Genomic DNA, 57671 nt, shown 5'->3' with positions numbered 1-57671 from the left:
GGCCGAAGGCGAAATACCGCCACCCTACGTCGTCAACGCGGCGGCCGACGCAGCCATGCAGCTGAGGCAACCGGAGCGCGCACGCGACCTTTACCAACGCGCATTGGCCAGCGACCCGGCCAACATCGTCACGCAGACGGCGCTGATGTACGCTCACGTCGAAGCCGAGGACTTTTCGGCTGCAGAAAGCATCGTTGGCAACATGCTGGAGCAGACCCGCCAGTCCGCGGCCGTCCGCCGTACCGATGCGACCTTGACACGATTTGCCGACCGGATCGACACCGCAGATCGGAAGATCCGACAACTGGCCGGCGAGCTGCCCGACGACGCCGGCATCTGGCTGGCGCAGGCCGACCTCCTGGCGCAGCGCGGACTGCCGCGCGCCGCCGCGGCACGCTACAACGACGTACTGGCCGTGGCGCCGGACAACATCGCAGCGCGCGTCGGCTTGGCAGACGCCACCTGGGCGCAGGGCGACATCATCGAGGCAGGCCGCATGATCGCTGCACTGCGGTCTGCGGCGCCGGAACATCCCGCCGTGCAACGCATCCTGCGCGCCTGGGAGCGCCGTGAACGCCCCTTCCTCACCAGCACCGCCACCAAGGGGTTCGGCCAGGGTGCCGTGTCCGGCAACGACGACCTCGTTTGGGAAACAACCGTCTACAGCGGTCAGACCGGAAACGGCATCCGCATCTTCGGCAACCACCATCTCGCCAACGCCAAGTTCAATGGCGAGTCGGCCAGCCATGAGCGCACCGGAGCCGGCATCGAGTGGACCCGCCGCGATCTGCAGGCCACGCTGGAAGTTGGCCACGACCTGCGCAATGGCCGGGACAACACATGGGCAGCGAGTGCGGGCTGGCAGGTCAACGACCAATTGTCGTTCCGGGCCCGGCACGAAAGCGAAACCAACGACTTTCCGCTGAAGGGAAGGCTGGCCAGCGCGGAAAACTGGGCTCCCACGTACCTGCACGCGAGCAAGACACTGGTCGGCATGGCTTACCGCTGGAACGAAGCGCGCCGCGTTGCAGCCGACCTGGCGTACTACGACTTCAACGACGGCAACAAGCGCCAGGCCCTGTCCGTGGCATGGTTCGAACGCCTGTACAGCGGTTACGGGCGCACATTGGACTTGCAGACCGCCGCTTACAGCAGCACGAACACCGCCCAGGATGCGATCTACTTCAATCCGAAGCGCGATACCGCCGTTTCCGCGACCCTTGCAGGGGATTGGCAAACCTGGCGACGTTATGACCGGGCTTTCAACCAGCGGGTGTCTCTGACGGTCGGCAGCTACCTGCAACACAGCAATGTGCGCCAGGACGACGCCTGGGCAGAAAGAACCTATGGCTGGAACATGTTCGAAGATGCCCGCTATGAACACGAGTGGCAGTTCGGTCCGGACCGATCGACGCGCTATGGCGTTGGCGTAAGACGCTTCCCCTACGACGGCAAATACGAGACCAAGAGCTACATCTATTTGAATCTCAACTGGCGTTTCTGAGCCCGCCCAAAAAGTCCAGCACATCCGCCCCAAGGAATCATCGTTATGGAAAATCTGCTGCCAGGTTCCGTGATCGACGCCATCTTCGATTTCACGTTCTACTACCCCTTGTTCATGTCCTACCTGTGGATGTGCGGTGGGCTCTACTACTATTTCCACTACGAACGCGCGGACCGACCATTCGATCAGCCACCGCCGTTGAAAGAGTATCCGCCGGTGAGCATCCTGGTGCCTTGCCACAACGAGGCCGAGTGCATTGAAGAGACGGTAGCCGCGTTGCAAGCGATCGACTACCCGGAATTCGAGATCCTGTTGATCGACGACGGCAGCACGGACACCACACCACAGATGCTGGACCGTTTTACCAAGGCCGACCGCCGCATCCGCGTGATCCATCTGGCCCGCAACCAGGGCAAGGCCGTCGGGTTGAACACCGCGGCCATGATGGCAAAGCATGACTATTTCCTGTGCATCGATGGTGACTCCATCGTCGATCCGCATTGCCTGCGCTGGATGATGCGCCACCTGATCGATAGCCCGCGCGTGGGCGCGGTCACCGGCAACCCCCGCATCCGTACCCGTTCGACGCTGCTCGGCCGCATCCAGGTCGGCGAGTTCTCCTCGATCATCGGTCTCATCAAGCGAGCACAACGCACCTATGGCAAGGTGTTCACGGTATCTGGCGTAATGGTCTGCTTCCGTCGCGCGGCGCTGCACAACGCCGGCTACTGGAACCCGGATGCGTTGACCGAAGACATCGACATCAGCTGGCGCCTGCAAATGCGCCATTGGGACGTGCGTTTCGAACCGAATGCGCTGTGCTGGATCCTGATGCCCGAGACCATGCGCGGCCTCTGGCGCCAGCGACTGCGCTGGGCCATGGGCGGCACGCAGGTCCTGTTCAGCCAGAACGGCCTGTTCGGCAGGTGGCGCCATCGCCGCATGCTGCCGGTGTATCTGGAGTACTTCACCAGCGTGATCTGGGCCTACACCATGGCCGCAGTGATCCTCCTGTGGGCACTGGGTCAGTTCGTCACGCTGCCCCCCGCTTTGTACGTCGACACCCTGATTCCCGGCTGGAATGGCATGGTCATTGGCACCACCTGCCTGCTGCAGTTCGCCGTGAGCATGTTCCTCGACGCCAAGTACGAGAAAGGACTCGGACGCTACTACTACTGGATGATCTGGTATCCGCTCGCGTACTGGATGCTCAGCGTCTTCACGACACTCGTCGCCATTCCCAAGGTGATCCTCAGAGGGAAAAAACGAGCCACTTGGGTCAGCCCGGACCGAGGGCTGCAACCATGAAGACACCTTTGATCATCGAACGGCCCGACCTGCAGGCATGGCAGCAGAAGGCCTTGTTCAGCGCCCTGACCGCCGCCTTCTGGATCGCCTGGGTCTTTCTCTGGCTGCCACTCGTCACCCTGGGGGGATGGCTCTTCTTCGGTTACCAGTTTCGATTCCACATGGTCGAACTGAACGGTTACGCGCGATTTCTCAATGTCCTGATGGTGTATGCCATCGTCATTGCGGTCATGGGTGGCGCCTTGATGCTGTGGGCGGTCTACAACCACATCCGATTCCGCGGCGTGGACCGGCGCAAGGAGACCCCGCCTCCAACAGACCATGAGATGGGCGACTGGGCCCGTCATCCCGTCGAGGTCATGGCCCAATGGCGAGAATTTTCAGTGATGACCGTGCACCACGATGCACAAGGGAGCATATGCCGCGTCGAACCCGCCCTCAATCTTCGCAACATCGAAGCCGCCACCAAGCCCACCGACAACCGGCGCTTGTTGCGGGTCGTGTGATCTCCGCTCCGGGCCTTGCTGTCACGAGCCCCGGAGCGACACATCACTTCGGTGCCGAGCTGGCGGCTGTGGGCCCGGCGTCAATGCCGTGTTTCTCTCCGCTCATGTCGATGTCGCCTCCTTTGGACAGCACGAACAAGGCCACGGCGGCGAACGCCAGGAAGCCAATCACGATTTTCCACATGGGTGAAGTCTCCAAAAAAAAGCCCTCATCACAACGAGGGCTGGGGGGGCATGGCGCTCACAGGTGATGGGCGCAGCGCTCAGGTAGGCAGGTTTCAGTCGTTGGCGTAGATGTCAACGTCCTTGGTTTCCTTGATGAACAGCGTGCCGACCACCAGGGTCACCGCGGCGATCACGATCGGATACCAGAGGCCGTTGTACATGTTCCCGGTCTGCGCCACGATGGCCAGCGCAGTCGCCGGCAACAGGCCGCCGAACCAGCCGTTGCCGATGTGATACGGCAGCGACATCGAGGTGTAGCGAATGCGCGTCGGGAACATTTCGACCAGCATGGCGGCGATCGGTCCGTAGACCATGGTGACCAGCAGCACCAGGTAGGTCAGGATGATCACGATCGTCACTTTGTCGATCTTCGCCGGATCGGCCTTGGCGGGATAGCCGGCTGCCTTGAGATCTTCGGCCACCGCCTTCTTGAATTCGGCATCCTTCTTCTTCAGTTCGTCGGCGCCGAGGCCGTTGGCGCTGTAGCTGGTGATGACGGTTTCGCCGATCTTGATCGTGGCTGGTGCACCGGCCGCGCCCGCAACGTTGTCATAACTCACCGAACTCGCCGACAACACCTGCTTGGCGATGTCGCAGGAGCTCGTGAACTTGGCGGTTCCGGTTGGGTTGAACTGGAACGAGCATTCCTTCGGATCCGCGGTGACCACCACCTTGTTCTTCTCCTGTGCCGCCGCCAGGTCGGGGTTGGCCGCCTTGGTCAAGGCGCCGAACACCGGGAAGTAGGTCAGGATGGCCAGCAGGCAGCCGGCCATGATGATGGGCTTGCGGCCGATCTTGTCGGACAGCGCACCGAAGATCACGAAGAACGGCGTGGCGATGATGAGCGAACATGCGACCAGCACGTTGGCCGTGGCGCCGTCTACCTTCAAGGCGCCGGTCAGGAAGAACAGCGAATAGAACTGCCCGGTGTACCAGACCACCGCCTGGCCGGCGGTCAGGCCGACCAATGCCAGGATCACGATCTTCAGGTTCTTCCACTGCCCGAACGATTCGGAGAGCGGTGCCTTCGAGGTCTTGCCCTCGGCCTTCATCTTGGTGAAGGCAGGCGACTCGTTCATGCTCAAGCGGATATAGACAGACACGCCCAGCAGCAGGATCGAGACCAGGAACGGAATGCGCCAGCCCCAGTCGGCGAATGCCACTTCACCGATGCTGGTACGCACCCCCAGGATCACAATCAGCGACAGGAACAGGCCCAGGGTCGCCGTGGTCTGGATCCACGACGTGTAGGCGCCCCGCTTGTTGCGCGGCGCGTGTTCGGCCACATAGGTTGCCGCACCGCCGTACTCGCCGCCGAGCGCCAGGCCTTGCAGCATGCGCAGCACGATCAGGATGACCGGAGCGGCCACGCCGATGGTCGAATAATTCGGCAACAAGCCGACGATGAAGGTCGACAAGCCCATGATCAGGATCGTCACCAGAAAGGTGTACTTGCGCCCGATCATGTCGCCGAGGCGGCCGAACACCAATGCGCCGAAGGGCCGCACGATGAAGCCTGCAGCGAAGGCCAACAGCGAGAAGATGGTGCGGGAAGCGGGATCGAGTGCCGAAAAAAACTGGTTCCCGATGATCACGGCCAGGGTGCCGTAGAGATAGAAGTCATACCACTCGAACACCGTGCCGAGCGACGAGGCGAAGATGACTTTCTTCTCCTCGGGCGACATCGGCCGGTTGGCAACAGCTGTTGACATGCTGGGTCTCCTTGATAGTTTGAATCGTGGCGCTCCCGTTTTGGAAAGCACCTGTAACAGAGTATGTACAGCCGCTATGACCCGTTCCTGACACCAAACCAACAAAGACTTACGCCAAACTGAACACATGCTGACGCTTTAGGTGGCAACCCTTAGGAGTCGTTTCTCGATGCAAAAATTCGCGGCAAAACGGGCTGTATCGACGTGCGCGACGTTGCCCTGTCTGACACCCGGACTTACCCGCAGAACCGAGCCGAGTCTTGTTGCGTAAGTCCTTGGTCAGCACGGCTGGCAAGACTCGCGGCCTTGCCAAGGCAATTCCGCCCAAAGCACCCTGTTCAGCTTGTCGGAGGAGACAACCCGTGAGTGATTCCATCGTGGCCCGCATCGAGGCCAACCCCAAATACCACGCCCTGCGCCGCAAACGCAACCTGTTCGGCTGGACGCTGACGGCGCTGATGATGCTGGTGTACTACGGCTACATCGCGCTCATCGCGTTCGACAAGCCATTCCTCGCACAGCCCATCGGCGACGGCGTGACAACACTCGGCATTCCGATCGGACTCGGCGTGATCGTCTTCACGGTGCTCATCACCGGCATCTACGTGCGCCGCGCCAACAGCGAGTTCGACCGGCTGACCGCCGAAATCCTGAAGGACGCGCAAGCATGAAATCCATCATTCAATCCGTCGGTGCGCTCATGCTGATGCTGGCTGCCGGCGCAGTCTCGGCGGCGGGCGGCGATCTCGGCCAGGTCGACAAACAACCCACCAACTGGGTTGCCATCGGCATGTTCACCGTCTTCGTCGTCGGCACGCTCTTCATCACCAAATGGGCTGCGGCCAAGACGAAATCAGCTTCCGACTTCTACACGGCCGGTGGCGGCATCACCGGCTTCCAGAACGGGCTGGCCATTGCGGGCGACTACATGTCGGCCGCGTCCTTCCTCGGCATCTCCGCGGCAGTGATGGCCTCCGGCTACGACGGCCTGATCTATTCGATCGGCTTCCTCGTCGGCTGGCCGGTCATCACCTTCCTGATGGCCGAACGCCTGCGCAACCTGGGCAAATTTACCTTCGCCGACGTGGCCGGCTACCGCTTCCAGCAAACGCCGATCCGCATGTTCGCCGCGTCCGGCACGCTGGTGGTCGTTGCCTTCTACCTGATCGCGCAGATGGTCGGTGCCGGCGCCCTGATCAAGCTGTTGTTCGGCCTGGACTACTGGCTCGCCGTGGTGATCGTCGGTGCGCTGATGATGGTCTATGTGCTTTTCGGCGGCATGACCGCGACCACCTGGGTGCAGATCATCAAGGCTTGCCTGCTGCTGGCCGGCGTGACTTTCATGGCCTTCATGGTGATGGCTCAGTTTGGGTTCAGCCCCGAAGCGCTGTTCGCCAAAGGCGTCGCGGTCAAGACCGCGATCGCGGCCAACGACGGCAAGACCGCCGCGGACGCGGCCGCCATCGGGCTGGCGATCATGGGGCCGGGCGGCTTCGTCAAGGACCCGATCTCGGCCATCTCCTTCGGCATGGCGTTGATGTTCGGCACGGCCGGGCTGCCTCACATCCTGATGCGATTCTTCACCGTGCCCGATGCCAAGCAGGCGCGCAAGTCGGTGTTCTGGGCCACCACCTGGATCGGCTACTTCTACCTGCTGATCTTCATCATCGGCTTCGGCGCGATCACACTGGTGCTCACCAACCCCGAATTCGCCGACACCGCCAAAGGCGTCATCAAAGGCGGCGGCGGGTCGGCCAACATGGCCGCGGTGCTGGTGGCCAAGGCCGTCGGCGGCAATGTGTTCTTCGGCTTCATCTCGGCCGTCGCTTTCGCCACCATCCTGGCCGTGGTCGCAGGACTCACGCTGTCGGGCGCCTCCGCCGTGTCACATGACCTGTACGCGACGGTGTTCAAGAAGGGCAAGGCCGACAGTGCGTCGGAGCTCAAGGTGTCGCGCATCACCACGGTCGCATTGGGCATCGTCGCCGTGGCCCTGGGCATCGCCTTCGAGAAGCAGAACATCGCCTTCATGGTCTCGCTGGCCTTCGCGATCGCGGCCTCGGCGAATTTCCCCGTGCTGTTCATGTCGGTGCTGTGGAAGGACTGCACCACGCGCGGCGCGGTGATCGGCGGCTTCATGGGGCTGATTTCATCGGTGGCACTGACCGTCGTTTCGCCATCCGTGTGGGAAGCCACGCTGGGCTATCCGAAAGGTTCGGCCTGGTTCCCGTATACCTCGCCGGCGCTGTTCTCGATGACCATCGGTTTCGTCGGCATCTGGCTGTTCTCGATCCTGGACAACAGCGCTCGCGCGGCTCAGGAACGTGGTGCGTTCAAAGCCCAGCAGGTCCGCTCGGAGACCGGCCTCGGCTCCGACAGTCCCTCAGGGCACTGAACCCCGGTGGACCATTGCTGGAGAGCGCCTACAGCGGGCTCTTCAGCAACTGCGCCTTGGCTTCGCGGGTGATCGCCGCCACGCAGGGGTGCGTGATGCGCCGTTCCACCGAAATGGCGAAGAACTCCTCCACGAGTTCGTCGCTGCGCCCGATCACCTCGACGCCGAACTGCGCCTGGATCTCGGCCTCGAGTACGGTCGGCGACATGAACACGCCGCGCCCTTCGCGCCCGAAGGCGTTCATCAAGGCGCTGTCGTCGAATTCGGCCACGATCTTCGGATGCAGGTCGTGGATCGACAGCCAATGGTCGAACTGCTGGCGCACCGAAGACGCGGCGCCCTGGATCAGCATGGGCGCATCGTTCAGGCACGCCGGGAATTCGCCCTTCAAGGAAGCTTTCAGGCCCGGTGCACAGAAGAAGCTCATGGCGCTCGATCCAAGCGCGTGGTTGAAGGCTTTCACGCTGACGTTCTTCGACATGCGTTCGTCGGCGATCACCAAATCCAAGCGGTGCAGCGCGAGTTGCGCCAGCAATTCATCGAATTTGCCTTCATGGCAGATCAGGCGCACGGCGTCCGACACCGCCAGCGACGGCTCGAGCAGGTGATAGGCCACGGACTTGGCCACCGAATCGGCCACGCCCACACGGAAATCGAGTGAAGCCAACCCGGCGCGCGCATGCCTCACCGATCCTTCCAGCTCGGCGCCGAGCGTGAAGATTTCATCGGCGTAGCTCAGCGCCACCCGCCCCTCTTCGGTTAGCTCGAGCCGCCGGCCATTCTTGCGGAAGAGCTTGTGGCCCAGCCATTCCTCCAGCAGCTTGATCTGGCCCGACAGGGTTTGCGGCGTGGTGTGCAACTGTTCGCTGGCGCGCATCACGCCACCGGCCTTGGCCACCACCCAGAAATACCGCAGATGCTTGAAGTTCACGGTGCGTCCCTTCGAATACTTCGATTTATTCGCATAGTTTTATCAACAAAAACGAATATACGCGAAGTATTAAAACACCTACATTCGACCCATGACACAATGCCCAAAAAGGAGCACACCATGCGCTTGACCACCAAGGGACGATTCGCCGTCACCGCGATGATGGATCTGGCACTGCGGGAAAACCGCGGCGCGGTGACCTTGTCCGCAATCAGCGGGCGCCAGCAGATCTCGCTGTCCTACCTGGAGCAGATGTTCAGCGACCTGCGCCGCGCGGGGCTGGTGGAAAGCATCCGCGGCCCGGGCGGCGGCTACACGCTTGGCCGCAAGCCGGCGGCGATCAGCGTGGCCGACATCATCCTGGCGGTGGAGCCCCCGCGCCGCGCACCGCGCCGCGGCAGCGAAAAGGATGACGGCCAGGCCATGGCCAGCGACGTATGGGACCGGCTCAGCACCAACATGCTCGACTACATGCAGGGCATCACGCTGCGCAGCCTGGTGGTCGAACAACTGGCCAAGGGTGTGGTGATCGAACCCGAACCGGCGAAACGCTCGCTTTTTTCGCGGGCGAAACCCAAGCCGTTCTCGGTGTCCGCACCGAACTCGGTGTTCGCCCTCGGCAAGCCGCTCAAGCTCAGCCGCTGAGCGCCCCTCAGAGCCTGCCCGGCTCGCTGCGCAGTGCAGCCGGCCGGGTGGGCACAGCCTGCGCGGTGCGCAGCCGGTTCACACGGTGCTGCAGATCCTCTGCCCATTCGCGGCGACTGCGGCCCTCGGCGCGCTGCATTTCGCCGTAGTTGACCTCGGCCACCAGCGAATTCGACGACAGGGTGCGCCACACCGAGCCCACCAGGGTCTCCTGGCCCACGAAGCTCGGTGCGAAACTTGTCTGCCCGGTGCGGCCGTCGATGAAACGCAACGCCACCGGCAAGGCGGGCACGTCGGCGGTGACCGCGGCCTGCAACAGATTGGCGTGGAACGGCAGCATGGTGATGCCGTCGCCGGTCGTGCCCTCCGGAAAAACCGCGACGACGTCACCCATGCGCAGATGCTCCGTCATGTGATGCACCACCCGCATCGCGTCGCGGCGCGACTCCCGCTCGATGTACAGCGTCCCCGCCGCCGTGGCCAGCGTGCCGACCACGGGCCAGTGCTTCACATCGGCCTTGGAGACGAAACGGCAATAACCCGCCGCGTGCAACACCAGGATGTCGAGCCAGGAGATGTGGTTGGCCACCAGCAGCACCGGCCCGTGGGCTGGCGGCTCGCCACTCACCCGCAATTCGATGTGCATGATCCCAAGCATGCGCCCGGCCCATTGCTGCACGAGCCGCTCCTTCTCAGTCTGGTCGAGCGTGGGGAACTGCCTGGAAATCGTCCACAGCCCGCGCCCCAGGTGCGCCAGCATGCGCCCCAGCTTGCCCGTGGCCCGGATCGCCCGCATGCGCCCGGCCTAACCGCGCTGACCCGCCTCGAAGGCGATGTGCCCACCGACCAGCGTGGCCCGCGGGCGGCCCGGCAGTTCGTGGCCCGAGAACGGTGTGTATTTGCCCTGGCTGCGCAGCGTGGCGGGACCGACGGTCCAGCGCTCGGCCGGATCGAAGATGCACACGTCGGCCACGCCGCCTTCGACGAGCTTGCCCACGCTGGCCTGCAGCGTGCCGAGCGTGGCGCCGATCACGCGCGCCGGCGCCTCGGTGACAACGGCCAGTGCGCGCAGCAATGGCACGCCGTCCTCCTCGCTCCACTTCAGCGCTTGGCTCAGCAGCAGTTCCAGGCCGGTGGCACCGGGCTCGGCTTCGGCGAAAGGCAGGGTCTTGGCGTCTTCATCGACCGGTGTGTGGTCCGACACCAGCGCGTCCACCGTGCCGTCGGCGAGGGCCGCGCGCAGGGCGTCGCGGTCGCGCTGCTGGCGCAGCGGCGGGCTCAGCCGCGCGCGGCTGTCGAAGTAGCCGATGTCGACATCGGTGAGTTGCAGCGAGTTGATGCTGATGTCGCAGCTCACCTTCAGTCCATCGCGCTTGGCCTGGCGCACCAGTTCCACGCCGGCGGCGCTGCTCAACCGGCACAGATGCACGCGTGCGCCGGTGGACTTCATGAGTTCGAAGATGGTGTAGAGCGCAATCGTCTCGGCCGCCACCGGCACGCCGGACAGGCCCATGCGCGTGGCCAGCGGGCCGCTCGCGGCCACGCCCTTGCCGAGATGGAAATCCTGCGGCCGCAGCCACACGGTGTAGCCGAAGGTGCTGGCGTACTGTAGCGCGCGCTGCAGCACCAACGTGTCTTCCAGCGCCACCTCGGCCTGGCTGAAACCCACGCAGCCGGCCTCTGTCAATTCGACCATCTCGGTGAGCACCGCCCCCTTGAGCCCACGGGTGAGCGCGCCGAGCGGGAACACGCGCGACTGGTGCAGCTTCTCGGCGCGGAACTTCAACATTTCCACCAGGCCTGGCTCGTCGAGCACGGGGTCCGTGTCGGGCGGGCAGACCACGCTCGTCACGCCACCGGCCACGGCCGCGGCCATTTCGCTCTCGAGCATGCCCTCGTGTTCGTAGCCCGGCTCGCGCAGCCGCACGGCCAGGTCCACCAGGCCGGGCAGCACGATGCAGCCCTGCGCTTCGATCACCTTGCCCGGCTTGAAGTCGGCCGGCGTGTTGCCGATGCCGATGATGCGGCCGGAGGCGATGGCGATGTCGCAGACGGTATCGAACTGCGTTGCCGGGTTCATCACCCGGCCGTTCTTGATGAGTATCTTCATGCTTCTTTCACGCCTCATTACCTGCCACGATTCCCATCACCGCCATGCGCACCGCGATGCCGAAGGTCACCTGCGGCAGGATCACGCTCTGTTTGCCGTCGACCACCGCCGAATCGATCTCCACGCCGCGGTTGATCGGCCCCGGGTGCATCACGATCGCATCCGGCTTGGCCAGCTGCAGCTTTTCGGGCGTGAGGCCGAAGCTTTTGAAGAATTCCTGGCTCGAAGGCAGCAGCGCGCCGCTCATGCGCTCGTTCTGCAGCCGCAGCATGATCACCACGTCGCAGCCCTTGATGCCCTCTTCCAACGTGTGGCACACGCGCACGCCCATCTGCGCCATGTCGCCCGGCACCAGGGTCTTGGGGCCGACCACGCGCACCTCGGCGCAGCCCAGCGTGGTCAAGGCGTGGATATCGGAGCGCGCCACGCGCGAATGCAGCACGTCGCCGACGATGGCCACCGTGAGGTTGCTGAAATCCTTCTTGTAGTGGCGGATGGTGTACATGTCGAGCAGCCCCTGCGTGGGGTGCGCGTGGCGGCCGTCGCCGGCGTTGATCACGTGCACATGCGGGGCCACATGCTGGGCGATGAGATACGGCGCGCCCGATTCGCTATGCCGAACGACGAACAGGTCGGCCGCCATGGCCGAGAGGTTGGCGATGGTGTCGAGCAGCGACTCACCCTTGGCCGCGCTGGAGCGCGCGATGTCCAGGTTGATCACGTCCGCCGACAGCCGGGTGGCCGCGATCTCGAAGGTGGTGCGGGTGCGCGTGCTGTTCTCGAAGAACAGGTTGAACACGCTCTTGCCGCGCAACAGCGGCACCTTCTTGACCTCGCGGTCGTTCACGCTGACGAAGTTGGCCGCCGTGTCGAGGATCTGCGTGAGGATGCTTTTCGGCAGGCCTTCGATCGACAGCAGATGGATCAGCTCGCCGTTCTTGTTGAGTTGGGGATTGCGTTTGTAGAGCATCTTTTTAGCCTTCCACCTTGAAGCTGAAGCCACCGGCGGTATCTCGGGCCAATGCTAGCAATTGCGTTGACGCCAGCGCCACGCGCGCAGCCGCGAAGTCGGCCTGCACGGGCAGTTCGCGGCCACCGCGGTCCACCAGCACGGCCAGCTTCACCGAAGCCGGCCGGCCATAGTCGAACAGTTCGTTGAGCACGGCGCGGATGGTGCGGCCGGTGTAGAGCACGTCGTCGAGCAGGATGATCTCGGCGCCGTTGACATCGAAGGTGAGCGTTGTCTGCCCGCCGCCGCCCGACACCATGCCGCGCTTGGAGAAATCGTCGCGGTGCATGGCGGAGGAAATGATGTTGGCCGGGCCTGTCAGTTGCAGATCGGAATGCAGCCGCTCGACGAGCCAGGCGCCGCCCGAAGTCACGCCGACCAACTGCGTCTGTGGCGTACGCAACTGCTGCACGCCGCGCAGCAGCTCGCGATAAAGCGCTTCGGCGTCCAGGAGTAGTGCGCCTGCCGCGACCGGGGCCGCACTGGATGTGGTCATGGAAGACTCCTCAAAAACTGTTCAAGAATGATGCAGGCCGAGGCGGCATCGGCGTCCTTCGCACCCGAGGCGATGGCCTCGGTGGTGCTGTAGCGTTCGTCGACTTCGAACACGGGCAGGCCGAAACGACCGCGCAACTGGCGCGCGAATTTCTGCGCAAGGCGCGTGTTCTCGTGGGCCGCGCCGTCAGGGTGGTAGGGCACGCCGATCACCAGCGCATCGGGCTGCCATTCGCGCACCAGGGCCGCGATGGGCGTGAAGCGCGCATCCCCTTCGGCCTGGATCGTGTTCTTGCCCGTGGCGCTGCGTGTAAGGCGGTTGCCGGTGGCAACACCGGTGCGTTTGGTACCGTAGTCGAACGCGAGAAAAGATTGAAAATGAGCCGGAACAGCGCTGTCGGAAGCCGCCGAATCACTCATGCGTGACCTGCCTCGGGCGACAACATCCAGGCCTGCAGGCCCAGCAGCATCAGCGCCTTGTCGTAACGCTGCTCCACCGGCGTGTCGAAGATCACCGCCAGGTCGGCCTCCACCGTGAGCCAGCTGTTCTCGCCGAGTTCGGCCTCGAGCTGGCCCTCGCCCCAGGCCGAGTAGCCCAGCGACACCAGCACCCGGCGCGGACCGGCGCCGGTGGACAGGGCTTCGAGCACATCCTTGGACGTGGTCATCTCCAGGCCGCCGGGAATGGTCATGGTCGAGGCGTAGACCGGCTCGGTGGAATTCACGTCGCCGGAGAACACCGCCTCGTGCAGTACGAAGCCGCGTTCGGTCTGCACCGGGCCGCCCTGGAACACCGGACTGTCGGCCAGGTCCAGCCGCCGCAGCGGCAGCTCGACCTTGTCGAACAGGCTCTTGAGGCTGATGTCGCTGAGCCGGTTGATCACCAGGCCCAGGGCGCCGCGTTCGCTATGCTCGCACAGGTAAACCACGCTTTTGGCGAAAGCCTCGTCCTCCAGCCCGGGCATCGCTATCAAAAAGTGATGCGTGAGGTTCATCGGCGCAGAATCTAGGGTCATGGCGAAATTTTAACGAGTAAGGCGGAGCGATCTTTTGCCTCTATCCAAAGACAAAAACAGGGACGAAAAGAAATATGCCACCGGCCTGATGTGGTTCCGGCGCGACCTGCGCGCGTTCGACAACGCCGCGCTCTACCACGCGCTCAAGGAATGCCGCCAGCTGCACTGCGTCTTCGTGTTCGACCGCGAAATCCTCGACCCGCTGATCGAGAAGGGCCTGACGGCCGACCGCCGCGTCGAATTCATCCTGGCCAGCGTGGCCGAACTCGATGCCAGCCTGAGAACGCTGGCGGGGGACGAGGCCTCGACCCACGGCCTGCTCGTACGCCACGCCGTCGCGCGGGAGGCGATTCCCGCGCTGGCCCATGAACTGCATGCGCAGGCGGTGTTCGCCAACCACGACTACGAACCCGATGCGGTCGAGCGCGACACCATGGTGCGCGGCGCCCTGGCGCACCAGGGCATTTCCTTCGTGACCTTCAAGGACCATGTGATCTTCGAGCGCGACGAACTGCTGACGCAGCAGGGCCGCGCCTATGGCGTGTTCACGCCGTACAAGAACGCCTGGCTCAAGAAGGTCGACGACTTCTACCTCAAGCCTTATCCGGTCGCCAAGTACAAGGCCAGCCTCGCCGCGCATCCGGCGAACGTGCACGTGGCGTTGCCGACGCTGGCGCTGCTCGGCTTCCAGCCGACGAACCTGTCGACGCTGAAGATTCCGACCGGCGCGAGCGGCGGCGAGCAGCTGTTCGACGAATTCTTCGAACGCATGGACCGCTACGGCGCCACGCGCGACTTCCCCGCGGTCAAGGGGCCGAGCTACCTCGGCGTGCACCTGCGCTTCGGCACGGTGTCGGTGCGCCAACTCGCAGCCGTGGCGCACAAGCTCGCGGCCAAGGGTTCGGAAGGTGCGGCGGTGTGGCTCGGCGAGCTCATCTGGCGCGATTTCTACGCGCAGATCATCCACCACTTCCCGCATGCGGCCAAGGGCGCGTTCAAGCCCGAATACGACGCCATCAAGTGGGAGCATGGCAAACACGCCGAGGCCCTGTTCGCCGCCTGGTGCGAGGGCCGCACCGGTTATCCGCTGGTGGATGCGGCCATGGCCCAGATCAACCAGACCGGCTACATGCACAACCGGCTGCGCATGGTGGTGGCGAGTTTCCTGGTGAAGGACCTCGGCATCGACTGGCGCTGGGGCGAGCGTTATTTCGCCGAGCAGCTCAACGATTTCGACCTCGCCTCCAACAACGGCGGCTGGCAGTGGGCCAGTTCCAGCGGCTGCGACGCCCAGCCGTATTTCCGCATCTTCAACCCACAGAGCCAGAGCGAGAAATTCGACGCCGAGGGCAAGTTCATCCGGCGCTATCTTCCGCAGCTCGCGGCCCTGCCCGACAAGCTGATCCATGCGCCCTGGCAGGCGTCCGAAATCGAATTGCTCGCCGCCAACGTCGAACTCGGCAAAACCTACCCCAAACCCATCGTCGACCACGCCGAGGCGCGCGAGAAGACGCTGGCCCGTTATGCGGTGGTGAAGAAGACCGCCACGCTGCCGCGGCGAACCTGAACTACTATGAATTTCATAGCTACATACACAGATCCAGTCTGCGTCTAGCCTATAAACGGCTGACGAACTTGGTGGCCGCGGAAGTGACCGCGCTCACCGTGGTTCCCCAGGCCAGATCCAGCAGCGAAAGACCCAGCGGCCAGTTGCGGATCACGGCCAGGTTGGTCAGGTCGTAGGTGGCGTAGGCGAAGAAGCCGAACAAGCCGCCTATCAGCGCCGCGTGCAACACGCCGCTGTCGGGGTTGTTCAGCTGCACGCCGAAGATCACGATGCCCGCCGGAAACAGGAGATAGAACAGCGCGGCCGCCACCAGGTTGGGCTGCTCGGCCAGCAGCGTGCCCATGCCGTCCTTGTACCAGTCGACCGCGATCACGCGCAGCCACAACATGTCGAGCGCGACCATCACCACGAAGGCGGTCAGGTAGGGAATGGCGTATTTGGACATGGGTGGCGGAGAAGAGTTATGGGCTGCACTTTAGCCGGCGCCGCCATGCACGCCCTGTCGGGCGCGGGCGGCCCGTGCTGTAGGCGGCGGCGCAGCGAAGCGGCCTACGGCTTCGGCGCCGGATCGACCGCCCAGCGTGTCACCAGCGGCGGGCTGTCGCCCAGGTGAAACCCCAGCTTGCGTTCGCGCAGCGCCACGTCGGCGGCCGTCACCCGGTCGAAGCGTCGCAGGTGTTCGGTCCAGGATTCGTCGGTGATCTGCTCCACGTAGCAGGCCGGATCGGCGATGTCGCGGCGCAGTTCCCAGTTCAGCGCGCCCTGGCGCAGGCGGCTGCGCCGGCTCTCCTGCATCACGGCCTGGAATTCGGCGGCACGCGCCGGGTCGATGCGGTATTCGATGGTGGCCACCACATGGCCGTGCTGCGGCGGCGTCTCGGCGGTCGGCACCTTGAATTCGTGCGAGGGCGTGAGGTCCTCCTCGATGCTGAGGTCGGCGGCCAGCCGCTGTGCGAGGAACATGCCCAGCGAGCCCGTCGCCGCGGCGATGCACAGGCTGATCTGCACCGTGCCGATGCTGGCCACGTGGCCCCACAGCGCCGCGCCGAACGCGCTCGCCCCCATGATCGCCATCTGGTACATCGACATGCCGCGCGCGCGCACCCAGTTCGGCAAGGCGAGCTGGGCCGACACGCTCAGCGAATTGGCCGTGGTGATCCAGGCCATGCCCGCCACCAGCATCGCCGGCACCGCCACATAGACATTCGGCGCGAAGGCCATCACTGCGATCGCCACCGACTGCAGGTTCATGCCGCGCAGCACCAGGGTGTCGCGGGTCATCTTCTGGCGCAGCCGCGGCAGGAACATGGCCGCCGTGATCGCGCCCGCGCCCATCGAGGCCAGCAGCAGCGTGAAGGTGGCCGCATCGCCGCCGTGCAGGTTGCGCGCGATCAGCGGCAGCAGCGCGAGCAGCGCCGTGGAATGAAAAAAGAATAGCGCGATGCGCAGGAACACCGCTTTCAGGCGGCTCGATTGACGCACGAACTGCACACCCACCCGCATCGCGCTGAAGAGCCGCTCGCGGCCCAGCGGGCTTGGCACGTGTTCGTGGCGCCAGCGGATCAGCACGAAGGCGGAGATCACCGACAACACCGCGTTCAGCACGAACACATAGGCGCTGCCGGCGCTGGCGATGAGCGCGCCGGCGGCCAGCGGACCGACGATGCGCGAGGCGTTCATGGTCACGCCGTTGAGCGCGAGTGCGGCGGGCAGTTGCGAGCGCGGCACCAGGTCCGGGACGATGGCGGCAAACACCGGCCAGCGCATCGCCAGGCCCACGCCGTTGGCAAACGTGAGCGCGAGCAGCAAGGGCGGCGTCATCGCATCGAGCACGATGGCCGCGCACAGCAGCAGCGCCACGGCCGCGACCCAGAACTGCGTGACGATGAAATAGCGCCGGCGGTCCAGAATGTCGGCCAGCGCGCCGCTGGGCAACCCGAGCAGGAACACCGGCAGCGTGGAAGCGGTCTGCACCAGCGCCACCCACAGCGGCGAGGTGGTGAGCGTGGTCATGAGCCAGGCGGCGGCCACGTCGTTCATCCACATGCAGATGTTGGCCGCCAGCCAGACGCACCACAACATGCGGAACACCGCGAACTTGAGCGGCGCCAGCGGCGAGTTCGAAACCGCGGCTGCCGCTTCCGCGGCCGTCAGTGGCGCTGGCGCGGACTCTGGCGGCATCTACTTCAGTGGGATCGCCGTGCCGCGGTCCACGGCGACGGCGGTGATGGCATTCATCGGCGAACCGTCGACGAGCCGGTCGGAATAGGTGAGATAGACCAGCGCATTGCGGCTCTTGTCGACCATGCGCACGATGCGCAGCCGCTTGAACAGCACCGACAGCCGTTCGTTGAAGACTTCCTCGCGCGCCGGCAGCGGCTGGGTGAACGTCACCGGGCCGACCTGGCGGCAGGCGATCGAGGCTTCGGCCTTGTCCTCGGCCAGGCCCACGGCGCCCTTGATGCCGCCGGTCTTGGCACGCGACACGTAACACGTCACACCGCCGACCTTGGGGTCGTCATAGGCCTCCACCACGATCTTGTGGTCGGGCCCGATCCACTGGAACGCCGTGTCGACCGAGCCGATCTGCTCGGCCTGTGCTGCGCCACCCAGCAAGGCTGCAACCCCCAAAAACCATCCAGACCAACGTTTCATATTGTTCTCCAACAGTCTTCATCGGCAACACCGACTTATCCCAGGAACACCGCAGAACCGGCTTTGCCGGGCTGCTGGTGTTGCCCCCTGCAAGGGGGTGGGCGGCTACACGCAGTGAGCCAACCTGGGGGTGTGCCTATCGCAAGGCTTCGGGAAGCTCGATCTTGACTTCGAGCACTTCCAGGTTGTCCTGGCGCTCCAGGTGCACCTTGATGTCGTCGGCGTTGATCGACACGTACTTGGAGATCACCGCCACGAGCTCGCGCTGCAGCGCCGGCAGGTAGTCGGGCCGGCTCGCGCCGCGGCCGCTGCGTTCGTGGGCCAGGATGATCTGCAGCCGCTCCTTGGCCACGGTGGCGGTTTTTTTCTTTTCCCCGAGCAGGAAAGACAGGAACGACATGGCTTACCTCCCGCCGAACAGACGCTTGAAGAACCCGGGCTTGACGGCATCGACGAAACGCATCGGCTTGTCTTCGCCGAGGAAACGCGCAACCACGTCCTTGTAGGCCTCGGACACATCGCTCTCCTGCAGGTGGATCGCCGGCAGGCCCTGGTTCGACGCCTGCAGCACCGATTCGGATTCGGGGATCACACCCATCAGCGGGATGCGCAGGATGTCCTGGATGTCTTCGAGCGACAGCATCTGGCCGTCTTCCACACGCGCCGGGTTGTAGCGTGTGATCACCAGGTGCTCCTTGACAGGAGACTGCCCGTCGATGGCACGCTTGGTCTTGGAGCCGAGCATGCCGAGGATGCGGTCCGAGTCGCGCACCGAGGAGACTTCGGGATTGGTGACCACCAGCGCCTCGTCGGCGAAGTGCATGGCCATCAGCGCGCCGGTCTCGATGCCCGCCGGCGAATCGCAGACGATGTATTCGAAGCCCATGTCGCCGAGGTCCTTCAGCACCCGCTCCACGCCGTCCTGCGTGAGCGCGTCCTTGTCGCGCGTCTGCGAGGCGGCCAGCACGAACAGGTTTTCGCACTGCTTGTCCTTGATCAGCGCCTGGTTCAGGTTGGCCTCGTTGTGGATCACGTTGATCAGGTCGTAGACCACGCGGCGTTCGCAGCCCATGATCAGGTCGAGGTTGCGCAGGCCGACGTCGAAATCGATGACGGCCGTCTTGTGGCCGCGCAGCGCGAGGCCCGAGGCGAAGCTGGCGCTGGTGGTGGTTTTTCCGACGCCACCTTTACCGGAAGTCACCACGATGATTTTGGCCATGGTTTGCAAGTCTTTCAAATGTCAGAGTGTCGAGAAAAATTAAAGGGCTTCCATCACCAGCTTCTCGCCGATGAGGCGCACCTGCGCGGCCTTGCCCAGCACTTCGGGCGGCATGGCGATCTCAGAGGTGCGGTAGGTGCCGGCGATGGAGATCAGTTGCGCCTCCAGGCAGGTGCTGAAGATGCGCGCCCCGGTGTTGCCGCGCGCGCCGGCGATGGCGCGGCCGCGCAGCGGGCCGTAGACGTGGATATTGCCGTCGGCGATGACTTCCGCGCCGAAGTTGACCACCGCCAGCACCACCAGGTCGGCGCCGCGCGCGTAGATCTGCTGGCCGGAGCGCAGCGGCTTGTCGATGACCAGGGTGCCGGCTGCCGATGCAGGCGCAGGGGCTTCCTCGGCCGGCGCCGCCGGGGCCGGTTCGGCCGCGGCCAGCGGCAGGGTATGGGCGATATCGGGCGTCTCCACCAGCCCCGCGGCTGCGGCCGCACCGAGCTGTGCGCTGGTGCCGCCATGCACGGCGATCGGCCGCATGCGGTATTTGCGCAGCAGCGTGTTGAGCTTGGCGAAGTCGATGGTGCCGGTGTCTTCGGGCAACTGGGCCAGGTTGATGACCACCGGGTCCTGGTCGAAGAAATCGGGCGTATCGCCAAAACGCGCCTTGAGCTCGGCGGCCAGGGCGGACAGGTCGCCGGTCTTGAGCACCACCGCGATCAACGGCAGGGTGGCGCTCTTGAGGTCAAAACCGGCACGGGTGTGCCCTGCGGGTGCTGCGGACATGGAGGGGGAAGATGGGGATTTAGCCAAAAGGCGGATTTTACTTGTGCCAGCGCCGGCCACCGCCGCCGACCGACCCGCTGCCACCCTGGTTACCGCCGGTTACCCGGCCACCCCGCCCGACAGGCTAGCCGGCCGTGACGCGCTGGGCCAGATGCGCCAGCGCTTCTTCCACCTGGTCGACCAGGATCAGGCACAGGTCGCCCGGCTCCAGCCGCTCCAGCGCATGGTCGATGGCAATGAATTCGCCGTGGATCTCGTCCACGCGGTGCGTGCGCTTGGCATTGGCCAACCCCTGGCGCAACAGCGTGAGCACCTCGCCGTCAGCGCGGCCGCGCTGGCAGGCATCCTCGAACAGGATCACGTCGTCGAAGGCGTCGCCGAGGATCACCGTCTGCTCGCGGATGTCGTCGTCGCGCCGGTCACCGGCGCCGCTGATCACCACCGAGCGGCGCCCGGCCGGCATCGCATCCACGGCGGCCACGAGCGCACGCATGGCGTCGGGATTGTGGCCGTAGTCGGCGATCACCGTGGCACCGCGGAAGTCCATCACATTGAAGCGGCCGGGCGCGTTGTCTGCGTCGTTGGCGAAACTGGCCAGCCCGCGGCGGATCGAGTCCCACTTCTGGCCCGCGCCCCAGGCGGCGGCGATGGAGGCCATGGCGTTTTCCACCTGGAAGGCGATGCTGCCGCCCCGCGTGAGCGGGATGTCGCGCAGCGGGATCGATTCGCGCCAGGAGCCGACGGCGGCCACGATGGCGTCACCGTCCACGTACACCGTGCGGTGGCCCTGGGCGCGGTGCGTGGCCATGATGGGATGGTGCCGGTCGGCGGTGAAATAGATCACGTGGCCAGGGCAGGAAGAAGCCATGGCGGCAACGATCGGGTCGGCCGCATTGAGCACCGCGAAGCCGTCGGGCGCGACGTTCTGCACGATCACGCGCTTGAGCACGGCCAGGTCTTCCACCGTGGTGATGTAGTTCAGGCCCAGGTGGTCGCCCTTGCCGATGTTGGTCACCACCGCCACCTGGCAGCGGTCGAAGCCCAGGCCCTCGCGCAGCATGCCGCCGCGCGCCGTCTCGAACACGGCCGCGTCCACGTCCGGGTGCATCAGCACGTTGCGTGCGCTCTTCGGACCGCTGCAGTCGCCGCTGTCGATCTGCCGGCCGTCCACGTACACGCCGTCGGTATTGGTCATGCCCACGCGCAGGCCGCTGCTGGCGAACAGGTGCGCGATCAGCCGCGCGGTGGTGGTCTTGCCGTTGGTGCCGGTGACGGCCACCACCGGGATGCGGCCATCCTCGCCCGGGCCGTACAGGTGATTGACCATGGCCTCGCCGACGTTGCGCCCCTTGCCGTAGGAAGGCGAGATGTGCATGCGCAGGCCAGGCGCGGCGTTCACCTCGACGATGCCGCCGTGTTGTTCCTCCAGCGGCTTGAGCATGGTCTCGCAGACCAGATCGACGCCGCAGATGTGCAGCCCGACCATCTGCGCCGCCGTGACGGCCTGCGCGGCGATGTCGGGATGCACATCGTCGGTGACATCGGTGGCGGTGCCGCCGGTGCTCAGGTTGGCGTTGTTGCGCAGCAGGATGCGCCGGCCCTTCTCGGCCACGGATTGCGGGTTCAGCCCCTGGGCCGCGAGCCGCGCCACGGCGATCTCGTCGAAGCGGATCTTGGTCAGAGAAGTGGCATGGCCCTCGCCGCGGCGCGGGTCGCTGTTCACGATGTCGACCAGCTCGCGCACGGTGTGCACGCCGTCGCCGAGCACCTGGGGCGGATCGCGCCGGGAAGCGGCCACCATCTTCGAGCCCACCACCAGCAGCCGGAAGTCGCTGCCGGGCAGGAATTTTTCGACCATGACGTCGCCGATCTCGGCGGCGGCGCGGAACGCCACCTCCATGTGGGCGCGATCCACGATGTTGACCGTCACCCCCTTGCCCTGGTTGCCGTCCTGCGGCTTCACCACCACCGGCAGGCCGATCGCCTGGGCCGCGGCCCAAGCCTCGTCGGCGTCGGCGACGGGCCGGCCCAGCGGTACCGGCACGCCGGCGGCGTGCAGCAGTTTCTTGGTGAGGTCCTTGTCCTGCGCGATGGATTCGGAAACCGCGCTGGTCGCGTCGACCTCGGCCGCCTGGATGCGCCGCTGCTTGGAGCCCCAGCCGAATTGCACCAGGCTGCCCTGCGTGAGGCGGCGCCAGGGGATGCCCCGCGCGATGGCGGCATCGACGATGGCGCCGGTGCTAGGGCCCAGGCGCTCGTCCTCATCGAGCTCGCGCAGCTTGGCGATCGCGCTGTCCACGTCGAAGCCGGTGCGGGTGAGCGCGGCCTGGATCAGCTGCTGGCCAAGTTCGAGCGCGAGCCGCCCGACGGACTCTTCGCTGTATTCGACGACCACCTGGTACACGCCTGGCTCCACCGTGGCCGCCGTGCGGCTGAAGGTGACCGGGCAGCCGGCCTGGGCCTGCAAGGCCAGCACGGCGCTCTCGAGCACATGGGCCAGCGAAACCGGCCCCGTGTGGCGGCTGGTGCGCAGGGAGCCGACGGCGGGAAACAGCGCACGCACGGCGGCCTCGAAACCCGGCAGGGTGACGAGGGAGCGCTCTGGCTCGACGCAGGACACGATGGCTTCCAGCGCCGTGTGGCGGCTCCAGAGGTTGGGCCCGCGCAGGGCCCGGATGCGTGAAACTTCCATGGGGTCGTCTTTTCTCTAGGGTGCTCAGTGCGCCAGATGGGCGAGGCGGCTGGAGGCCAGGTCGATTTCGAAAGTCTTGAGCCCTGCGGCGATCAGATCGGGCGAAATGCCCATGGCCCAGCCCGCGCCGACGGCGGCCAGGATGCTCGCCACCAGCACATCGCTCGCGTCCTGCTTGCGCCGGCCGGTGAGGTGGGTGATGGAGGTCAGCGGCACCTCGGCGGCGCCGGTGGCCAGCGTGACCTGCCCCTTGGTGTTGAGCACCACCGCGCGGCCCTGCGCGGCACGGTGCGCCACCAGCGAAGGCGCCTGTGCGTTGACGGCGTACAGGATGGCGTCGCCGTCGCACAGCGTCGCCAGTCCGGCCACGCGCGCGTCGTCGGCGTTGAGCACGGCCACGCCGTCGGGCAGCACCACGTCGACCTGCGTGCGCAGCACCTTGAGCAGCTGGTCGCTGTCGGTGATGTCGTATTCAGCCAGGCCTTCGGCGCCGCCGAGGTCGGTGACCACGCCGACGGCGCAGCGGTCGTAGGCCAGGCCGTCCTGCAGGATGCTGCGGGCGCCGTTTTCGATGACGGCGGCCTGCACCGCACGGTTGATCAGCAGGCGGTGGGCCGGCTCCCAGCCCGCGCTCGGTGCCGATTCGATGCGGCGGCTGTCGAGGAACAGACCTTCGCGGCAGGCCAGGCCGACCTTCAGGCCGCTCAGGTGCAGCAACCAGGCCGCCAGCCGCGCCACGGTGTGCGTGCCCTGCGAACCGGCCACGCCGATCACGGGAATGCGGCCGTTTTCATCCTCGGCGAACAGGTGATCGACGATCGCCCGCCCGACCGGACGCGGCGAGCCTTCCGCGGGCTTCAGATGCATCAGCAGGCCCGGGCCGGCATTGACCTCGACGATGGCCGCGCCTTGCTGGTTCAACGGCTTGGAGATGTCTTCGGCCACGAGGTCCACACCGGCGATGTCCAGCCCCACCACCCGCGCGGCGAGCGACACCACGTGCGCCACCTCCGGGTGCACCAGGTCCGTGCAATCCACCGAGACGTTGCCGTTGCGCTGGATCAGCACCTGCCGGCCGGCTTCGGGCACGGCTTCGGGCGACAGGCCCTGGCGCTGCAGTTCGAGCAGCACGGCCTCGTCCTTGCCGGTCTCCACCAGGCCGAGTGGCGCGTCTTCGTGCGTGCCGCGGCGCGGGTCGGTGTTGATCTGCGCGTCGACGAGTTCGGTGACCGTGTTGCGGCCGTTGCCGGTGACCACGGCCACCGAGCCGCGCGCGGCCGCGACGACCTTGCCGCCGACCACCAGCAGCCGGTGCTCGTTGCCGCGGATGAACCGCTCGACCAGCACTTCGCTGCCGTGCAACGCGGCCACGTGGAATGCGGCCTCGATGTCTTCGCGCCGGCTCAGGTCGAGCGAGACGCCGCGGCCGTGGTTGCCGTCGGACGGCTTGATCACCACCGGCAGGCCGATGTCCTGCGCGGCGCTCCAGGCGGCTTCGGCCGAATCCACGGCCTCGCCCTCCGGCACAGGCACGCCGCAGGACTTGAGCAGCGACTTGGTCAGGTCCTTGTCGCTGGCGATGCCTTCGGCGATGGCGCTGGTGAGCTCAGTCTCCGCCGTCCAGATGCGGCGCTGCTGCGCGCCGTGGCCAAGCTGCACCAGGTTGCCGTCGTTGAGCCGGATGTGCGGAATGCCGCGCTCGGTGGCGGCGGCGACGATGCAGGCCGTGCTCGGGCCGAGGTAGCAGTCGTCCACCTGCTCGCGCACCTTGTTCACGGCCGCCGGCACCTCGAACGGTTGGCTGTTGATGGCCGCCATCAGCAGCTTGTGGCCCTCGGCCAGCGCCATGCGCGCCACCTGCTCGTCGCGCGCGCGGAACACCATGCGGTAGACGCCGCGCTTGGACGTGCTGCGCGTCTGGCCGAAGCCGGTGGGCATGCCGGCCAGGTTCAGCAGTTCGATGACCACATGTTCCAGCACATGGCCGGTCCAGGTGCCTTCGCGCAGGCGCTGGATGAAGCCGCCGCGTTCGCCGACGCCGCAATGGTGCTCCTCCAGCGCGGGCAGCAAGGCGACCAGCCGGTCGTTGAAGCCGGGCAGCAGGTTGGACGGGAATTCTTCGAGTTCACCCAGGTCGAGCCAGACCTCGAGGGTCGGGCGGTAGGTCCAGATGTTGGGGCCGCGCAAATAGTTGATGCGCAGCAGTTGGATGTCGTCCTTGGAGCTCATGGTTCTGCTTTATGAATGGCCAGGCGGCCGTCAGGCGCGCCGCCGCATCGGGGAAACCGCAGGAACACCGATGGCGGCATCGGGCAGAATCCGGGAGCCCGACGCGTCCGTTGCACCCGGCAAAACGTCGCAGGGCCCGAAAAAATGCACCATCACCATTCAGTCGATATCTCCAGTGGAAGTTCGGAATCCGCGCTGCGCCGTCTCCAGACGCAACTCGCAACCGACGAGAACGTTCTAGCTTCGCTGCCGGTTGACCTGGATGCCCAACTCCGTTTCCAGCCCGGCCTGCTGGTCCTGACCAGCCAAAGGTTGATGGCCTGGCACCAGGCCGCAGACCCGCAGGGAAGCTGGCAGAGCTGGGCGCTGACGCCCGACATGGGCTTGAAGCACGCCGACCATGCCGGCGTCGGCACCCTTGAATTGCAGGACAGCCGCACCCGCCTGGCCCGGTGGCGCTACACGCTGGGCCTCGATCCGCAGGCGCAGCGGCTGCTCAAGCAGTTCGACCGGCGCCGCGCCAGCCTCGACCAGCCCCCGCTGGAACCGGAAGACCTGACGCTGTGCCCGACCTGCAACGCGCCGCTGCCGCCCGACAGCGAAGACTGCGCCGTCTGCGGCAAAGCGTTGCATACACCGCCCTCGACCTGGGTGTTGCTGCGACTGTGGCGTTTCGCCCGGCCCTACCGCAAACAATTGGCGGCCGGTTTTGCATTGACCATGGCCTCCACGGCCGCCACGCTGATCCCGCCCTACCTGACCATTCCGCTGATGGACGACATCCTGATCCCGTTCCAGAACGGCCAGCAGATCGCGCCCGGCCTGGTCGGGCTCTACCTGGGCGGCCTGCTGCTGGCCGCGCTGGCGGGCTGGGGCCTCAACTGGGCGCGCACCTATATTCTTTCGCTGGTGTCCGAGCGCATCGGCGCAGACCTGCGCACCGCCACCTTCGACCACCTGCTGCAGCTCTCGCTCGACTATTTCGGTGGCAAGCGCACCGGCGACCTGATGTCGCGCATCGGCTCCGAGACCGACCGCATCTGCGTCTTCTTGTCGCTGCATGCGCTCGACTTCTTCACCGACGTGCTGATGATCACCATGACGGCGGTCATCCTGTTCTCGATCAACCCCTGGCTGGCGCTGGTCACGCTGGTGCCGCTGCCCTTCATCGCCTGGATGATCCACATCGTGCGCGACCGGCTGCGCACCGGCTTCGAAAAGATCGACCGCGTCTGGAGCGAGGTCACCAACGTGCTGGCCGACACCATTCCCGGCATCCGCGTGGTCAAGGCCTTCGCCCAGGAGCAGCGCGAGACCCAGCGTTTCCGCGACGCGAACCGGCACAACCTCGAGGTGAACGACCGGCTCAACAAGATCTGGTCGCTGTTCACGCCCACGGTGTCGCTGCTCACCGAGGTCGGCCTGCTCGTGGTCTGGGCCTTCGGCATCTGGCTGGTGTCGAAGCAGCAGATCACGGTCGGCGTGCTCACCGCCTTCATCGCCTACATCGGCCGCTTCTATACCCGGCTCGATTCGATGAGCCGCATCGTCTCCGTCACGCAGAAGGCCGCCGCCGGCGCGAAGCGCATCTTCGACATCCTCGACCATGTCTCGAACGTGCCGGAGCCGGCGCAGCCGGTGGTCATCGACACCGACGCCGCGAACAAGGGCCCGCGCGGCCGGCTGGAAATGAAGGGCATCGGCTTTCGCTACGGCAACCGCTCGGTGATCCGCGACCTGAGCCTGGCGATCCGGCCGGGCGAGATGATCGGCCTGGTCGGCCACAGTGGCTCGGGCAAGAGCACCCTGGTCAATCTGATCTGCCGCTTCTACGACGTGAGCGACGGATCGATCCAGCTCGACGGCACCGACATCCGCCGCTTCCGGGTGGCCGATTACCGGCGCCACATCGGCCTGGTGCTGCAGGAGCCGTTCCTGTTCTTCGGCACCATCGCGGAGAACATCGCCTATGGCAATCCGCAAGCCACCCGCGCCGAGATCGTGGCGGCGGCGCGCGCCGCCCACGCGCACGAATTCATCCTACGCCTGCCGCAGGGCTACGACTCGCTGGTGGGCGAGCGCGGCCAGGGCCTGTCGGGCGGCGAACGCCAGCGCATCAGCATCGCGCGGGCCCTGCTGATCGATCCGCGCATCCTGATCCTCGACGAGGCCACCTCTTCGGTCGACACCGAAACCGAGAAGGAAATCCAGAAGGCGCTGGACAACCTGGTGCAGGGCCGCACCACCATCGCCATCGCCCACCGGCTGTCCACGCTGCGCAAGGCCGATCGGCTGGTGGTGATGGACCGCGGCCAGGTCGTCGAGGTCGGCCCGCACGACGAACTCATGGCCCAGCGCGGCGCCTATTGGCGGCTGTACGAGGCCCAGCTGCGGCGCGTGGAAGAAAAAGACGTGGACGAACATGCGCCGCCGCCGGCCGAACACGCCGCCCATCCCGCGGGGAACCCATGAACATGGCAAACAACTTTCAACTCGAACGCGATGCCTTTGGCCGGCTGGTGATGATCGACGCGGCCGGTCGACGGCACGAAGGCGTGGCGCCGGTGCGCGCGTTTCCGATTGCCGCGCCCGAGGAAGGCCTGTCGCTCGTCGGCAGCGACGGGCACGAGCTGGCCTGGATCGATGCGCTCGCCAGCCTGCCGCCCGGGCAACGCGCACTCATCGACGAAGAACTGGCATCGCGCGAATTCGTGCCGGAGATCAAACGGCTCAAGGCGGTGTCGACCTTTTCGACGCCCAGCATCTGGACCGTGGACACCGACCGTGGTGAAACCGAATTCGTGCTCAAGACCGAGGAAGACATCCGCCGCCTGAAGAACCGCAACAGCCTGCTCATCACCGGCGGAGAAGGCGTGCATTTCATGGTCCGGGACGTGGCGGCGATGGACCGGGCCTCCAAACGCCTGCTCGAGCGTTTCCTGTGATTCCAGCCAGTGGATGGTTGGACAGAGCGCTCTGAAACGCCAATGTTTTTGCTTATTTTTTAAAAATAACCCTAAATTGCCCCGCTGTTCTGCCGTTAACACAGATACGAAGCCTGAAAAAACCGACAGGCACACCCCGAGGCTGGAGCGCAAATGCAAGTGAATCCGTTGGACCGTAATGTGAATTGGCCGCCCGCCGGCGCCGATTTGCCTGCGGCCGGCGCAAATGCAGCAACGCCGCCCCGTGCCTCACGCCAGGAAACCACCGCGATCCAGGCTGCGGTGAGCCAAAGCCAACCTGAGCCTTCGGTCAAGATCGAGATTTCGTCGGCTTTCGACGAGATCGTGAAACAGGAAAAAGCCGCCCAGGCCAAGGCGGCGGCCAACCCGCTCGCCGATGCGGCAACGGCAGCCGCTGGCAAGATCGTCGCCTCCGACAGCGCCGACGCCAGGGCCAGCCTTGGCGTCACCTCCAACACCGACAAGAACGCGCTCGACGCCAGTGGCAAGCCCGCCGGCCAGACGCCGACGGAGGCGGCGCGCAAGGTCGATACCGGCAAGCTGCCCGGCCCCGACCAGCCTTCCACCACGTCGGACGCGCCGTCCAAGGACTGGACCGAAAAGGTCAAGGCCGCCGAAGACAAGCCACCCGAGCCGCCGAAGGAGCCGATCTCCAAGAAGCTGCTGGATTTCCTGCAGACGCTGTGGCGCGCGGGCGGCCAGGCCATCGACGTGGTCGAAAACACCAACCAGGTGTTGAACAAGCCCAAGGCCTCGGACGAACCGCTGACCTACTCCGATCCTTCGGTCAAGAAAAGCAGCAGCATCTAGCCGCCGCCTCCGTTCAGGCCGGTTCCTCCAACGATTTCTGCGCCAACCTGAACCGCGCGGCCGCGCCCTCTGGCTCTTTTTCCAGCAGCCACTGCTGACGGTGGAACCTGGCCACCGCGGGTCGATGCGCTATGGATACCAGAGCACCCTGCGCACGTTGCACCTGGGCTAGCAGCCTCTGGTACACCTGACCTTCGGCTTCTTCATCCAGTGCGCTGGTGGCTTCGTCGGCAAAGATCCAGCGCGGTTTCTTGAGGAGCACCCGCGCCACGGCCAGGCGCTGCTGCTCCCCACCCGACAGTTTCTGGCTCCAGGCATCGGCGTCGTCCAGCCGCGCCGTCAGTTGCGGCAGCAAGGCATCCGCCAACGCCTGCCGCAGCGCCTCGTCGGAATATTCGCTCGCCGGCCGCGGATAGGCCAGCGCATCGCGCAAGGTCCCATCGGGGAAATATGGCCTCTGCGGAATGAACATGCTGTTGGCTGGTAGTGCCACGCGCCCGCGCGCATAGGGCCAGATGCCCGCCAGCGCGCGGAACAGCGTCGATTTGCCGCTGCCCGAAGGCCCCTTGAGCAGCACGCTGTCCCCCGGCGCAGCGCGCAGGCCCAGGCCGTCGAGCAGCACCGCGCCGCCGGGCAGTGCCAGTTGCAGCCCCTGTGTCTGGAGTTCGCCTGACGCGGCTTCGACCACCTCGTTGATGGTGCCGGACATCGCCTGGGCTTGCTCGCGCGCGCGGATGCTGTCCTCGAAACTGGTCAGCCGGTCGGCCGTGGCGCGCCAGGCCGCGAGGTTGCTGTAGTTGTCGACGAACCAGCTCAGCGAATCCTGCACCCGGCCGAAGGCCGACGAGATCTGCATCAGCGTGCCGAGCTGGATCGCGCCGCTGAAGAAACGCGGTGCGGCCACGATGAAGGGAAACACCACCGCGGCCTGGCCGAAGAAGCTGTTGAACCAGATCAAACGCTTCTGCGCCTTCAAGAGCGTCAGGTAGTTGGCGAGCACGCTGCTGAACCGCAGGTCGAGCTGCTTGCGCTCCACCGCTTCGCCCTTGTCCAGCGCGATCGATTCGCTGTATTCGCGCACCCGCACCATGTGGTGCCGGAAATCGGCCTCGTAGCGCTGCTGCTGGAAGTTCAGCGCGATCTGCGGCCGGCCGATGTAATGCGTAATGACGCTGCCGGCCAGGCAATACAGGACCGCCATCCACACCATGAAGCCCGGGATGTTGTACTGGCTGCCGTTGAAGCTGAAGGCGAAGCCGCCCGACAGCCCCCACAGGATGCCGACGAAACTCACCAGCGTGACCACCGCGTTGAGCAGCCCCATGGTCAGCGAGATGGTGTAGGTGGTGAACAGGTTCAGGTCTTCCTGGATGCGCTGGTCGGGGTTGTCCGGCGTTGCATTCGTCGGGGAGGTCGGCACGTGTTGACCGGCATCCGGCTCGGCGAAGCGCGCCAGCTCCAGGTGATAGAACGCGTGGTTGGCAAGCCAGCGCTCGAGGTAGTGGCCCGTCATCCAGGCGCGCCAACGGATCTCGAGCAACTGCGTCAGGTAGAACTTGTAGACCGCCAGGATGATCATCGCGAACGCGATGTAGGTGAAGCGGCCCAGCTGCGTCCAGAACACCGGCTGGTTCTTGTTTTCGAGCGCGTCGTAGAACAGCCGGTACCAGTCGTTGTACAGCACCAGCAAGTACACGCCGGCCAGGTTCAGCGCCACGATGCCGGCCAGCATGGCGCGCGCTTTCCATTTGTCCTCGGACTGGAAATACGGTGCGGACAATTTCCAGACTTTGCCCATCTGGCGTCTGAACAGCGAAGTGCGGGAAGACAGGCTCATGGATCACCGTGGATTGTTGGATGAAAAGGCATCGTAGCCCGAGCCGAGCCGCCACGCGCGGCTTGGTGGCCAGCCAGGGCCCCGTTTAAGGCCGGCTTAAGCGGCTGCGAACGGTGATTGGAGGCGATGGCAGGTGTTTTTGAGGCGGTACGCCTCGATCCGGTGACGTCATCCGGCGCCTACATGACATAGACTGCATATATCCGCACGCCAACCCGCCGCCCATGGTCGCCACGTTATGAACCTGGAACTCGAACTCGACGATCTCGTCCAAGAATTCTGCAGCGACGAGCGCAACGCTGCGTCGGTGCGCGCGCTCGCCGCGCTGGGCGACGTGCGCCATTACCGCAAGGGCAGCATCCTGATCCACGAGTCCGACGTGGGCGACACGCTGTTCGTGGTGATCCAGGGCCGGGTGAAGGTGTTCAGCACCGACAGCAACGACCGTGAGATCACCTTCGGCGTGATCGGCTCGGGCGACTACTTCGGTGAAATGGCGCTGGACGGCCGACCACGCTCGGCCAGCGTGATCACGCTGGAGCCCACGGTCTGCGCCCGCGTGACGCGCACCACGCTCCTGAGCTACATCGCGCGCCAGCCCGAATTCGCGCTCGACCTGCTCTCCAAGGTGATCCACCGCGCACGCATGGCCACCAACAGCGCGCGCAACCTGGCCTTCATCGACGTCTACGGCCGGCTGACCCAATGCCTGCATGAACTCGCCGTGCCGCAGGCCGACGGCAGCGCCGTCATCCCCGAGCGCCTGACCCACCAGGAAATCGCCAGCCGCGTCGGCTGCAGCCGGGAGATGGTCAGCCGGATCCTGAAGGACTTGGAGAGTGGCGGGTATATCGAGGTCAGGGACCGGCGGATTGCGCTGGTGAAGAAGTTGCCGGCTCGGTGGTGAAATCAAGCTTTTAATTCGCCTCGACCCTGTCGACGAGTTCGCGGTGGTGTTGGTGGCGGTGTCCCCGGTGCTCGCATCGCAGGTTGTTTGATGGCGGCCTGAATAAGTTGGTCACGTGTCCGCGATCCATCTAGCACGGCCAGCAGTCGACGTGCCAATTGAGGTGCGGCCACACTCGTACCGTTGCCTCGCACCACTGATCCGCCGCGGGTACCAGCACCCAGTATGCCCCGGACGTTCGTGCTTTCTTCGGCAACGGCGACCAGGTCCGGCCCCGCTGCCTTCGGCAGACAATCTCCGCCTCCCGAATAGGACAACATTTTCTCGTCGGAAAGCCGGTAGGCACCCGCCTTGCAGGTTTTTCCCCCTGTCGCAATCGGAGAGATGGAGCCGTCCCGTCGCACCAGGCTGACAGTGTTGTCCTCCAGTTGTGGGCGGCCGGCATCGTCGAATCTGCGATAAAACTCATCTTCAAAGTAGGACTGCCTGCCCCCCCTGCCGGCGGCAGACAATGTCGGGTCGTCTCTCTGCACCCAGGCGTGCACGCTCACCTTTTCCTTAGCATCGTCGTTCCTCACCTCAATCGTCCAACACCCATGCCGAGCAGGCCGACGAGGCGCCCGCGTCGTTGTTGGCGCCAGCGCCAACAACGCCATACGCCCATTTCCCTTGGCATTCAGCGGCGCGGCGATGACGGCATAGCTCGCATCGGCGCCGTCCGCCCAGACGGTCAGTCCACCTGGCTTGAGGGAAACCCAGTCGCTGGACGCGTCGGCTTTCGAGTTTGGAGGGGTCAGTTGGACGCTGATCTGCGCATCGATGGGCGCCCAAATTTCCACGAAAGACTCCGTCGCGTCATCGGGGAGTACGCGCCAGAGCAAGGTGTTACTGCCACCATCGGGTGCGAGCTCCAAGCAGGCATGCCCACGAGCCTGATACTGGTTGCCCGCGGGCACCACCACAGCGGTTTTCGATCCCCCTCGAGCCTCGATGAAGCCGTCGAGCGCAGCTTCGAGCAAGGACGATCCATCATGCGGACCCGCAGCCGGCCCATAACTCAAGTTGATCACCAGGTTGGCATCAGCTGCGCAGCGGCTACCGATGTAAGACAACGCATTCAAGGTCTGCGCACTCAGTGAGGAACCCGAGTTGTCTTCGACGGTCCGCCGCGGAAACTGCACCAGGATCAATTGACAATCGGAGGCTGCATCACCGGACGTCTCATCGCTGGCAGATTTTCCGGGCGACTTTGAGCCTCCCATGGCGCCCCCGTTGACGCGGCCGAACCGCTCCATGCGCCAACGGGGTCGACTTCGACCGCCCGCCAGACTGGCAACAAGCGTCCCATGGCTGAAAGCCTTCAAGGCACCGCGCAGCTTCTGCTGCAGATAAACACTCTCGTCCCAAAGCTGGCCATTTGACGAAAGAACGTTGGTCAATACCCCGTTGCGGATCGTTTCGGTATCACGCTCTTGGTCCCATAGATACCTGATTCTGCTGCTTTGGCCGTCCGCGGCCAGAAACTCGCGGTGCAGGTGGGCAAAGCCATCGTCGATAACGGCAATGACCCGTTCTGCAAGCAAATCCGAACGCGCTACAGCGGGAGGTAAGCGATCCGGAATCTGGTCCGCCAACCTATCTGGCTCTGCCAATACCGGCATGGCAAGCTCGAAGCGTTCGACCTGTAGTGCCAGTTGCGGGAGATCAGTCACTGGGAGACGGGCAGTTCCGAAGCAGGTGCCGGCTAACGGACGGACATTCCAGGCTTTCGCCGAGTTCCAGGAGCGGCAATCCGGTTTCCCTTCTCCCGTTTCAAAGGCCACCACGACCTCGAAGCTCGGATTTTGCGCCGGCCCCGGAAACAACCCTCGATACCCCTGAAAGTCCGTGAGCATGGCCCATAACAAGTAGGGATCTGCTCGCCCGCCAGGCGGTATGGTCACCGCGAACTTTGGGGGAACGACTCGCGTGCCGCTCATGGCGCCTCGGTCCCCATCGCGCCATAGACCACGTATTCACCAAACTGCCTACGCCATTCATTTTTGGCCTTCATCCAAAGGTTCTTCAAGACTGGTGAAACATCTGTACTCAGACGCTCGGCATGGTCTCTACCGTCAAAAAAATCTTCGTAAAACGCAGGAACAGATGCGCCGAACGATCCGGCCACTTCGAAAGGCTGATGGTCGGGCATGAATTCCATACGAGCCGTTTTATCAAACGCTTTCGCATTGAATTTTCTGGGCCGCCAAGTTGGCTGTTTCTTGTAATTTTCTTTGGCAGAGCGGGCCACACAACGCGAAACCAGATACTCCGCCAAAGTAGTTCCCAATAACCGCGCCGCAATGTTGTCCACGGGAAAATGAACCCCAGCGACCACCCGATTGGTGGATATTCGCGCCGCTTGCCGCTCGAGCTGCACGGAAATATCGTGCTTCGAATCGATGCCGAGCAGCTTCTGCAGCACGTGCGCCACGATGTAGGCCTGGGTCGCATGTCCGCAGGGAAAACTGCCGTGTCCGGGAGTGGCGATCATGGGTTGCACCTGCGCCGAGTAGTCGATGGGGCGCCAACACGCCAGCGCATGTTTGAAGCGCAGTTCGACGTTGATCGCCAGATCGAAGGCCATGTTGATGAGTTCGATGGTGTTGCGCGTGGTCTGCGGATGCAGGTGGACGATCTGTCCCCAGAAGGCGTACTGCGGCGTGATCTGCGCCATGATTTCCGCCTGCCGCTCCATGCGCAGTTCCGCCCAACAATTGGTCAATTCAGCCTGCGTGGCGAACGTCTCTTTGCTGGGCCTCGTGAGGCAGGCAATTGGCAGTAAATCGCATGTAGTGTGGCTAGTGCGCTTCAGATGCCACACCGAGTACCCATTGGTTTGCGGTATGAACTGGAGATTGGACAACAACTCCGCCTGGTACACGCCGGCGCGCACCCACGGTTCCCATCTATCGAGTTGAGAAGCATCATCGATTCTTGGTAGATCGGGGGCAGCGAGTTTGCTCTTCGGTTCCCAGATGCCATCGCGGCTGGTGATCAGTGCATAGGGATCCTGATCATTGCCACCGGACGCCGTGGTCAAGCCATTGCCACCGTTACCTCCGTTTCCACCATTACCCCCATTGCCACCATTACCCCCGTTACCGCCTGTTCGTGACATGTCGCCTCCTTTGATCAACGTGAAGGAACGCCGGCTTGAGCCAGCGCCAGCGCCAGCTTTTTTCCAAATGGATAGGCCGCAGAGGCTGAACTCTGCAAGTATTTGGAAACAGTGAATGCCGGCGAAGAGAGCATCAAGGTCTTTGCCATCTCGCGGGCCTTCTCTTGCTGGTCCAGATACCAATAGGCGGCCACCAGTGCCCTCATCGTTGGCAGATGGGTTCGATTGCCTCGGAGCGATTTTTCGCCGAGCGCCACCGCACGCAAGTAGTCCTCCGCACTGAGGGCAGCGGCCGTGGCGAGTGATTCGAAATAGTGACGCAAGGGATCCAACGGCGATAGTGCCAATGCACGGTCGCTGGCAAATATGGCCTGCTGCGTATCGCCAACGAAAGCGTGCACCACACTGGAAAAAAGCCAGGCCAATGCTTCACTTGGGTTGGTACTGCAAGCCAGATTGAGCCTCAGCAAGGCCGTTTCCACATCCTTTTGCAGATGGCAATAAACGAAACCTTCCATGGCCAAGGCCAGGCTGTTGGACGGATCGGCATCCAATGCCCGCTTGGTGTGATCGAGGGCGGCATGGGCTTCCCGCTGCAAGTCGTCCGTCATTCCGCGGGTGGCCTTGAGCACGTACCATTTGCCCATCCAAGCCCGTGGCGCTGCGACATGACGGTGCCGATCGATCAGCGTCGCCAGTGCCTCCCTGCTGCGATCGAATTCGCGTTTGGTCGATCGGTGCATCAGGTTGATGCCGCCGAGCATCAAAGCATATCCTTCGAGCGTGGGCAACGGTTGTGTCTGCGTACGCTCGACTTCACGTTGGAGCACGGCATGAGTCGTGGCATGCACGACGGCTTCGATCACTTCACTCTGCGCACTGAGCAAGTCGTCCAGCGTACCGATGATCCTGTCTGCCCAAATGACCTGCTGGGTGCTGGCGTCGGCGAGCTCCACCATCAAGACCAGGCTCCTGCCGCTGACGTAATAAGCACCGCTCACGATATACCGGGCACCAAGGCGCGCCTGCACTTCGTTGGTTGACGTCGTGCGTCCGCGAAAAGCGGCACTGCTCAACCGCGAGATCACAAGAATGTCCAATACCTTCGACAACTGGGCGATCACCGCGTCCGCGATCAAGTCGCCAACCGCAATATGCCCCGGCTCTTCGCTGCGGGCCTCGAAGGGAATCACGGCAATGGTCGGCTGCAGCGGCACTCCGTACCGGTCGCGCGACGGCAGGACCGGCATAGGCCCGGCAGCGCCGACCCGGTACACCCGCACGGCCCCGCTCACATGCTTGAGGTAACACTCGCCCAGATCTTCCAGCGTGCCGTCCAGTCCATCTGTCAGCGCATCCCTGACCTCGGCACTGGTGACCACCTCGCCCGGTCCCGCCGGCGCGACAAGGGCTTCCTTCACCTTGGCACTGATCATCACCTCCCCCGGTCCGGCCAGCGTCGTGATCCGCGCCGCCAGGTTCACCCCACTCCCGTATATGTCCATCGCATCCGCGTACACCTGTGCGGTATGAAGCCCGATGCGCAGCATCAGATGCTGTTCCACCCCGTAGCCAAGATTGAACCCCGGCATCGCGGCTTGTACTGCCAGCGCGCATCGCGCGGCGGTCTGGGGTTGATCGAATTCGAGCATCATTCCGTCGCCCAGGCTCTTGACCAGTCTCCCGCCGTGTTGCACAAGCAGTTTGCCCACCATCCGCTGCACGCCCTGCCAGCGGTGCACGATGTCGGCCTCGTTTTCCTCCATGAGGCGCACGGACTCCACCAGGTCCAGCACCATCACCGTCTTGGTGGAACGGGAAAGGCTGGCGGTGACCAGGCTCCAGTCATCGAGGCTCTTGTCGGGCATGTTGATTCAAGCTTTCGAAGCGGTCATCCTCCTTGTGAAGGAGGCCTCCCATTTGCAGATCCTGCTCGTCATATCGGTCAAAACTTCGTCTGACCGTCCCAGTGTCCACGCCGGCACTCGGCCGCGCGCCCCTGGCGTCGAACTACGCCGGTTCGAGGTCGAACCGCTGCAACAATTCGCGCGCCTGCCGCACATCCCGCGTGTCCTGGCCCTCGTCGATCACGTCGAAGGCCGCCTGCAGCAGCTGGCGCGCCTCGTTGGGACGGCCCTGCCGGGTCCACAGCCGCGCCATGCTGGCCGCGGCGCGCAGGCCGAGCGATGCCATGCCTTTTTCCTGCGCCAGGGCCAGCGCGGCGGTGAAGCATTGCTGCGCCTGCGCATCGGCATCGAGGCCGCTGCGCTGCGCCTGCTGCAGGCTGAGTTCGCCGAGCATGCGGCCGATCTCGGCTTCGTAGAAGCGTTCGCCGCAGCGCGTCACCACGTCCATGGCCATGCGCAGCAAGACCAGGCCCTCCTCGGGCCGGCCGGCCAGGGCCTGGCCTTCGGCGCGCAGCACGAGATAGAACCCGCGCGTGACCATCGCCCCCGTGGCCACCCATTGCGCATACCCTTCGGCCATTTCGGCGATGCCGGCTTCGACCTCGCCGAGTTCGGCGCGGGCCCGCCCGTGCATCAGCTTCGCATGGGCCAGCCAGACGGCGAAGCCACCCTCCTCGCAGATCTCGATGGCGCGCGCCGCGTGGTGCCGCGCCTCGGTGAAGTCACCCCGCAGGTACTGGATCATGGCCAGGAAGCCGTAGGCCTCGCCGGCACTGAACTTGTGCTTGAGCTCGGCCGCGAGACTCACCGCGGCCTGCACGCGCTTCAGCGCCTGGTCCGGGTGTCCCAACTCCCACTTCGCCACGGCCGAATAACACAGGCACATCACGCCCGGGTCCTGCACCGCGCCACGCCCGCGCGGCACCAGTCCGTAGTCGGCCAGGCAGGCGTCCATGTGCACCACGGCTTCGCGCAATTCGCCCTGGTGGAACACCACGTGGCCCAGCGCCCAGGTGGACTGCAGCCGGCGCATCGGGTCGGGCGACGAAGCGACCTGGCTGGCGACCTGCCGGGCGATCACATGCGCCTGCGCGAAATCGGCGCGCATGATGTAGTACGCCTCCAGGCCCAGCTGCGCCTTCAGCAGCGTCGCATCGTCGCCGCAGGCGCGGCACAACGCCACGGCGCGTTGGTAGACCTGGCCCACGCGTTCGGCGCCGTAGCCCTCGGTGGCAATGAGCTGGCCGGCCAGCAGCAACTGCAGCCGCAGTTCAGCGCGGTCGCGGCTCTCGTCGGCTGGCAGCGCTTCGATCAGCGCCAGGCCATTGCCGAGATGGGTGATGGCTTCCTCGTGCGCCGAACGCGTCAGCGCCAGCCGTGCGGCGCGCTCCCATTGCTCGATGGCGCGCGCGGGCATCGCCGCACCGGCGTAGTGCCGGGCGGCCATTTCGGGCTGCGTAGCCACGAGATCGGGAAACTGCTCCGACAGCACCTGCGCGATGGCCAGGTGGAAGCGGCGCCGGTCCCGCTCCCACAACGACTGGTAAGCGGCATCGCGCACCAGCGCATGCTTGAAAAAGTAATTGGTCCCCGCGGCACCGCGCCTGGCCACGATCAAACCCGACGCCATGAGGGTGCCGAGGCGGGCCTGCAGTTGCCCGGTGCGGATCGGCGCGCTGGCGTGACCGAGGATCGCCTGCATCAGCGCCAGTGAAAACTCGCGGCCGATGACGCTGCCCAGCTGCGCCAGCGGCTTGGCGTCGGCCAGGCGATCCAGCCGGGCCATCAGCAGGTCCTGGATCGTTCCGGGTACCGACTGCCGCAGCGACGACACCGCACCGCCGCCGGCCGCCTGCAGTTCCACCACCATGCGGGCCGATTCCTCGATGAACAGCGGCACGCCATCGGCCTTTTCCGTGAGCAGCCTGACCACCTCGCCGGAAACCGCCGCGCCATCGCTGGCGGCGACGATCAGGCTGCGCGCGTCGTCAGCCGACAAGCCCTTCAACTCCAGGTCGTCGATGGCGAAGCCCATGTCGCGCGGTGCGGCGCGATCCTCACGCTGCGTCATCAGCACCAGCAGCGGCAGTTGCGCCGACTGCTGCACCAGATGACGGATGAACTCGCGGCTGGAAGGGTCGATCCAGTGCACGTCCTCGAACACCAGGCACAGGGGCGCGGCACGGGCCTGGCCGGCAAACAGCTGGGCCAGCAACTCGAGCGTGCGTTGCCGCTGCTTCTCCGCCGAGTACTGCTGCACCTGTGCGGAGAGCGCCGCGCCGGCGGCCGCTGGCGCCGCCGGCGGCCCGTCCCGTCCGACGCGGGCCGACAGCAGCGTGGCCACCACACCGGCCACATCGGTCCCGCCGCCCAGCGTTGCCAGGCCCGCCTCGATCTTGGCCATCCGCGCCGGCATGGCATCGGCCTCGACGATGTTGAACAGGCGCAGCAGCAGGTCGATCAAGGGATGGAACGCGCTCTGCGCATGTTCCGGCGTACAACGGCACTCGAACGCCCGGCCACTGCCGCCCACATGGCGCTGCCTGAATTCCCTGACCAGCCGCGACTTGCCAATGCCCGCCCCACCCCACACCACGACCGCCTTCATGGCACCGCCGCAAGCAGTCTGCCAGTGGCCGCGCAACCAGCCAAGCGCATCTTCGCGGGCGACGAAGGGGCTGACCTTGGGCGCGATGTCGAAATGGTTGAGTCGCTGCCGCTTCTCGCCGACCAGGCGGTACACGGCGCCCGGATCCTCGAAGCCCTTGAGCTGCGGCAGGTTGTCGAGCCGCACACCGTCGAAACGGTGCTGCACCAGACGATAGGTCAACTCGCTGAACACCACGTGCCCAGGCTCCGCGATGGCCTGCAGCCGCGCGGCAAGGTGGATCGACACACCGACGGGCTGCCCGGCCCGCACCACCACCGGCCCCGTGACGACGCCGATGCGCACATGCAGGCCGAGTTCGGCCACATCCTGCAGGATCTCGGTGGCCGCGTGCAGGCATTGCAGCGCCGAATGCTCGTGGGCCACGGGCAGGCCGAAGTAGCACATCACGCCGTCGCTGCCCTGGGGATTGCTGGCAATGCCACCCCAGCGCAGCACGATGCGGGCGCAGCGCGCGTGGTAGCGGTCGAGCAGTTCGCCGTACTTTTCGGCGCCCAAGGCTTCCAGCAGACGCGTCGAACCGGCCAGGTCGTACGACATGCTGGTCACCTGCCGATGGCTGTTTTCCTGCAGGCTGGCCAATCCCGCGGGCGCGAGCACCAGTGCCGTGTCGGCATACACCACATGGCGCGGACCAACGCCGCGCGGGCCGTCGTCGTCAGCCGCCCCCGATATGGCGGCCTGACCCGCATGACGCGCGGCGCCGGTTGGGCTGATGGCCTCGCGGACCGCCCGGCCCAGCGGCTGTCCCTGGGCAAAGGCCCGGTACAGCAGGTCGACGAAACCGGCCTGCGCCACGTCGTCGCCCGGCACGTCCACCGGACAGACCAGCAGACTCAGGCCGTGGCGCGCCGCGCCCAGCGCCAGTCGGTGGTGCGGCGCCAACCCCTTGTCGCCGAGCGGCAACGGCGTCGCATGGCAAACCAGCAGCGCGGGCACGCGCGCCAGGGCGGCGATGTCGCGCAGGTCGGGGCAAGCCCGGCCCGCGCCGTCCGTCAGCGTGCAGACATCGGGCAACGGTCCGGCATAGTGCACAACGTCGCTGTTTTCGATGCGATGCAGGATTTCCCGGCCGTCGAGCTCGACCAGCGCCGCCAGGCTGACCGACACACCTTCCACATGGGCCAGCCGCTGCTTGAGTTCCTGCGCGGGAAAGGCTCCCGGCCCACCGCCATAGACGACCAGCACGCGCAGCAGGTCGCGGTCCACCCGCGGGTTGCGCAGCACCGCACGTGCCGCGTCCTGCACCAGATGCCGGGCAATGGCAAATTTTTCCCCGAGGAAATCATGACCGTCGAAGGCCACTTCCCAGGCGATGCCGGCCAGCCCTTCGCCCAACTGGAGATCGAGTGAGCGCAGCGGTGTGCCGGCAAGGAAATTCTGGATGTCCTCCGGGATGCAGGCGTCGTAAATCCGCGCCCCGATGTCGCGCACCCGGGAAAGGCGCGCCGCCCGGGGGAGGCCGGAGCCTTCGCCCTGCAAGCGGTGCAGCGCATTCGACGCCGCCCGGAGTTCGTCCAGCAGATCGGCCGAAGCGGGTCGACAGCCAGCACGGCCGATGCTGCGCCCGTCGGTCAGAAAGGCGACGATCTGGTCTTGCGCCAGCAGCAGCGTGAGCAAGAGGGGTCGAACATCCATCCCGCGCATGGCCTGCCTACTTGCTCATGGCACCAACAAAATGCAACCAACCGGGCGTCATGCTTCGAATCTAACTCGAAATGGGTAAAAAAACCCAAATTGTTACTTGCATATATGCATGGTTAACACCCCCTGCCGCGCAACCATGGTGGGTATGCGATGCAATTCCGCATCCCGAATCCGGCGTGGAATGCAAACGGGCTGCCGAGGCAGCCCGCTGAAGACGAAGCTCGTCGCGAGTTTAGGTGCGCGCAACACGCGGACCTGCCCCGCGCCCGCCGAGCAGCGCACTGCCCCAGTGGCCCAGGCCCATCACCAGCCGGCCCAGCGCGCCGCACGCCAGGCCCAGCGCGACAGCCAGTTCGCGGCCCGGGCGCACCACGCTGCCGTGCCACTCGGCGTTGGCGCCGTCCCTTCGGGAGCCGCTCGCGCGGGGCGGCGTCACCGGGTCCCAACTGAAATAGGCCGGCGGTGACACCTGGTCGATCGCACCGATGAACCAGGGCTCGACCACCGCGCGCTGGCCAGGCCGGAGCTCGATCTGCTCGCCGGCACGGAGAACATGGTCGCCGAGTTCGTTGCCGGCACCCCGGTGCGGTCCGTCGAAGGTGACCCACACCGCCCCATGCGCCACGCGCAGCATGCCGGCCTGGTTCGGTTGCAGCGTGGTGGCGCGGCCCGCTTCCAGCTTCCAGCATCCCGCCAGGGCCATCCGGGCCGTCAGCGGCAGGGATTGTTGCAGTTCAAGCGTGTTGGGGGTTGCCATGACATATCTCCAATGACAGGTGGTTCGGAAGGGAATCATCGTCGCAGCAGCCTTGGCGGTCCAATGAAAACGGGTTAGGCTATTGATTCCGAAATCGCATCAATGCCGGCATCCCGATCCATGCAGCAACCTTCCGTTCACCTTCGCACGCGGGCCATATCGGCCGGCAACCTGCGCGCCTTCGCCGCCGTGGCGCGGCATCTGAATTTCCGCGCCGCCGCGGAGGAACTGGCGCTGACGCAGTCGGCCGTGAGCCGCCAGATCCAGGCCCTGGAGGAGGAAATCGGCGTGAGTCTGTTCCTGCGCCACACGCGCGCGGTGGAACTCACCAGCGCCGGGGCGCAGATGATGCGCGCGGTCGAACCCTCCCTGGAGCGGCTGGACAGCACGGTGCGCCTGATCCGCCGCAGCTCGGGCCGCAAGAGCGTGGCCATCAGCACCTGGGCGTCTTTCGCCTCGATGTGGCTCATCTCGCGGCTCGAGGCGTTCCAGAGCGAATACCCCGACATCGACCTGCGCATCGACGCCACCGACAACCTGATCGACCTGGACACCACCGATGTCGACCTGGCCATCCGCTACGCCGCGCCGAGCACCGTGCCGCCGGGAGCGATCCGCCTCTTCGGCGAGCAGTTGACGGCCGTGGCCAGCCCCTGGCTGCTCAAGACGGGCCGCCCCCTGCGCGATGGCGCCGACCTGGCCCATTTCGCCGTGATCGAAGCGGGTGACGCGCACCGCACGCATCACCTGGAATGGCTGAGCTGGCGCCGCTGGTGCGATACCCATGGGCTGGAAAAACTCGAGCCCAAGCGCTGGATGTATTTCAACTACGCCTACCAGATCGCCCAGGCCGCGCTCACCGGCCAGGGCGTGGCGCTCGCGCGCATGCCGCTCGTCGCCGACAGCCTCGCCAGCGGCGACCTGATCGAGGTCTTGCCGCACATGCGCATGGAGTCACCGATGGCCTACTGGCTCATCGTCGGCCCGCGCAGCGCGGCGCGGCCCGAGATCAAGGCCTTCTGCACCTGGCTGCAGTTGCAGGCGGCGGGCACCAGGAAAGCGATCGGCGATACGCCGGACCCGGATACGGTGGATCAATTGGATTGATCATCCTCCGTTCGCCCTGAGCCTGTCGAAGGGCTCGGTTCCCCACCCGTTCGCCCTGAGCCTGTCGAAGGGCAGTCGTTGATGACGGAGCTTGTACCAGCTCACTCCAGCCCTTCGACAGGCTCAGGGCGAACGGGTGCGGGTGACCTTCGGCGATCGGATCAGATGCGCCATCAGCCCACCGGCCAGACCACGCCGTTGTCGTTGAGGATCGCGTCGAGCGGAATGTCGTGCGCAGCCGGTTCGAAGTCGTCCAGATAACCCTGCGTGAAACCCAGCCCCACCGTGTAAGGCTTGGGCTGCAGCGTGGCCAGCGTGCGGTCGTAGAAGCCGCCGCCGTAGCCCAGCCGGTAGCCGCCCGGCGCATAGCCCAGGCAGGGCACGAACAGCAGGGTGGGCACCACGAGTTCGGTGTCCTTGGGCTTCGGAATGTCGTAGGCGTCGTTCTCCATCGGGCAGCCCGGGTACCAGGCGTGGAAGGTCAACGTCTTGTGCACGCGGTCGACGACCGGCAGGCCGATACGCTTGCGCTGCGACTCCTCGAGCAGTTCGCCGTCTTCCTTCCAGCGGTGCAGCGCGGGCAGCGGATCGAACTCGCCCTTGATCGGCCAATAGGCGCCGATCACGGTATCGGGCCGACCCACCAGCCAGATGCGCATCACGCGCTGTAAAAGATCGGCCCGCTGTAGGCGGTCGGGCAGGTTCAGGCGTTGCTCGACGAGTGCCTCGCGCAAGGCTTTGCGGTCCATCGCCTTGTTTTCTTCTGAGTTGTCCATAATCCCCAACATGCAAGTTCCTGCCATTCTGACATCTCTCGCGCTGGCCCTCGGCCTGGCCTGTTGCGGCAACGCCCTTGCCCAATCCACACAGATCCGCCCCGACCCATTGGCGGGCCAGAATCCGCAGGCCGACGGCACCATCCTGGAGATGGCCCAGGCCTACAAGCGCACCGACCGCAAACGGCTCGCCGCCCTGCTGCCGCTGGTGCGTGGCCACGTGCTCGAGCCCTGGGCCGCGTACTGGGAGGCCCGCGCGCGGCTGGAGGAACTGGGCTCGGCCGACCTGCAGGCCTTCAGCGCCCGCTTCCCCGGCAGCTACCAGGAAGACCGGCTGCGCAATGACTGGCTTTTGCTGCTCGGCCAGCGGCGCGACTGGGCCACGTTTGCCGACGAACACGCGCGCTACCGCATGAACGACGACAAGGAGGTGCGCTGCTACGCCCTGCTCATCGACGAAGTGAAGAACGGCGCCAACGCGGCCGCCGGACTGGCCGACGAAGTGCGCCGCAACTGGTACGCCCAGCGTGAGACGGACGACGGCTGCGCCCTGGCCGCGGCCCAGTTGCTGGCCGACCGCAAGCTGCAGCCCATCGACATCTGGCGCAAGGCGCGCCTGGCCATCGAGAGCAACCGGCCCCGCATGGCCGGCAAGGCCATCGAGATCGTGTCACCCGAATCGCTGCCGCTGCTCAACGAGCTCAACGACAGCCCCACCAAGTTCCTCACCAGCAAGGTCATCGCCATCTCGCGCACGCGCAAGGAAATGATCATGCTCGGCCTGATCAAGATGGCCACCGGCGACGCCGACAACGCCGCCGCCATGCTGGACGCCAAATGGTCGACCCAGCTCACCGCCGAAGAGCGCAACTGGACCTGGGGCGTGATCGGCAAGCAGGCGGCGCAGAAGCTGTCGCCATCGGCCGGCGACTACTTCGCCCGCGTCACGAAGGATGAAGACCTGACCGACGACATGCTCGGCTGGAAGGTGCGCACCGCGCTGCGCAACGGCCAGTGGAAGCAGGTCGCCAGCGCCGTGGGCGCGATGAGCGAGGAAGCGCAGCAGGACCCGACCTGGGTGTATTGGAAGGCCCGCGCGTTGCAGGCCCTGGCCAAGTCCGATCTCGACCGTGTGGAGCCCAACCGTCTCTACCAGAGCATTGCCGGCGTGCGCGGCTTCTACGAGCAACTGGCGCTGGAGGAAATCGGGCAGAAGGTCAGCGTGCCGCCCAGGCCGGCCGCGCTCACACCCGAGGAAAAGGCCATCGCCAGCGTCAATCCCGGCCTGGTGCGTGCGCTGTACGCGATCCAGCTCGGCCTGCGCAGCGAGGGCAACCGCGAGTGGAACTACACCACCAACCTGCACGACCGCGGCGGCATGACCGACCGCGAACTGCTGGCCGCCGCCGACCTGGCCTGCCAGCGCGAGGTGTGGGACCGCTGCATCAACACCAGCGAGCGCACCAGGTCGGTCATCGACTTCGAGCAGCGCTTCCCGATGCCGCACCAGCAGGCCGTGGTGCAGCGCAGCCGCAGCATCGACCTCGACCCTTCCTACGTCTACGGCCTGATCCGGCAGGAGTCGCGCTTCATCACCGATGCGCGCTCCGGCGTGGGCGCCTCGGGCCTGATGCAGGTGATGCCGGCCACCGCGCGCTGGACCGCCAGGAAGATCGGCCTGACCGGTTTCACGCCCGACCAGATCAACGACCGCGACACCAACATCGCCATCGGCACCGGCTATCTGAAGCTGGTGCTCGACGACTTCGCCGGCTCGATGCCGCTGGCGGCCGCGGCCTACAACGCCGGCCCGGGCCGGCCGCGCGCCTGGCGCAACGGCCCGTTGCTCGAGGCCGCGATCTGGGCCGAGAACGTGCCGTTTGCCGAGACGCGCGACTATGTGAAGAAGGTGCTGTCCAACACCACGAACTACGCCGCCATCCTGAGCGGCCAGCCGCAGTCACTCAAGGCCCGGCTCGGCACCATCGGCCCGCGCGACGCAAGCGTGCCCGATCCTTCCAAAGACTTACCTTAAAAACTCACCCCCAAATCGCTCACGGCGTATAGCTCCTCCCCCCTTGCAGGGGGCGACACTGGCGGCCCGGCAGAGCCGGTTCCACGGTGTTTCTGGAAAAGGCAGTGCATGCCGTGTAAAACGTAGAGTCCGCAACGCAAGATCGCGCCATTGCCATGTTCATCGCCCATTCCATCGAAGACCTGCGCGCCCACCTGGGCCGCTACGACCATCCCGCCTTCGTACCCACCATGGGCAACCTGCACGACGGCCACCTGGCCCTGGTGCGCCAGGCCAGGCCACTCGGCGACGTGACCGTGGCCAGCATCTTCGTGAACCGGCTGCAGTTCCTGCCGCACGAAGACTTCGACAGCTACCCGCGCACCTGGGACGCCGACTGCGCCAAGCTCGAAGCCGCCGGCTGCGACGTGCTGTTCGCGCCGCGCGAGAGCGACCTCTATCCGGTGGCGCAAACCTGCAAGGTGCATCCCGACCCCGCGCTGGCCGACGTGCTCGAAGGGCATTTCCGGCCTGGTTTCTTCATCGGCGTCTGCACCGTGGTGATGAAACTGTTCACCTGCGTGTTCTCCGAAGCCAAGGGCAAGCGGACTGCGGTGTTCGGCAAGAAGGACTACCAGCAGCTGATGATGATCCGCCACATGGTGCAGCAGTTCGCCCTGCCGATCGACATCGTCGGCGCCGAGACCGCGCGTGCCGAGGACGGCCTGGCGCTATCGTCGCGCAACGGCTACCTGAGCGCGGAGGAGCGGGCCGAGGCGGTGCAGCTGTCGCTCGTGCTCAAGGCGCTGGCGGCGACGGCGAAGCAGGGCGCGTTCGACCTGCCCTCGCTCGAGGCCGAGGCCATGGGCAAGCTGCGCGCGCGTGGCTGGAACCCCGACTACATCACCGTGCGGCGCCAGAGCGACCTGCAGTTGCCCGTCGCCGGAGAACCGATGGTGGTGCTCGGCGCGGCCCGGCTCGGCTCGACGCGGCTCATCGACAACCTGGAAATCTGAAAGCGCTACGCTTCGGTGTCGGCGCGCACAATGCCCTATGAATAAAGTATTGATCCTCGGCGGCGCCGGCTTCGTCGGCCGCCACGTCTGCACCAAGCTCGCGCTGCTGCCCTGGCAGGTCACCGTGCCCACGCGCCGCTTCGACCGCACCAAGTCGCTGCAGATCCAGTCGCGCCTGGACTTGTTCGAGGCCGACATCTTCGACGAGGCCACGCTGGCCCGGCTGCTCCAGGGCCAGGACGCGGTGATCAACCTCGTGGCCCAGCTGCACGGCGACGAGGCCGCGCTGGCCCGGGCCCATGTGGAGCTGCCGCAGAAACTGGCGCGGGCCTGCTCGGCCGCGGGCGTGCACCGCGTGATCCATGTCAGCGCCCTCGGCGTGCCGAGCCTGCAGCCCGAACTCGCCCCGTCGCGCTACCTGCGCAGCAAGGCCCGCGGCGAAGCCGTGCTGCGCCAGGCCGTCGCCGCCTACGGCCTGGACCTCACCGTGCTGCGCCCGAGCGTGATCTTCGGCGAGGACGACCGTTTCCTCAACGTGTTCGCCGCGCTGCAGCGCCGCTTCCCCTTCATCCCGCTGGCCGGCGGCGGCAGCTGGTTCCAACCGGTCTGGGTCGAGGACGTGGCGCAGGCGCTGGTGAATGCCCTGGCCGACCCGCGCTACGACCGCGAGTCCATCGGCCAGACCTACGAGGCCTGCGGCCCCGAACGCTTCACGCTCCAGGACCTCGTGAACTTCGCCGGCCATGCGGCCGGCGTGAACCACGGCCGCGGCCGCCCGGTCATCGACCTGCCGCCCGCCCTCGGCCGCCTGCAGGCCAGGCTCCTCGAATGCGCCCCCGGCGAGCCGATGATGACGCGCGACAACCTCGACTCGATGCAGGTGCCCAACATCGCCAGCGGCGTGCTGCCCGGCCTGCAGGCGCTGGGCGTCACCCCTTCCGGCCTGAGCGCCATCGCGCCGCGCTACCTCGCGCCGATGGACCCGGCGACCAGGCTGCGGCACGGCCGCACGGGGCGGCGCGGGCCGGGGCATCCGACGCACCAGCCCTGACACGGTCGCCAGCGCCCGCATCAATGGCGGGTGATTTCCGCATCAATGCCGGGCCGCACCCGCGCTAGCATGTGAGCCTCATTCCAAGGGGGTCACATGCTCAAGCTCTACATCGGCAACAAGAACTATTCTTCCTGGTCCATGCGGCCCTGGGTGCTGCTCAAGCAGGCCGGCATTCCCTTCGAGGAGGTGATGCTGCGCTTCGATTCCTTCGACGACGGCTCGGCGTTCAAGCAGGCGGTCGATCAGATCAGCCCGGTCGGCAAGGTGCCGGTGCTGGTGCTGGAAGACGGCTTCGCGGTGTGGGACACGCTGGCCATCTGCGAGACCCTGGCCGAGCGTTTTCCCGACCATCACCTCTGGCCCAGCGACCCGCAGGCCCGCGCCCGTGCGCGCAGCGTGTGCGCCGAGATGCATTCGGGTTTCGGCAGCCTGCGCAGCCATTGCGCGATGAACATCGAGGCCTCGCTGCCCGAAGTCGGCGCACGGTTGTGGCGCGACGAGGCCGGCGTGCGTGCCGACGTGGCGCGGCTGGTGGCGATGTGGGGCGGCCTGCTCGCGGCCTATCCGCGCCAGGCCGGGCCGGGTGGCGATCCCCATTTCCTGTTCGGCGACTTCAGCATCGCGGATGCCTTCTTCGCGCCGGTCTGCATGCGGCTGCGCACCTATGCCCTGCCGGTGCCCAGCGAGATCGCCTCTTATGTGGAACGCGTGGCGTCCGCGCCGGGCGTCAAGGCCTGGATCGACGATGCACTGGCGGAAAAGGACTTCCTGCCTTTCGAGGAACCGTACCGCACCTCGCGCGACTGAAGCGCTGCGGCCCTAAACTGCCGCGATGCACATCTATCTCGTCGGCGGCGCAGTACGCGACGCCCTGCTCGGCCGGCAGGACGGCCGGCGCGATCGCGACTGGGTCGTGGTCGGCGCCACACCGGAACAGCTCAGCGCCCTCGGCTACCTGCCCGTCGGCAAGGACTTTCCGGTGTTCCTGCACCCGCGCACCCGCGAGGAATACGCGCTGGCCCGCACCGAACGCAAGACGGCGCGCGGCTACCGCGGCTTCGCCGTGCACGCATCGCCCGACGTGACGCTGGAGCAGGACCTCGCGCGGCGCGATCTCACTATCAATTCCATAGCTATCAGCGCCGATGAAATGGGCGCTGATGGCCAATTCGATGCAAGACCGGAGTGCCTGGTCGACCCCTACGGCGGCCAGCGCGACCTGCGGGACAAATTGCTGCGCCACGTCACCGATGCCTTCCGCGAAGACCCGGTGCGCATCCTGCGCGTGGCCCGCTTCGCCGCACGTTTCCACGACTTCCGCGTGGCCGACGAGACCATGGCGCTGATGCGCGACATGGTGGCCGAGGGCGAGGTCGATGCCCTGGTGCCCGAACGCGTGTGGCAGGAACTGGCCCGCGGGCTGATGGAGGCCAGGCCCTCGCGCATGTTCGAGGTGCTGCGCGACTGCGGCGCACTGCAGAAGCTGCTGCCCGAAGTCGACCGGCTCTGGGGCGTGCCGCAGCGGGCCGAGTACCACCCCGAGGTCGACACCGGCGTGCACCTGATGATGGTGCTCGACATGAGCGCGCGGCTGGCCGCGCCGCTGCCCACGCGATTCGCGTGCCTGACCCACGACCTCGGCAAGGGCACCACGCCCGCCGACGTGCTGCCGCGCCACATCGGTCACGAGCAACGCAGCGCCAGGCTGCTCCTGGGCGTCTGCGAACGCCTGCGCGTGCCCGTGGAATGCCGCGAGATCGCCGATGTGGTGGCGCGCGAGCACGGCAACATCCACCGCAGCGGCGAGCTCAACGCGGCGGCACTGGTGCGGCTGCTCGAGCGCTGCGACGCGATCAGGAAACCGCAGCGTTTCGCGCAGGTGCTGCTGGCCTGCGAATGCGATGCCCGCGGCAGGCTGGGAATGGCGGAAGACGCCTATCCCCAGCGCGAGCGGCTGACGCAGGCGCTGGCGGCGGCACAGTCCGTGGACACGGCCGCCGTGGCGCAGGCCGCGCAGCATGCGGGCGCGAAGGGGCCGCAGATCGGCGAATGGGTGCACCGGGCGCGCATCGATGCGGTCGCGCAGGCCACGACCGGGCCGGCGGCCTGAGGTTCGGTCACGGGGTCGCTTCGGCCGGCGGCTTGTCGAATTCGAGGCGCTGCTGGTCGAACAGCTTTTGCACTTCCTCCTCCGACAGGGGCGCGGCCTCTGCCGCGACCGCCGCCGACCTGGGCTGCCACACGAGCGCCGGCCAGCACCATACCGCCGCGATCACCGCCGCCTGGACCAGCAGATAGGGGGCCAGCGCACGGCTCAGCCTGCGGGTGGACAGCCGCCCGGGCAGCAGGTGGCCGACCATGAGGATGGCATAGCCGAACGGCGGCAGCAGGAACCCCATCTGCAGCACCAGCAGCGCCAGCACCGCCACCCAGGCGGCATCGGGCACCAGCACCAGCAAAGGTGGCATGGCGATGGGCACGATGACGAAGATGATCTCGAACGCGTCCAGCACGAACGCGCTCAACACCAGCATGCCCAGTACCGCGGCCAGCGCCGCCGAGCCGCCTCCCGGCAGGCTGCGCAGCAAGTCGCCAATCCAGACGTCGGTGCCGAGCGCGCGCAGCACCAGCGTGTAGGTGGTGGCGGCCATCAGCAGGGCGAACAGGGCGCCGGTGATGGCCAGCGTGTCTTGCAGCACCTGCCGCCCGACCGACCGGGTCAGCGTGCCGGTGGCCAGGCCAAAGCCGCACAGGGCCAACGCGCCGGTGGCCGCGCCTTCGACGGCATAAAGATAGCCCAGGGTGACACCGGTGAGCAGCGCGAGGATGCAGGCCACGGCGCCGACGGCAATGGCCCAGTCCGCGCGGCTCGGCGATGCCGGGCCCGTCGGAGTGGCCGTCGAAGCCGCCGCCGACTCCGCCGGCGACACGCCGCGGTGCCGCCACCAGGTCGCCACCATGAACAGCACCAGCATGGCCGCGGCCGGCCGCAGCGCGCCGAGGAAGATGTCCTGCGTGTTGACGATCAGCGCCGCCCGCGCGGCGGTGTTCACGGCTTCGGTATGGGCGCGCATCATGGCGTCACCGAGCAGGATCAGCACCAGGGAGGGCGGCACCACCACGCCCACCGTGCTGGCCGTGCAGATCAACGCGGCACCGCTTTCGGCCGGAATGCCCCGCGCACCGAGCCGCCGCCCCATGGCCCGCGAGAGCATGGTGATGCTGGCGCCCACCGAGCCGTTCATCGGCGCCAGCAGCGTGCCCAGCCCGAGGCCGGCCAGGTAGGGTGCCGCGGCCGTCCTGCGCATCAGCCGCAACGCCACGCGGAACAGGATGTCGGTCAGCGGCAGCCGATTCAGCAGGGCGCCGATCAGCACGTACAGCGGCAACGCCTGCAGCAGGTCGTGCTCCAGCAGGCCGAGCAGGCGCAGCGGCAGGGCGAAGAACAATTGCGCCGGCCAAAGCCCCAGCACCATGCCGCCCACCGCGAACGCCATCGCGGTACCGACCAGCACCGTCCAGGCGGGCAGGCCGCTCACCGCCATCAGCAACGCCGTGGCCAGCAGCATCCACAATCCCGCGGCACCCATCAGCGCTGCTCAGGCACCGCCGGCATCCAAAGGCCGAGCACGGCTTGCAACCCCGCCAGCAGGGCCATCAGCGGCACGCCGAGCTTGAGCACGAAGTAGCCGGGATTGGACGTATCGGGAAAGCCCTCGAGCTGCGCCAGCGACTGCCGCACCATGGGCAGGGCGGCGACGAAGACGAACACCGCCCACGGCAGGGCCACGCAGATGGCGGCGGCCCGCTGGCACCAGCGGCGCAGCCGCGCTGGATAACGCCGGGCCAGCAGGTCCGGCGTGAGGTGGGTGCCGGCGCGCGTCGCATGGGTGAGGCCCACGGCCACGTACAGGCCGAACAGCAGTTGGGCCAGGTCATTGGCCTGGCTGGAGAAGGCATGCAGCCCGTCGCGCAGGGGCCACTGCAGGCACAGCAGCAGCGCCAGCGGTATCACCAGGCAGGACGCCGCGGCGGTGGTGCGCGCCAGCAGCCGGTCCAGCCGGGCCAGGCCGCGCCTGAAGCGGGAGGTTTCGGCTTGCGGCATCGGCGCCAGGATGGAAGCTCGGGAAGCGGGCTGCGGAGGAAGATCAGTCCAGCGCTCTCTTGAGCCGCATCTCCTCGATCTTGATGTCGCCCATCGGCACGGTCTTGGCGGTGTTGAGCTCCCGCTTGAAACCGGCCAGGTCGAAGAAACGCAGCGCGCGCTCGTTGCGCAGGGGAATCCACACGGTGACGGTGGTGCAGCCTTCCTCGACCAGGGCTTCGCGCGCGGCGTCCCACAGCGCCAGGCCGACACCCTGGTTCCAGTAGCCGTCATCGACGTAGATCGACCAGATCTCGCCGACGGTGTTCTTCGTGCCCTTGTCGCGCGAACGGTCGAAGCCGACGAAGCCGACGATTCTTCCGCCGTCCAGCGCCACCTGCACCTGCGGGTCGCCGAACTCGATGGCCTCGCGCCACATCGTCACGCGCTTGGCCAGGGGCATCTTGTTCAGGTGTTCGGCGGGGATCAGGTCGTGGTAGGCCGCCTGGCTGGCACTGACGTGCAGGTCGGCGATGGCCTGCGCCTCGCTCAATTTGGCGGGCCGGACTTCGTAGCTGGAGGAACTGGACATGGAAAAGAGGCGCGTCCACAGGACGGCCGCAAAAAAATCGGGGGAGCGCATTGTCGCCGCAAATGCCGGCCCGGCCCGTGCGGCCGACCACGGTGCCGGGCGGGTCAACCCAGGGTAAACCTCCCGTAAATCTGCGCCCGGCCGCGCCCGTGCCGGCGCGGCGCCGCTTACATTCGGCCTTGTTCTCCGAAGCTTCGCCACCGGTCCCATGAATACAAAACTGAAAAACCGGCGCCCTGCCCTGGCGCTCGCGCTGTGCGCCGTCGCCTTGCTCGTCGCCGGCGGGCTGTGGTGGCGCCACGGCAGGCCGCAGGCCGGCGACACGGCAGGACCGGGTGCGCCCGCCAGCGCCCCGGCGGGCGGCACGGGCGGCGGCCGCCGTTTCGCGGGCGCCAACCGCACACAGCCGGTCACCGTGGCGCCGGTGCGCAAGCAGGACGTGCGCGTGCTGGTCTCCGCCATCGGCACCATCACCGCGCAGAACACCGCGCTGGTGCGCACCAAGGCCGATGGCGAGCTCAAGGCCATCCATTTCAAGGAAGGCCAGATGGTCAAGGCGGGCCAGTTGCTGGCCGAGATCGACCCGCGCAGCTACCAGGTAGCATTGGGCCAAGCCCAGGGGCAGCTCGCCCGCGACCAGGCCCAGCTCGTCAACGCGCGGCTCGACCTGCAGCGCTACAAGGATCTGCTGGCCAAGGATTCCATCGCCAGCCAGCAGGTCGACACCCAGGCCGCGCTCGCGCGCCAGCTCGAAGGCACGGTGCAGGCCGACCAGTCGGCGGTGGACAGCGCGAAGCTGCAGCTTTCCTACACCCGCGTGACCGCGCCCATCAGCGGGCGGCTGGGGCTGAAGCAGGCCGACTTGGGCAACGTGGTGCACGCCAGCGACACCACCGGCATCGTCAGCATCACGCAGGTCCAGCCAATCGCGCTGGTGTTCGCCGTGCCGGAATTCAACCTGCCGCAGATCAACCGCAAGCTGCAGGCCGGCCAGCCCATGGCCGTGGAGGCCTGGGACCGCGAGCAGAAGACCCGCCTGGCCGTGGGCAAGGTCGCCACCATCGACAACAGCATCGACACCAGCACCGGCACCATCAAGCTCAAGGCCGAGTTCGCCAATGCCGACGGCTCGCTGTATCCGAACCAGTTCGCCAACGTCCGGCTGCAGCTCGATACCCTGGTCGGCGCGCTCACCGTACCCACGGCCGCCGTGCAGCGCGGCGCGCAGGGCACCTTCGTCTACGTCCTGCAGGACGACGGCAGCGTGGCCCTGCGCGTGGTGAAACTCGGCGCGACCGATGGCGACGCCACCAGCGTGCAGGGCAACCTGAGCGAAGGCGACAAGGTGGTGACCGACGGCGCCGACCGGCTGCGCGACGGCGCCAAGGTCGAAGTCATCACGCCCGCCGCGCGTGGTCCCGCCGCGGCCGGCAGCGACCCGGCGCCGCACCGGCGCAGGCCCGCATCGGCGGATGCCGCGGCGGCCACGCCGGCCGGCGTGGCCAGTGAAGCCGCCGCCGAACGCCCGCGCTGGATGGACCGGCTGCCGCCCGAGGTGCAGGCCAAGGTCCAGGCCATGAGCCCCGAGGAACGCCAGGCCTTCGTCCAGAAGCTGCGCGAACGCCGCCAGCAGCAGCCACAGGGCGGCGGCACCCCTTGAGCCTGCCCTCCGCCCAGTCGATGCCACGGCCATGAACCTGTCGCGCCTTTTCATCCTGCGGCCGATCGCCACCGCCTTGCTGATGGTGGCGATCCTCATCGGCGGCGCGCTCGCCTACCGGCTGCTGCCGCAGTCGGCCTTGCCCGAGGTCGACTACCCGACGATCCAGGTCACCACGCTGTATCCCGGCGCCAGTCCGGACGTGATGACGTCTTCGGTCACCGCGCCGCTGGAGCGCCAGTTCGGCCAGATGCCGGGCCTGTCCCAGATGTCGTCCATCAGCTCGGGCGGCGCCTCGGTGATCACGCTGCGCTTCACGCTGGCGATCTCGCTCGACGTGGCCGAGCAGCAGGTGCAGGCCGCCATCAACGCGGGCAGCAACCTTTTGCCCAGCGACCTGCCGATGCCGCCGACCTACAGCAAGGTCAATCCGGCCGATGCACCCATCCTCACGCTGGCCATCACCTCGCCCACGCTACCGGTGATCCGCATCCACGACCTGGTGGAAAACCGGCTCGCGCCCAAGCTCTCGCAGGTGGCCGGCGTGGGGCTGGTGGCCATCGCCGGCGGCGGCCGGCCCGCCGTGCGCATCCAGGCCAATCCGCAGCGGCTGGCCGCCCTCGGCCTGTCGCTCGACGACGCGCGCTCGGCAATAGCCGCGGCCAACGTGAACCAGGCCAAGGGCAGCTTCGACGGCCCGCTGCGCGCCTCGACCATCGACGCCAACGACCAGCTCAAGTCGGCGGCCGAATACGCGCAACTCATCATCGCCTACAAGAACGGCAACCCCGTGCGGCTCAGCGACGTGGCGGCCATCGTGGACGATGCGGAAAACACGCGCCTGGCCGCCTGGGCCGGCATGTCGGCCGACGACATGGCCAAGCCGCCACGCGCCGCGACGAATGCTTCCGCGGTGATCCTCAACATCCAGCGCCAACCCGGCGCCAACGTCATCCAGACCGTGGACCGCATCCAGGCATTGCTGCCGCAGTTGCGCGCCACGCTGCCGGCCTCGCTCGACGTGCAGGTGCTGACCGACCGCACCGTCACCATCCGCGCCTCGGTGCACGACGTGCAGTTCGAGCTGATGCTCTCCATCGCGCTGGTGGTGCTGGTGATCTTCGTGTTCCTGCGCAGCGCCCAGGCCACGCTGATCCCGAGCTTCGCCGTGCCGCTGTCGCTCATCGGCACCTTCGGCGTGATGTACCTGGCCGGCTTCTCGATCAACAACCTCACGCTGATGGCGCTGACCATTTCCACCGGTTTCGTGGTGGACGACGCCATCGTCATGATCGAGAACATCGCGCGCTACGTGGAAGACGGCGAGCCGCCGATGCAGGCCGCGCTCAAGGGCGCGAAGCAGATCGGCTTCACCATCATCTCGCTCACCATCTCGCTGATCGCCGTTCTGATCCCGCTGCTGTTCATGGGCGACGTGGTCGGCCGGCTGTTCCATGAGTTCGCGATCACGCTGGCGGTGGCGATCCTGATCTCGGCCGTGGTCTCGCTCACGCTCACGCCGATGCTGTGTGCCCGGCTGCTGAAACACACGCCCGAAGCCAGCCACGGCCGGCTGTACCAGGCCACCGGGCGGTTCTTCGACGCCACCATCGCGCGCTACGGCCGCATGCTCGACTGGGTGCTGGACCGCAGCTTCATCACGCTGCTGGTGTTCGTGGCCACGGCCGCGCTCACCGTGCTGTTGTACTTCATGGTGCCCAAGGGCTTCTTCCCGGTGCAGGACACGGGTGTGATCCAGGGCATCACCGAAGCCGCGCAAGCCACCTCGTTCCCGGCCATGGCCGAACGCCAGCAGGCGCTGGCCGAGGAAATCCTCAAAGACCCGGCCGTGCAGAGCCTGTCGTCCTTCATCGGCGTGGACGGCGGCAACGCCACCTTGAACGCGGGCCGCCTGCTGATCAACCTCAAGCCCAAGGAAACGCGCGGCGCCTCGGCCAGCGCCGTGATGCGCCGCGTCGCCGACGCCACGCGCCAGGTGCCGGGCATCGCCCTGTATATGCAGCCGGTGCAGGACCTGACCATCGAGGACCGCATCGCCAAGACGCAATACCAGTTCCTGCTGTCCTCGCCCGACGCCACGGCGCTGTCGAACGTGACCGGCCAGCTGGTCGAGCGCCTGCGCGCCCTGCCCCAGCTCGCCGACGTGGCCAGCGACCTGCAGGATCAGGGCCTGCAGGCCTACCTGGAGATCGACCGCGTGAACGCCGGCCGGCTCGGCGTGACGGTGGCGGCCATCGACACCGCGCTCTACAACGCCTTCGGCCAGCGGCTCATCTCCACGATCTTCACGCAGTCCAACCAGTACCGCGTGGTGCTCGAAGTGGCGCCGGGCTTCAAGTCGGGGCCGGATGCGCTGGCCGGGCTGTACGTGCCGGGCACCCTGAACGGCGTGACCACGCAGGTGCCGCTCGGCTCGGTGGCGCGCGCAAGCCAGCGCGCGGCGGCGCTGTCGGTCAACCACGTGGGCCAGTTCCCGTCGGCCACGATCTCCTTCAACACGCCGCCGGGTGTGTCGCTCGGCGCGGCGGTGGACGCGATCAAGGCCGAGGAGGCCGCGCTCGACATGCCGGCCAGCATGGAGACCAGCTTCCAGGGCGCGGCGCTGGCGTTCCAGGCCTCGCTGTCGAACACGCTGCTGCTGATCCTGGCCGCCATCGTCACCATGTACATCGTGCTCGGCGTGTTGTACGAGAGCACGATCCACCCGGTCACCATCCTGTCCACCCTGCCCTCGGCCGGCCTGGGCGCGCTGCTGGCGCTGCTGGCCACGGGGCAGGAGCTCGACATCATCGCGATCATCGGCATCGTGCTGCTGATCGGCATCGTGAAGAAGAACGCGATCATGATGATCGACTTCGCACTCGATGCCGAACGCGAGCAAGGTTTACCGCCGCGCCAAGCGATCCACCAGGCCTGCCTGCTGCGCTTTCGCCCCATCCTCATGACCACGCTGGCCGCGCTGCTGGGCGCGTTGCCGCTGATGCTCGGCACCGGCGTCGGCAGCGAACTGCGCCATCCGCTCGGTGTGACCATGGTCGGCGGGCTGATCGTGAGCCAGTTGCTCACACTGTTCACCACGCCGGTGATCTACCTCGGCTTCGCGAACCTGGCGCAACGCTGGCGTGATCGGCGAGATCGGCGCCCTGCGCGTCGCGAGGTCGTGGAATGAGCTTCTCCGCCGTCTTCATCCACCGGCCGATCGCCACTTCGCTGCTCACCCTCGGCCTGGCCATGGCCGGCGTGCTGGCCTTCTTCCGGCTGCCGGTGGCGCCGCTGCCGCAGGTGGATTTCCCGACGATCTCGGTGTCCGCCTCGCTGCCCGGTGCCAGCCCCGAGACCATGGCCGCCACCGTGGCCACGCCGCTGGAGCGCGCGCTCGGCGCCATCGCCGGCGTGACGGAAATGACGTCCTCGTCCTCGCTCGGCAGCAGCCGCGTCACGCTGCAGTTCGACCTGAACCGCGACATCGACGGCGCCGCGCGCGACGTGCAGGCCGCGATCAACGCCGCGCGCACCCTGCTGCCCACCAGCCTGCCGAGCAACCCGACCTATCGCAAGGTGAACCCGGCCGACGCGCCGATCATGATCCTGGCGCTGACCTCCGACGTGCTCACGCGCGGCCAGATGTACGACGCGGCCTCCACCGTGCTCGCCCAGCGGCTGTCGCAGGTGGAAGGTATCGGCCAGGTCAGC

At 66.3% G+C, this 57671-nt stretch carries 47 protein-coding genes (2 of these 47 cut by a window edge); 20 read left to right on the top strand and 27 right to left on the bottom strand.

Annotation, left to right across the window (positions count from 1 at the left end; translation table 11 throughout):
* The 3 genes in view from pgaA to pgaD are tightly spaced (at most 45 nt apart) and all read left to right on the top strand, a layout consistent with a single transcriptional unit that may run on beyond the window.
* A protein-coding gene (pgaA, locus tag RD110_RS06660) for a poly-beta-1,6 N-acetyl-D-glucosamine export porin PgaA (protein WP_162277346.1) crosses the window boundary here: on the top strand, positions 1 to 1504 show its 3' portion. The gene continues 938 nt to the left of window position 1, outside the view; only the last 1504 of its 2442 coding nucleotides appear in the window; its start codon lies beyond the left edge, outside the window; its stop codon occupies positions 1502 to 1504.
* 45 nt (positions 1505 to 1549) lie between these two features.
* A complete protein-coding gene (pgaC, locus tag RD110_RS06655) occupies positions 1550 to 2812 on the top strand; it encodes a poly-beta-1,6-N-acetyl-D-glucosamine synthase (RefSeq protein WP_076197846.1) in 1263 nt (420 codons plus the stop codon).
* Complete coding sequence (gene pgaD / locus RD110_RS06650) at positions 2809 to 3318, top strand: poly-beta-1,6-N-acetyl-D-glucosamine biosynthesis protein PgaD (protein WP_076197844.1); 510 nt, start codon at positions 2809 to 2811, stop codon at positions 3316 to 3318. Before pgaC ends, pgaD begins: the two co-directional genes overlap by 4 nt.
* Positions 3319 to 3361: 43 nt before the next feature.
* Here pgaD and RD110_RS28325 read toward each other — a convergent pair whose 3' ends face one another.
* Positions 3362 to 3502, bottom strand: coding sequence for a hypothetical protein (locus tag RD110_RS28325; protein ID WP_204250033.1), 141 nt, complete (start codon positions 3500 to 3502; stop codon positions 3362 to 3364).
* A gap of 94 nt (positions 3503 to 3596) precedes the next feature.
* Complete coding sequence (locus RD110_RS06645) at positions 3597 to 5255, bottom strand: MFS transporter (protein ID WP_076197842.1); 1659 nt, start codon at positions 5253 to 5255, stop codon at positions 3597 to 3599.
* A gap of 362 nt (positions 5256 to 5617) precedes the next feature.
* Between RD110_RS06645 and RD110_RS06640 the strand changes: the two genes are divergently transcribed.
* Positions 5618 to 5926, top strand: a complete 309-nt coding sequence (locus RD110_RS06640; protein WP_076197840.1) for a DUF485 domain-containing protein — start codon at positions 5618 to 5620, stop codon at positions 5924 to 5926.
* Positions 5923 to 7650 carry a cation acetate symporter gene (locus RD110_RS06635; RefSeq protein WP_076197838.1) on the top strand — a complete coding sequence of 576 codons (1728 nt, stop codon included), beginning with the start codon at positions 5923 to 5925 and terminating at the stop codon, positions 7648 to 7650. Before RD110_RS06640 ends, RD110_RS06635 begins: the two co-directional genes overlap by 4 nt.
* Positions 7651 to 7678: 28 nt before the next feature.
* On the opposite strand, the gene nhaR is transcribed toward RD110_RS06635, so the two are convergent.
* On the bottom strand, positions 7679 to 8581 hold the full coding sequence (nhaR, locus tag RD110_RS06630) for a transcriptional activator NhaR (RefSeq protein ID WP_076197836.1): 903 nt from the start codon (positions 8579 to 8581) through the stop codon (positions 7679 to 7681).
* A gap of 120 nt (positions 8582 to 8701) precedes the next feature.
* Here nhaR and RD110_RS06625 point away from each other — a divergent pair, with 120 nt between their 5' ends.
* Positions 8702 to 9226 carry an Rrf2 family transcriptional regulator gene (locus RD110_RS06625; protein ID WP_076204530.1) on the top strand — a complete coding sequence of 175 codons (525 nt, stop codon included), beginning with the start codon at positions 8702 to 8704 and terminating at the stop codon, positions 9224 to 9226.
* 7 nt (positions 9227 to 9233) lie between these two features.
* On the opposite strand, the gene RD110_RS06620 is transcribed toward RD110_RS06625, so the two are convergent.
* Genes RD110_RS06620 through RD110_RS06595 form a run of 6 tightly spaced genes read right to left on the bottom strand, consistent with a single transcriptional unit; the run spans position 9234 to position 13856 of the window.
* A complete protein-coding gene (locus RD110_RS06620) occupies positions 9234 to 10022 on the bottom strand; it encodes a lysophospholipid acyltransferase family protein (RefSeq protein WP_076197834.1) in 789 nt (262 codons plus the stop codon).
* A gap of 9 nt (positions 10023 to 10031) precedes the next feature.
* Positions 10032 to 11336 carry a dihydroorotase gene (locus tag RD110_RS06615; protein ID WP_076197832.1) on the bottom strand — a complete coding sequence of 435 codons (1305 nt, stop codon included), beginning with the start codon at positions 11334 to 11336 and terminating at the stop codon, positions 10032 to 10034.
* 7 nt (positions 11337 to 11343) lie between these two features.
* The gene (locus tag RD110_RS06610) at positions 11344 to 12306 is read right to left on the bottom strand and encodes an aspartate carbamoyltransferase catalytic subunit (RefSeq protein WP_076197830.1); all 963 of its coding nucleotides are present in this window, start codon (positions 12304 to 12306) and stop codon (positions 11344 to 11346) included.
* A gap of 4 nt (positions 12307 to 12310) precedes the next feature.
* A complete protein-coding gene (pyrR, locus tag RD110_RS06605; RefSeq protein WP_076197828.1) occupies positions 12311 to 12841 on the bottom strand; it encodes a bifunctional pyr operon transcriptional regulator/uracil phosphoribosyltransferase PyrR in 531 nt (176 codons plus the stop codon).
* Complete coding sequence (gene ruvX / locus RD110_RS06600) at positions 12838 to 13260, bottom strand: Holliday junction resolvase RuvX (protein ID WP_076197826.1); 423 nt, start codon at positions 13258 to 13260, stop codon at positions 12838 to 12840. The genes pyrR and ruvX overlap by 4 nt, the downstream gene beginning before the upstream one ends.
* Positions 13257 to 13856: a YqgE/AlgH family protein gene (locus tag RD110_RS06595; RefSeq protein ID WP_076197824.1), complete on the bottom strand. Its 600-nt coding sequence runs from the start codon at positions 13854 to 13856 to the stop codon at positions 13257 to 13259. Before RD110_RS06595 ends, ruvX begins: the two co-directional genes overlap by 4 nt.
* Before the next feature lie 88 nt (positions 13857 to 13944).
* Between RD110_RS06595 and RD110_RS06590 the strand changes: the two genes are divergently transcribed.
* Positions 13945 to 15423 carry a cryptochrome/photolyase family protein gene (locus RD110_RS06590; RefSeq protein WP_076204528.1) on the top strand — a complete coding sequence of 493 codons (1479 nt, stop codon included), beginning with the start codon at positions 13945 to 13947 and terminating at the stop codon, positions 15421 to 15423.
* 49 nt (positions 15424 to 15472) lie between these two features.
* On the opposite strand, the gene RD110_RS06585 is transcribed toward RD110_RS06590, so the two are convergent.
* The 8 genes from RD110_RS06585 to RD110_RS06550 form a co-directional block, all read right to left on the bottom strand.
* Positions 15473 to 15868 (bottom strand): DUF2177 family protein, encoded by a 396-nt coding sequence (locus RD110_RS06585; RefSeq protein WP_076197822.1) that lies wholly within the window; start codon positions 15866 to 15868, stop codon positions 15473 to 15475.
* Between the two features lie 104 nt (positions 15869 to 15972).
* Positions 15973 to 17604 (bottom strand): MFS transporter, encoded by a 1632-nt coding sequence (locus RD110_RS06580; RefSeq protein WP_076197820.1) that lies wholly within the window; start codon positions 17602 to 17604, stop codon positions 15973 to 15975.
* Complete coding sequence (locus tag RD110_RS06575; protein WP_076204509.1) at positions 17605 to 18078, bottom strand: CreA family protein; 474 nt, start codon at positions 18076 to 18078, stop codon at positions 17605 to 17607.
* A gap of 136 nt (positions 18079 to 18214) precedes the next feature.
* Entirely contained in the window at positions 18215 to 18478 is a 264-nt protein-coding gene (minE, locus tag RD110_RS06570; protein ID WP_076197818.1) for a cell division topological specificity factor MinE, read from the bottom strand.
* 3 nt (positions 18479 to 18481) lie between these two features.
* Positions 18482 to 19297, bottom strand: a complete 816-nt coding sequence (gene minD, locus RD110_RS06565; protein ID WP_076204506.1) for a septum site-determining protein MinD — start codon at positions 19295 to 19297, stop codon at positions 18482 to 18484.
* Positions 19298 to 19336: 39 nt separating this feature from the next.
* Positions 19337 to 20074 (bottom strand): septum site-determining protein MinC, encoded by a 738-nt coding sequence (gene minC, locus RD110_RS06560; protein WP_076197816.1) that lies wholly within the window; start codon positions 20072 to 20074, stop codon positions 19337 to 19339.
* Between the two features lie 124 nt (positions 20075 to 20198).
* Positions 20199 to 22766 (bottom strand): cyanophycin synthetase, encoded by a 2568-nt coding sequence (gene cphA / locus RD110_RS06555; protein ID WP_076197814.1) that lies wholly within the window; start codon positions 22764 to 22766, stop codon positions 20199 to 20201.
* Between the two features lie 24 nt (positions 22767 to 22790).
* Positions 22791 to 24995, bottom strand: coding sequence for a cyanophycin synthetase (locus RD110_RS06550; protein ID WP_076197812.1), 2205 nt, complete (start codon positions 24993 to 24995; stop codon positions 22791 to 22793).
* A 144-nt stretch (positions 24996 to 25139) separates the two neighbouring features.
* Here RD110_RS06550 and RD110_RS06545 point away from each other — a divergent pair, with 144 nt between their 5' ends.
* From RD110_RS06545 to RD110_RS28500, 3 genes are all read left to right on the top strand, one after another.
* Positions 25140 to 27467 (top strand): cyanophycin metabolism-associated ABC transporter, encoded by a 2328-nt coding sequence (locus tag RD110_RS06545; protein WP_076197810.1) that lies wholly within the window; start codon positions 25140 to 25142, stop codon positions 27465 to 27467.
* A complete protein-coding gene (locus RD110_RS06540; protein ID WP_076197808.1) occupies positions 27464 to 27940 on the top strand; it encodes a cyanophycin metabolism-associated DUF1854 family protein in 477 nt (158 codons plus the stop codon). The genes RD110_RS06545 and RD110_RS06540 overlap by 4 nt, the downstream gene beginning before the upstream one ends.
* Before the next feature lie 282 nt (positions 27941 to 28222).
* The gene (locus RD110_RS28500) at positions 28223 to 28771 is read left to right on the top strand and encodes a hypothetical protein (protein WP_239467189.1); all 549 of its coding nucleotides are present in this window, start codon (positions 28223 to 28225) and stop codon (positions 28769 to 28771) included.
* 13 nt (positions 28772 to 28784) lie between these two features.
* On the opposite strand, the gene RD110_RS06530 is transcribed toward RD110_RS28500, so the two are convergent.
* Positions 28785 to 30608 (bottom strand): ABC transporter ATP-binding protein/permease, encoded by a 1824-nt coding sequence (locus RD110_RS06530; RefSeq protein WP_076197806.1) that lies wholly within the window; start codon positions 30606 to 30608, stop codon positions 28785 to 28787.
* A gap of 238 nt (positions 30609 to 30846) precedes the next feature.
* Between RD110_RS06530 and RD110_RS06525 the strand changes: the two genes are divergently transcribed.
* Positions 30847 to 31515, top strand: coding sequence for a Crp/Fnr family transcriptional regulator (locus tag RD110_RS06525; RefSeq protein ID WP_083686128.1), 669 nt, complete (start codon positions 30847 to 30849; stop codon positions 31513 to 31515).
* A 2-nt stretch (positions 31516 to 31517) separates the two neighbouring features.
* Here the strand turns inward: RD110_RS06525 and RD110_RS06520 are convergent, their stop codons facing one another.
* From RD110_RS06520 to RD110_RS06500, 5 genes are all read right to left on the bottom strand, one after another.
* Positions 31518 to 33494 carry a S8 family serine peptidase gene (locus RD110_RS06520; RefSeq protein ID WP_083686127.1) on the bottom strand — a complete coding sequence of 659 codons (1977 nt, stop codon included), beginning with the start codon at positions 33492 to 33494 and terminating at the stop codon, positions 31518 to 31520.
* Complete coding sequence (locus RD110_RS06515) at positions 33491 to 34675, bottom strand: phosphatase PAP2 family protein (protein ID WP_076197802.1); 1185 nt, start codon at positions 34673 to 34675, stop codon at positions 33491 to 33493. The genes RD110_RS06520 and RD110_RS06515 overlap by 4 nt, the downstream gene beginning before the upstream one ends.
* 14 nt (positions 34676 to 34689) lie before the next feature.
* Complete coding sequence (locus RD110_RS06510) at positions 34690 to 36543, bottom strand: adenylate/guanylate cyclase domain-containing protein (protein WP_076197800.1); 1854 nt, start codon at positions 36541 to 36543, stop codon at positions 34690 to 34692.
* A 142-nt stretch (positions 36544 to 36685) separates the two neighbouring features.
* Positions 36686 to 40888, bottom strand: a complete 4203-nt coding sequence (locus tag RD110_RS06505) for an ATP-binding protein (protein WP_162277345.1) — start codon at positions 40886 to 40888, stop codon at positions 36686 to 36688.
* A 241-nt stretch (positions 40889 to 41129) separates the two neighbouring features.
* Positions 41130 to 41654, bottom strand: coding sequence for a DUF2917 domain-containing protein (locus RD110_RS06500; protein WP_076197796.1), 525 nt, complete (start codon positions 41652 to 41654; stop codon positions 41130 to 41132).
* 120 nt (positions 41655 to 41774) lie between these two features.
* On the opposite strand from RD110_RS06500, the gene RD110_RS06495 reads away from it, so the two are divergent.
* Positions 41775 to 42761: a LysR substrate-binding domain-containing protein gene (locus RD110_RS06495; protein ID WP_083686125.1), complete on the top strand. Its 987-nt coding sequence runs from the start codon at positions 41775 to 41777 to the stop codon at positions 42759 to 42761.
* Between the two features lie 173 nt (positions 42762 to 42934).
* Here the strand turns inward: RD110_RS06495 and RD110_RS06490 are convergent, their stop codons facing one another.
* Positions 42935 to 43510 (bottom strand): 5-formyltetrahydrofolate cyclo-ligase, encoded by a 576-nt coding sequence (locus RD110_RS06490; RefSeq protein WP_076204497.1) that lies wholly within the window; start codon positions 43508 to 43510, stop codon positions 42935 to 42937.
* 37 nt (positions 43511 to 43547) lie between these two features.
* Between RD110_RS06490 and RD110_RS06485 the strand changes: the two genes are divergently transcribed.
* From RD110_RS06485 to RD110_RS06465, 5 genes are all read left to right on the top strand, one after another.
* Positions 43548 to 45572 (top strand): lytic transglycosylase domain-containing protein, encoded by a 2025-nt coding sequence (locus RD110_RS06485; protein ID WP_076197792.1) that lies wholly within the window; start codon positions 43548 to 43550, stop codon positions 45570 to 45572.
* 155 nt (positions 45573 to 45727) lie between these two features.
* Positions 45728 to 46567 (top strand): pantoate--beta-alanine ligase, encoded by an 840-nt coding sequence (gene panC / locus RD110_RS06480; protein ID WP_076197790.1) that lies wholly within the window; start codon positions 45728 to 45730, stop codon positions 46565 to 46567.
* Positions 46568 to 46604: 37 nt separating this feature from the next.
* Positions 46605 to 47618 carry a complex I NDUFA9 subunit family protein gene (locus tag RD110_RS06475; RefSeq protein ID WP_076197788.1) on the top strand — a complete coding sequence of 338 codons (1014 nt, stop codon included), beginning with the start codon at positions 46605 to 46607 and terminating at the stop codon, positions 47616 to 47618.
* A 96-nt stretch (positions 47619 to 47714) separates the two neighbouring features.
* Entirely contained in the window at positions 47715 to 48428 is a 714-nt protein-coding gene (locus tag RD110_RS06470) for a glutathione S-transferase family protein (RefSeq protein ID WP_076197786.1), read from the top strand.
* Between the two features lie 25 nt (positions 48429 to 48453).
* Positions 48454 to 49731 carry a multifunctional CCA addition/repair protein gene (locus RD110_RS06465; RefSeq protein ID WP_076197784.1) on the top strand — a complete coding sequence of 426 codons (1278 nt, stop codon included), beginning with the start codon at positions 48454 to 48456 and terminating at the stop codon, positions 49729 to 49731.
* A gap of 7 nt (positions 49732 to 49738) precedes the next feature.
* Here RD110_RS06465 and RD110_RS06460 read toward each other — a convergent pair whose 3' ends face one another.
* From RD110_RS06460 to RD110_RS06450, 3 genes are read right to left on the bottom strand one after another with little or no spacing between them, the layout of a single operon-like run.
* Positions 49739 to 51211 (bottom strand): TRAP transporter large permease subunit, encoded by a 1473-nt coding sequence (locus tag RD110_RS06460; RefSeq protein WP_076197782.1) that lies wholly within the window; start codon positions 51209 to 51211, stop codon positions 49739 to 49741.
* Positions 51211 to 51726: a TRAP transporter small permease subunit gene (locus RD110_RS06455; protein ID WP_076197780.1), complete on the bottom strand. Its 516-nt coding sequence runs from the start codon at positions 51724 to 51726 to the stop codon at positions 51211 to 51213. The genes RD110_RS06460 and RD110_RS06455 overlap by 1 nt, the downstream gene beginning before the upstream one ends.
* Positions 51727 to 51769: 43 nt before the next feature.
* On the bottom strand, positions 51770 to 52297 hold the full coding sequence (locus RD110_RS06450) for a GNAT family N-acetyltransferase (protein WP_076204495.1): 528 nt from the start codon (positions 52295 to 52297) through the stop codon (positions 51770 to 51772).
* Between the two features lie 208 nt (positions 52298 to 52505).
* Here RD110_RS06450 and RD110_RS06445 point away from each other — a divergent pair, with 208 nt between their 5' ends.
* The 3 genes in view from RD110_RS06445 to RD110_RS06435 are tightly spaced (at most 31 nt apart) and all read left to right on the top strand, a layout consistent with a single transcriptional unit that may run on beyond the window.
* A complete protein-coding gene (locus RD110_RS06445) occupies positions 52506 to 53957 on the top strand; it encodes an MdtA/MuxA family multidrug efflux RND transporter periplasmic adaptor subunit (RefSeq protein ID WP_076197778.1) in 1452 nt (483 codons plus the stop codon).
* A gap of 31 nt (positions 53958 to 53988) precedes the next feature.
* Positions 53989 to 57147 carry an MdtB/MuxB family multidrug efflux RND transporter permease subunit gene (locus tag RD110_RS06440; RefSeq protein WP_076197776.1) on the top strand — a complete coding sequence of 1053 codons (3159 nt, stop codon included), beginning with the start codon at positions 53989 to 53991 and terminating at the stop codon, positions 57145 to 57147.
* Positions 57144 to 57671: the 5' end (the start) of a multidrug efflux RND transporter permease subunit gene (locus RD110_RS06435; RefSeq protein WP_076197774.1), read on the top strand. It continues 2622 nt past the right edge of the window; the window shows 528 of its 3150 coding nt (coding positions 1–528); it begins with the start codon at positions 57144 to 57146; the stop codon falls past the right edge of the window. Before RD110_RS06440 ends, RD110_RS06435 begins: the two co-directional genes overlap by 4 nt.

Source organism: Rhodoferax koreense, assembly GCF_001955695.1.
Lineage (GTDB): Bacteria > Pseudomonadota > Gammaproteobacteria > Burkholderiales > Burkholderiaceae_C > Rhodoferax_B > Rhodoferax_B koreensis.
The sequence above is the reverse complement of the archived record's forward strand: the minus strand, read 5'-3'. Positions and strand labels throughout refer to the sequence as shown.

Excerpts from the sequence above, each read along its gene's own strand:
- pgaC (WP_076197846.1), top strand. The coding sequence starts at position 1,550 with ATGGAAAATCTGCTGCCAGGTTCCGTGATCGACGCCATCTTCGATTTC.
- pgaD (WP_076197844.1), top strand. The coding sequence starts at position 2,809 with ATGAAGACACCTTTGATCATCGAACGGCCCGACCTGCAGGCATGGCAG.
- RD110_RS28325 (WP_204250033.1), bottom strand. The coding sequence starts at position 3,502 with ATGTGGAAAATCGTGATTGGCTTCCTGGCGTTCGCCGCCGTGGCCTTG.
- RD110_RS06645 (WP_076197842.1), bottom strand. The coding sequence starts at position 5,255 with ATGTCAACAGCTGTTGCCAACCGGCCGATGTCGCCCGAGGAGAAGAAA.
- RD110_RS06635 (WP_076197838.1), top strand. The coding sequence starts at position 5,923 with ATGAAATCCATCATTCAATCCGTCGGTGCGCTCATGCTGATGCTGGCT.
- RD110_RS06625 (WP_076204530.1), top strand. The coding sequence starts at position 8,702 with ATGCGCTTGACCACCAAGGGACGATTCGCCGTCACCGCGATGATGGAT.
- RD110_RS06620 (WP_076197834.1), bottom strand. The coding sequence starts at position 10,022 with ATGCGGGCGATCCGGGCCACGGGCAAGCTGGGGCGCATGCTGGCGCAC.
- RD110_RS06615 (WP_076197832.1), bottom strand. The coding sequence starts at position 11,336 with ATGAAGATACTCATCAAGAACGGCCGGGTGATGAACCCGGCAACGCAG.
- RD110_RS06610 (WP_076197830.1), bottom strand. The coding sequence starts at position 12,306 with ATGCTCTACAAACGCAATCCCCAACTCAACAAGAACGGCGAGCTGATC.
- pyrR (WP_076197828.1), bottom strand. The coding sequence starts at position 12,841 with ATGACCACATCCAGTGCGGCCCCGGTCGCGGCAGGCGCACTACTCCTG.
- ruvX (WP_076197826.1), bottom strand. The coding sequence starts at position 13,260 with ATGAGTGATTCGGCGGCTTCCGACAGCGCTGTTCCGGCTCATTTTCAA.
- RD110_RS06595 (WP_076197824.1), bottom strand. The coding sequence starts at position 13,856 with ATGACCCTAGATTCTGCGCCGATGAACCTCACGCATCACTTTTTGATA.
- RD110_RS06590 (WP_076204528.1), top strand. The coding sequence starts at position 13,945 with ATGTGGTTCCGGCGCGACCTGCGCGCGTTCGACAACGCCGCGCTCTAC.
- RD110_RS06585 (WP_076197822.1), bottom strand. The coding sequence starts at position 15,868 with ATGTCCAAATACGCCATTCCCTACCTGACCGCCTTCGTGGTGATGGTC.
- RD110_RS06580 (WP_076197820.1), bottom strand. The coding sequence starts at position 17,604 with ATGCCGCCAGAGTCCGCGCCAGCGCCACTGACGGCCGCGGAAGCGGCA.
- RD110_RS06575 (WP_076204509.1), bottom strand. The coding sequence starts at position 18,078 with ATGAAACGTTGGTCTGGATGGTTTTTGGGGGTTGCAGCCTTGCTGGGT.
- minE (WP_076197818.1), bottom strand. The coding sequence starts at position 18,478 with ATGTCGTTCCTGTCTTTCCTGCTCGGGGAAAAGAAAAAAACCGCCACC.
- minD (WP_076204506.1), bottom strand. The coding sequence starts at position 19,297 with ATGGCCAAAATCATCGTGGTGACTTCCGGTAAAGGTGGCGTCGGAAAA.
- minC (WP_076197816.1), bottom strand. The coding sequence starts at position 20,074 with ATGTCCGCAGCACCCGCAGGGCACACCCGTGCCGGTTTTGACCTCAAG.
- cphA (WP_076197814.1), bottom strand. The coding sequence starts at position 22,766 with ATGGAAGTTTCACGCATCCGGGCCCTGCGCGGGCCCAACCTCTGGAGC.
- RD110_RS06550 (WP_076197812.1), bottom strand. The coding sequence starts at position 24,995 with ATGAGCTCCAAGGACGACATCCAACTGCTGCGCATCAACTATTTGCGC.
- RD110_RS06545 (WP_076197810.1), top strand. The coding sequence starts at position 25,140 with ATGCACCATCACCATTCAGTCGATATCTCCAGTGGAAGTTCGGAATCC.
- RD110_RS06540 (WP_076197808.1), top strand. The coding sequence starts at position 27,464 with ATGAACATGGCAAACAACTTTCAACTCGAACGCGATGCCTTTGGCCGG.
- RD110_RS06530 (WP_076197806.1), bottom strand. The coding sequence starts at position 30,608 with ATGAGCCTGTCTTCCCGCACTTCGCTGTTCAGACGCCAGATGGGCAAA.
- RD110_RS06525 (WP_083686128.1), top strand. The coding sequence starts at position 30,847 with ATGAACCTGGAACTCGAACTCGACGATCTCGTCCAAGAATTCTGCAGC.
- RD110_RS06520 (WP_083686127.1), bottom strand. The coding sequence starts at position 33,494 with ATGAGCGGCACGCGAGTCGTTCCCCCAAAGTTCGCGGTGACCATACCG.
- RD110_RS06515 (WP_076197802.1), bottom strand. The coding sequence starts at position 34,675 with ATGTCACGAACAGGCGGTAACGGGGGTAATGGTGGCAATGGGGGTAAT.
- RD110_RS06510 (WP_076197800.1), bottom strand. The coding sequence starts at position 36,543 with ATGCCCGACAAGAGCCTCGATGACTGGAGCCTGGTCACCGCCAGCCTT.
- RD110_RS06505 (WP_162277345.1), bottom strand. The coding sequence starts at position 40,888 with ATGGATGTTCGACCCCTCTTGCTCACGCTGCTGCTGGCGCAAGACCAG.
- RD110_RS06500 (WP_076197796.1), bottom strand. The coding sequence starts at position 41,654 with ATGGCAACCCCCAACACGCTTGAACTGCAACAATCCCTGCCGCTGACG.
- RD110_RS06495 (WP_083686125.1), top strand. The coding sequence starts at position 41,775 with ATGCAGCAACCTTCCGTTCACCTTCGCACGCGGGCCATATCGGCCGGC.
- RD110_RS06490 (WP_076204497.1), bottom strand. The coding sequence starts at position 43,510 with ATGGACCGCAAAGCCTTGCGCGAGGCACTCGTCGAGCAACGCCTGAAC.
- RD110_RS06485 (WP_076197792.1), top strand. The coding sequence starts at position 43,548 with ATGCAAGTTCCTGCCATTCTGACATCTCTCGCGCTGGCCCTCGGCCTG.
- panC (WP_076197790.1), top strand. The coding sequence starts at position 45,728 with ATGTTCATCGCCCATTCCATCGAAGACCTGCGCGCCCACCTGGGCCGC.
- RD110_RS06475 (WP_076197788.1), top strand. The coding sequence starts at position 46,605 with ATGAATAAAGTATTGATCCTCGGCGGCGCCGGCTTCGTCGGCCGCCAC.
- RD110_RS06470 (WP_076197786.1), top strand. The coding sequence starts at position 47,715 with ATGCTCAAGCTCTACATCGGCAACAAGAACTATTCTTCCTGGTCCATG.
- RD110_RS06465 (WP_076197784.1), top strand. The coding sequence starts at position 48,454 with ATGCACATCTATCTCGTCGGCGGCGCAGTACGCGACGCCCTGCTCGGC.
- RD110_RS06460 (WP_076197782.1), bottom strand. The coding sequence starts at position 51,211 with ATGGGTGCCGCGGGATTGTGGATGCTGCTGGCCACGGCGTTGCTGATG.
- RD110_RS06455 (WP_076197780.1), bottom strand. The coding sequence starts at position 51,726 with ATGCCGCAAGCCGAAACCTCCCGCTTCAGGCGCGGCCTGGCCCGGCTG.
- RD110_RS06450 (WP_076204495.1), bottom strand. The coding sequence starts at position 52,297 with ATGTCCAGTTCCTCCAGCTACGAAGTCCGGCCCGCCAAATTGAGCGAG.
- RD110_RS06445 (WP_076197778.1), top strand. The coding sequence starts at position 52,506 with ATGAATACAAAACTGAAAAACCGGCGCCCTGCCCTGGCGCTCGCGCTG.
- RD110_RS06440 (WP_076197776.1), top strand. The coding sequence starts at position 53,989 with ATGAACCTGTCGCGCCTTTTCATCCTGCGGCCGATCGCCACCGCCTTG.